We start from the raw sequence: 57,671 nt of genomic DNA, 5'->3' as shown, positions 1-57,671 counted from the left end.
GATTTTCTTATATAATGAAATAAATCGTCTTTATTGTGGTTATAGAGTTTCTCTAACTCGGAAGTATGTGCCACGGTAATCAAGAATCACCAATTTCTACTTGTTTTTTCAAGCAAAAAGATAATTTCTTGCACAAAAGATGAATTCTAAAATTTCATGGCTGGAATCATAATTCTATGTCTCGAACGTATAAACTTATAACCTCTTCGGGAATTTTCGTTTTAATGATTCTATTCTATTTACCTCTAACAGCAAGTTCAATCGTTCTTAAAAACGGAAAAACTCTTCAAGGTAAAATTATCAATCAATCTAGAACCGAAGTTCAGATAGAAGTGAACGGCAAATTACAAACCATTCCTAAAGCCGAAATTTCCGAAATCAATTTGAAAGATCCTAAAAAAGAAGAATTCAAAAAAAAAGAAGTTATTACTACCAAACCACCCGTTCATCATACAGATCCGATTACAACTCAACTTTCCTGGCAAGACACTCGATGGGCAATCACGGGAAGATCCGCAATTCTTCCCGGTTGGGGTCAATGGAAAGTAGGACAAAAAAGATGGGCAATCATCAGTTTTTTACTTTTTGCAGGCGCTGCTTTATACGCTAATAATTGTAAGGAAAAAGCTATAACAGAAGAAAACGATTATAGATTTAATTCAACCGCAATCACAATTGCTGCATTTGCAGATCCGAATTTAAACCCGATCAGTTCCGACGAAACGGTTCGCACAACCGCATTGATCACTAGAATTTTAACCACGGCGACTGCAACCAATCCTTATTTCAACAGTTATGATCATGCTACCTCTCAATACAATCAAGCCCAATGGCTGTTAGGCGCTATTTACGGATTACAGTTGATACATACCTTTTTATTAGCTAAAGATTATCAAAAGTTACAGACCTTACTTTCAGATCCAAATCCGGAAGGATGGAAATTTTCAACCCTTGTGGTTAGAAATCAGATGAATGGATCTACAGAAATCACACCTAATCTCGTTTATACGATTCGATTTTAAAACTTTCCTAAAAACCCAAGTTGTTGCGAAAGTTTTCTATTCGCCAAGATTTTCTTACACCGAACTCACGTTAGGTTAGAAAATTCTTTCTTATTTCTTACGCTATTTATAAAGAATTTTTAATATGGGTTACTGTCTTCGCACTTCGAGTTTTTAGCGTCGACTTTGAAGTAGTTTCCACAATATAACAAACTTCTAAGTTGAAATCTTTTCTTTACCTTTGATTTTTACGATTTCCTTTCGAAAATTTTCATAAGGATCTTCATTTGAATTATTTTTACCTTCTTTAGAAGTATGAGTTTGTTCCGGCTTAGACGCAAACCAAGAATCCAAATACTTTAAGGTTTTTGCAATTTTCTCTCCCTGAAAATCCTCTTCTTTGTTTCTAAATTTAAAATCTAAACTTTTCTTTTTTTCGGTCAAAACCTTATGAATCTCTTTTGCTCTAAAACGAAAAGATTCGTCGTTTGGATACATCAGGATCGAATCCATCTTATCTCCTGAAGAATCTTGTATGAGTACAAATTTCTCACGATCTACAATTTGATGAATCAACTCGGGTGAAAATCCCGGAACCTCATAAAGAATTTCCTTTAATACGGGTGGAATATTTCTTTCAAAATAATATTGATTCAAAGCTTCCGAAAGTTTGGACTTTTGTTCCAAAGATTTGATTTTTTCATCATCTTTTAATTTTTCCTGAATTTTGCTTTGTTCCAACTTAAAAGCGGCATCCCTATTTTTGGATTTGAAATAGGATTGTTCAGAACGAATTTTTTCCTTAGCTCCTTGAAAAAATAAATCCTGCAGTAGTTTTGCAACTCCGACAAAATCCAAAATCGAAAAGTACCAAGGAAAGTATCTAACGTAACCCTTACGAAGAACCTTTCCGTAATTTTTTACAAACTCTTCGTCTTTAAAGACGGAATGAATAGAATCTTCGTTCAATTCAATTAAATTACGAATACCTAATATTTTCCAAGCCTCTACATTAGCTGCAGTTGAAAGTGATTTGATCATGGACCGAACAGTTTCCGTATCCATTCTCATAAAAGTATGTATTGTAATTCCTTTGGTCTCCCAAGGAGAATACGCGATATGTCTATCTTCCGTTAAAAGCCTTTTTAACTCGGTCGGATACGTTCTAAATTCCTCATCAGAAATAAATAATATAAGTTTATCCCAACGGCCTACCTGTTTGGAAAGATGATCCGTCATTTCATGAAAACGATTTCGAAGTTGTTCCTGATAAGAAGACTTGAGTGTATTTTCAATCTCATCACTTAAATTGAGTATGAGTTCCACTCCCATCAATTTGTGTTTCGATTTTATTTCGGAATCTGTCTCTAACGCTTTTTCGATCGCTCTCGCTCTTTTTTTACCAAATAGAGTAGTCGGAATTGCAGACGGATCGTTTGCGTGCATTCTTTCTTCTTGAGAAATTGCAACAAACGCGTCGGATAAGGCCCATTTATATTTAGGAAATACTTTTTTAAAGTGAAATTCATCCACAAGCTCGAATAACGTTTGAAGTTCTTTTATTTTTACGACTAAATATCCAACTTCCGGTATTTCCCGAATTCTTCCTTTTTTAACCAGCCCATCCGTGATTTCGAGCAACATATCTTTTACATATTCCGGATTTAAGGGAATGCTAATATTCGGAGCTTGAAAATAACTTTCAGGATTAAAAAAGAGTTTTAATTTTTGTACATTCTCTCCTTTAAAATCCGACTCTAAATCCTCCCATAACATTTCTTTTCCAAGCGGAGGTCTACTTTCTAAATAAGATAGTATCGAATTAACGGAAAGATCCACCAATAAAAGATAAATTCGAGTAAGATCTCCTAATTCTGCATCCGAATAAGCTACATAACAAGGTTTCAGTTTCAATTCGGATGTGGCAGGATCTACATAGAAGTAAGCAAATTGAAGAACAACACCGTCTTCTAATAATCTTTTGATATGAAACGCCACTTCCGCAGTTGTAAGTTCAGGAGCTTCTGGAACCTTAGATTCCACTTGGAATAAATTTTGAGATCGAACGTGTTTATGACTCGTTTGTGTAACGATCGCTTTATAAACAGAATGAGTCAGTCGATCATTCAGATAATAACTGACTACTTCATTAATCTTTTTAACTTTTAAAAAGCTTTGCGCTTGGTTTGCGCCACCGAACGCTGGATTTAAAACCGGCTTACTCATCCATTTGCACCGTCAACAACATTGAAATCATTATTAAATTCTCGTAAGACTTAAGTCTCCGAAAAAACCTTATCACTAGTTCCGAGATCAAACTTTCTTTTTAAATTTCTCAAAGTCGTACATCAACTTAGGAAATTGTTATTGTTTATCTCCAATTCAGATCTGTCAAACGATTCATACAACGAATCTAAGAAAACACTCGTTGTATTTTTTTATTATAACAAACTTATACACTTTGTTATTTTTAACATTAAACGTAATATCACAAACTTCTAGTACAGCTTCTTATCTTTTCATTTGATTTAAGAAAGGAAAGCAAATTTCCAAGTTTTTTTAATATTTGAATCTCTTGACTTCCGCTATAGACAACTGTTTCCATGATTCCTAATATGAAGCTTTCAAAGAAATACACCTTTCGGTCTAGAAAAGTTTTACTCATTATCTTAGACGGAGTCGGTTATTCTCCCAAAGGTCCGGAATTTGGTAATGCAATTGCAGGCGCAAAACTTCCTTTTTTAAATCGAGTTTGGAATCAGTTCCCAACGCTTCATCTTCAAGCTCACGGAAAAGCGGTAGGAATGCCGTCAGATGACGACATGGGAAATTCAGAAGTTGGGCACAATGTTCTTGGTTCAGGACGTATTTTCGATCAAGGCGCCAAATTAGTTTCTAATTCGATTGCATCCGGTGATATTTTTAACGGTCAAGCCTGGAAAGAAGTGATCGGGAATTCTAAAAAGAACAATTCCACCTTACATCTGTTAGGTCTTTTTTCGGACGGGAACGTTCATTCTCACATTGATCACACAAAAGCTTTAATTTTACGGGCGATTTTAGAGAAAGTTCCTAAGATCAGACTTCATATTCTTTTAGATGGTAGGGACGTTCCCGAAAAATCTGCATTAGATTATTTGAATCCTTTTGAAACTTGGTTAGACTCTCTTAGAAAAGACGGCACGGACATCCGAATCGCTTCAGGCGGTGGAAGAATGACGATCACGATGGATCGTTACGAAGCGGATTGGTCCATGGTGGAAAGAGGTTGGAAGGTTCACGTCAAAGGAGAAGGTAGATATTTTTCCTCCGCAAAAGAAGCGATTGAAACCTTTCGTTCAGAAGATCCAAAAATAATCGATCAATATCTTCCCTCATTTGTAATTTCTGATAATGGAAAACCGGTCGGTAAAATTCAGGATGGGGACTCGGTCGTTTTTACAAACTTCAGAGGCGATAGGGCGATCGAAATTTCTCTGGCGTTTACTGAAAAAAATTTTGATAAATTTGACCGTGGGCCTCTTCCTAATGTTCTATATGCGGGAATCATGCAATACGACGGGGATCTCAAACTTCCGGAACGTTTTTTAGTGGCTCCTCCGGCCATCGATCGAACGTTAGGCGAATATATGGCAAACTCGAACATACCTCAATACGCGTTATCCGAAACGCAAAAGTACGGTCATGTTACTTATTTTTGGAACGGCAATAAAAGTGGCTACTTCGATCAAAACTCAGAGGAATACCGCGAAATTCTTTCGGACGTGATTCCATTTGATCAAAGTCCTGAAATGAAAGCCCTTCTAATCACCGAAGCGTTGGAGAAAGCGCTGAATGAAAATAAACAAGATTTTTATCGAGTGAACTACGCTAACGGTGATATGGTAGGTCATACCGGAAATTATCCGGCTACCGTTCAAGCGATGGAGTTTTTGGACGGTTGTGTGGAACGTCTCTGGAAAATATGCGAAAAACAGAATATTGTTTTATTGATTACTGCAGATCACGGCAACGCCGACGAAATGTTTCAATTAGATAAAAAAGGAAATGTTGAAAGGGATTCCCATGGAAATCCGATTCCTAAAACGAGTCATACTCTCAATCCGGTTCCGATTTCCGTTTTAGATCCTGAAAATAAAATTCGATTCAGGTCCAATCTTTCCAACCCAGGTCTTGCAAACGTAGCGGCCACAATCTTAGACGTGATGGGATACGAAACCCCGGAAGGATATTCTTCTTCTTTGATTGAAAACGAACCTTAAAGATAACGCGATTCATAGAGAGCGTTGTGCTTTAGTTCATTCATCGATCTCTTTCGTATTCATTCACGTTACATATAAAACGTAAAACGGCTCGGTTTTTTGAAATTTAAGAACGTATGTTCACGTTTATTCTTCTTTTTTCGCTCGCCCTCAAAGCAAGCGAAGTTATACTTTCCAAAAAATCTTTTTTTAAATACAAGGTCTTAAAGAATAAAGTAGTTCTTATCGATTATTTTGTTTTTCAAATAAAGTTTACGGGATTATATTAGAGTTTCTTGATAATATAACCTTAAGAGTTTATAATTTTATTGTTTGAGTTTCCGCGCTTTTAGATTTTGAAACAGACTTTAAAAATAAAACGATTCACCTGAATCAATTAGGAAAGAACGATGCAGTATCCATCCAATCAATCAACAAATCCTGGACTTGCTCCTTTTGATATTTCGAACTATAAAGGCAATCGAGGAAAAAACTTTTACGAAGAAGACAGAGTTTTACAGACACTTGTAGAAAAATATTCCAAAGGTTACGATTCTACACACAAGAAGGCCATGATCGAACATCTTTTCGGTTATGGCGCCTTGGTTGGTGGAATTCTAGATGAACTTACGGAAGCTTCTCACAAAGAAGGAAAATACGGCGAAATCGTTAAATACGATCGAACCGGAAATCGAATCGACGCGGTTGTATATTCTAACGAACAAAAACTTTCTAGAAAAATTTCGTACGACTATGGAATCGTAAATCTAAATTATCATTCATCTTGGAAACATCCTTTTACGGATTTACATCGTTACGCTCTTGCTTATCTCGCGAATCAAAATGGAGAAGGTGGAGTCACTTGTCCGCTTGCGATGACCGAAGGTATGATTAAAGTTTTGGAAGCTCTTGGAACTTCAGAACAAAAAGAAAAATATCTTCCTCTTGTTGCAGGTGAAGGAAGCCAATCCCATTTTATGGCAGGACAATATGTAACCGAAAGAGTCGGGGGTTCCAACGTAAGCGCCAACAGAACGATCGCAAGAAAACAAGATAACGGTAAATGGATTCTCACAGGAGAAAAATGGTTCTGTTCTAATCCGGGAGATCTTTGGGTAACGACCGCAAGAGTAGAAGATACAAACACTATCGGAATGTTTTTAGTTCCTAGGATTAAAGACGACGGTACGTTAAACGGACATCATATTTTACGTAAAAAAGATATTATCGGTTCCAGAGGTAAACTCACCGTAGAAATCGTTTATGACGGAGTCGAAGCGGAAGCGCTCGGAAGACCCGCGCACGGAATCGCCAACTTGATCAAATACGTGATCGGGATTTCAAGACTACACGTATCCATTGCGGCTTCCGGAATTTCTAGAAGAGGATGGATGGAAGCCTACGAATACGCCAAATTTAGGACTGCTTATGGCAGTAAAATATTAGAATTTTCTTCTTTACTAAAACAACTCAGCGACCAAAGGCTCAAACACACCGCAATGTTGACTTCTATTTTCAGACATTTTCATACCCCTGAAACTTTAAAACTCGCGGGAGAAGTGCTTGCCCCACTTTTAAAATATAAATGTTCCGCTATTTCCACAGAGATCACCTACAATTCCATTTTAGTGTTAGGCGGAAATGGTATCGTAGGCGATTTTTCCGCTCTTCCTAGATTACATAACGATTCCATAATAAATGAAACCTGGGAAGGAACCCATTTATTGTTAAGCGAACACGTACTCCGCGGATTTAAAAGAGAAAAAGTTGCAAAAGCATTTTTTAAATACGTAGAAGAAATCACAGATTCAAGCTCGAAAGCAGCGGAAACGATCCGTAAAAAATCGGAACTTTTACAAAATCTACTGGATCATTCAAGTTCTCAGGAATTAGATCTAAATCGGATTTATATAGCTGACCTAGCGTTTGAGACATTCGCACTCGCTGCACTTTCGGACGTTTCTGGAAAAAATTCTCCCGATTCTCAAAAAGATCTGTCAGTGTTCCGAGACGGTTATTTAGATTTAGTAAATTCTTCTCAGACTTTTTTTAAAAAGGAAAGTTTTTCGGGAAATACGGAAAATCTAAAATCCGTTATTCATTTCTAATAAGAATTTTAGATTTTACTTATGTAACTTACACGAATTAAAAAAGAATCTAGGGCTCGTTCAGAGGACAGATTATAATGTTTGATGTACGAGTTCAGAAATTAAAAACTTAAGCGCTGATAAAACAAACATTGTTGTAAAGAAAACGATTGCTTGTTTTTTCACAATTTTACTGTAAAATCTAGATTTGCAGTAGTTCCCACAGATTAAGTCACATTACAGATTTTTAAATATTTATTTTTCGTAATCGAAATTTGTAAGAGTTCCTACACTTTCGAAATTTGCCGGTAAAATCTAAATTTGCAGTAGTTCCCACATTTAGCTTTTACGAGTCCTTATCCAATGTTATCTATTTCACAATGAATTGATTTTTTGAAGTAATCCACAACTTTTAGTTCGAGCAATATAAAGACAATTATCATGCTGCGATCTATAGAACAACTTGTAGGGAGTAAGAAATTGAGTTTGGTTGAATCCGGCTTGCCACAGGCAGCCGGACCAGATTCTCAACTCTAATCAATAAATTATATACAGAAAACATGATACAATCATCGTCTTTAGTTTGAGAGAGCCTTCTACTGAGTTCCTCTCAGCATCACTCCTATTGTGTTATACAAAACTCACGTTATCTATCTTAAAAATTTAATATTATCACTTTTGAATATATATTCAAAATATTTTAATTTACTCTTAAGATGGAATTTAGTAAACTTCTCTAATCTAAAGGCAAAAGATATGTAGTCTTGTGTTCTGTAAGGGGCTCATAAATTTCAATGGATGCTCTTCCTTTGAGATCACAGCCTCTTTCCTCACAAGCTCTAAAAAGTTTCGGATAGACCTTGTAGATTCCAAGAAAAATAGAAAGAAAGTTTCTCAATGGAAACTCTGCAGTAAGATATTTTTTAGAAGGAATGGTTCTTGGTTTCAACTCTAAAGAAAGTCCGACTGGAATTTTTTCTAATGGTTCCGAAAAAAGAGCCCCTACTTCACATCGTAGCTTTTCTTTAGGAACCTCGTTCGGATTGTCCAAATATATGGAGAACAATTTAAAATTTCGAATTCCTCTTTCAGGTAGTTCTTTTTGAAGTGCTTCGAACGTAAGTCCAACATTTCTATAATCTCCGATCCTTTCATGCGAAAGAACGTAAAACGGTCCTTTGACTTCCTCTTGAACCAGAACTCGATCAAAGGCGCCCATATAAAATAGGAACGCTACAAGTAAAACTACTAAAACTAAAATACTCAGTGCAAAAATTTTCATAAACTCCTCAAAGAACTAAAATTAGAAAAAAAGGAACTACTAAACTCATATTTATATAAAACAGATAAGAATATCTTTTAAAAACAGATCTTTTCTTTTTGAAAAGAAATAAGTCCTGAACAAGTAAAATCACAGCAAGAAATAATAAAAAAGGAAAAATGGATTCGGCAGAAACGTTTCTTTCATAAGGAAAATTATGAAAAAACTTCAACCAACCCGGTCCACCTATAAACAAACTTGCAAACATCAGAATTAAAAATAAATTCCATGGAATTAAGATCATAAGACCAAAGACAGAACGATGATCATATTCCCATAAAAGTCGAAACGATCTCATTTCGCTCGAAATTCTTTCTCGAAAACCAGATATTAGAATATCAAATAAATAAAATATTCGAAATGATCCGTCCCGATATGAATCTTCCAGATGAATCTGAATCGCATTTTTCATTTTTTTTGAAAAAGAAACAGGATATACAATTTGAATTAGGACCTTAAAACATCGAAAAATCATTTTCAATTTCCCAACAGTTTTAACTTCTTCGCTCTTTTTAAAGTTGTTTCCATTTTTTTAAGCTCATAAACAAGTATCTCTTTACCATTAGAAGTAATTTCGTAATAGAGCCTTCTAGGATCGTCATTTTCCATTACTTTCTTTTTGGAATATCGAACCCAGCCAAAACCCCGAATCAATTCTAAAGTTCTATACAAAGTTCCCGGTCCAAGATGAAAGTTTCCTCCCGAGGAAATTTCCACTGATTTTCCAATTCCATATCCATGTTGCGGTCCTTCCGCCAAAGAAAGAAGAATATGAAACATCGCCGGAGTGATTCCTTTCGTTTCGATTGATTCTTCTTTAATCACCATATATCCATTGTAGATATATCTATTTCGGACTCAATCATTTTTTAAACAAATGACTCAAACGTTCTTAGAAAAGGTATTTGATATACTGATTTCTCTCGTCTTAGCGTTTTTACGTTTATGGCCAATTTAGAGAAAACAATTCACAAATTTCAAACCACATCATTTTTATGGATTTGGCTCTAGATTAGAGTTACAGAATTTTGGACTTTATCGAACCTATTCTAAAAATATCCATCATAAAGAGCTGTTTGAATGCAAGATATTAGAGTTGTTGAAAAATTAATTCTTGATCTGTTTGTATTGGATTGAATGGACAATTGAAGCAATTTTACGAATTTTCACTATGGAATTTTTCAACAACTCTATTGAGTATTCTGTTATATAGTTCTGAATATTACAAAAAGCTAAGTAAAAATGCGATCCTCTCCTTTCATAAACAAGTCATTGTAAGAATTTTATATATTAGAGTTGTTAAAAAATGAATTCTTCATCTGTTTCCGTTGTGTTGAAATGGACAATTGAAACAGTTTGCAAATCTCCACTATAGAATTTTTCAAAAACTCTATTCGTAAGAAAACCTCTATAAAATAGATTTTCAATTTTTATGATGGAATTATACAAAAACTTCGTTAAAAAACGCATTCAAAAAGTATAAATTTATCAAGTTAACTTAATTTTTGTGGAAACTACTACATTGGATTAAAAAATTCAAGATCAAGTTTTTAAGGCAGGCCTAGGGTAATTTTTGAAAGAAAAATTTTGATTAAAAAACCGCCGAGACTTTTACTCGGCAGTAATAGAATTAGTGAAGTTTAGTTGTACTTTTATACTTGATCACTTGATTGATTTCTTCTTCTCCACTCTTTCCGGTGACTTCTAAAGTTTCATCCACGGTCATCGTTGCTTTATCTACATCATCCATGTGTTTAAAGGCATATTTTCCATTACTTGTTTTAGCAGTAATATCTGTCTTAGGATACGCATGCCCGTTTACGGTATAAGAATCAAAATTGTTTATAGAAGTAGAATTCATAGTATATCTGAGTTCAGGCTTTGCATCTTGAGGAGCAAAACCGACATCAAATACTAGATCTGCTCTTCCTTCCATCGTAGCCTCACCGTTCAAAGCCATAATTCTATTGGCTCCAGTGCCGGATGTGTCACGACCCATGATTCTACAATCTATATACTTTACTTTAAGAGAATATTGAAAACTCGCCCCAGTTTGAGAATCACTTTCGTTCCATTCACCAGTGTGCAGCATCTTTCCACCTGATGGACATACAGTAGAAACTTCTTCGGTAGTACTGGTTGTTTGAAAAGGAGATACGATACCTTTAGAATAAGCTCCGGCTCCACTTGAACCACCCATAGAGCGCATAAGATCCATAGGAGCTAATAGTCCCGCAATTCCTGGATCTTGAATGGCTAAGGCCTGAAGTAGAAGTAAATTGTTATCTTGTTTATCTTCTGTCTTATGACAGTTAGAAAAGAGTAAAATTAAAAATACCAACATCACTATTTTTTTCTGAATCATGATTGGATCCTCCAATTGTTTCATCTATGCCAACGGTTTTCGTTTTTTTTGTGCCAAAAAAATTTAGGAGGAAATTGCATTTTGAAAAAAATAGAAAAACGAATTTCAAGAATCTCTATAGCCTGAATAAAATTATCATTACTTAAAAGTATAAATTCACGAATTTATCGTAAACCCGTTTGAATACAAAATATTGGTATTCTAATGTCTCAATAATTTCATTAAATATTTTTGAACGTGTTCAAAAAATTGTTTTGACAAAAAGAAACATTTCTCCATAATTTGAACATGTTCAATTTCTGGAGAACGCCATGAAACAAATCATTTTTGGAATGATATTATTCGGAGTTACGTCTTCAACCTTTGCAGATTCTATGTCCGATTTTTTGAAAGCAGTACGTAATGGAGATCTGTCACAGACTCAGAAAATTCTTGCATCCAAACCGGAATTACTAAATCAAAAGGATAGCAGAGGAAGAAGTGTCGTTTTTTTCGCAATCGAAAGCAATGACACAAAAATGCTTCAATATATCTTAGACAAGGTAAACGACGAATCTTCATCAATAATATCAGATAACGATTACGCAGGGGATTTTCCAATCCACTACGCCGCTCAATTCCCCGATAGTAAAATTATAGAATTATACTATTCTAAATATCCATATTCACAGAGTCTGAATCGTCATGGCGAAAACGCGTTAGACGTGGCCGCTCATTATGAAAATACAGCCGTAGTTTCTTTTTTGAACGCTCAAGGTCTCAAACATTCTAAACCTGGTTCCGGTCCTTATACGATCGGCCTTTATTTCGGATATTTAATCATCAGCATTCTAATGACAATCTGGGTCGCAAGAACTCTCTTTCATAACGGTAGAATTTTTCTTGTAAAAATGTTTAACGGAGAAGAAAAATTAGCGGATTCGATCAATCACCTTTTGATCGTAGGATTTTATCTGATCAACATAGGTTATATTAGTCTTTCTTTGAGCACCGAACAAAAACCTCTGGATTTGGCGGAATGTATTGAAGTCCTGACTAAAAAAGTTGGAATCGTCCTTTTAATCCTGGGAGCGATGCATTTTTTCAATCTATTTTTGTTTGCAAAATTCAGAAAGAAAATCTCAAATACTTTCGGAGAATCTTAAATCCCGACATGATTCGGAAAAAAAACGCAAAACAAAAAGAGACCGGTAAATCACAACAAACCCGGTCTCTTCTTTTTAAAACTGCAATTTTATCTTTTCAAAAAGAAGGTTATGACGAAACTACGATGCGCACCATCGCCAAAAAAGCTGGCTTGGCAGTAGGAGCGTCTTATTATCATTTTAAAACAAAAGAAGAAATCGTTCTAGAATTCTATAGAACTACTCAAGAAGAAGCGAATATTCAAAGTATTGAATTTTGTAAATCTAACTCTGACCTTAAAGACAGAATTAAAAATATAATTCGATTTAAACTTGGACAATTTATTGGTTACGAAAAATTTTTACACGTTCTTTCTAGAAGCGGCGGAGATCCCAAACACCCTCTTTCTCCGTTTAGCGAGGAAACAAAACAAATTCGAGAAGACGCAATTTCCATTTTTAGGAACGCGATTTCGGGCTCAAAAAATCCTTTTCCTTCCGATCTAAAAGAAGATCTTCCTTTATTATTTTGGCTTTTTCAACTCGGGATCATATACGTTTGGCTTTTTGACGATTCTACTCATAAAAGAAAAACTGAATTTTTAATCGACAAAGGGTTAGATCTAATATTCCAACTTTTGAAACTATCTTCACTTCCAATTTTTAGATCCGTTCGTAAATCGGTTTTATCATTAATAGACCTCTTTAAAAAATGATTTCAAAATAAATTTAAATGCGCCTTAAAGAAATAGATACCCTTCCACCAAAAGATAAACTCAAAGAGGAAGTGATTCAAAAAACGGAAGAATACGTTAGGAATCTTTCTTATCTTCAAGAAAAGTTATATGCGCTAAAAAAACATTCGATTCTTATCATTTTACAAGGTGTAGATACGGCCGGTAAAGATAGTACGATCAAACACGTTTTTACCGGAATCAACCCCCAAGGTTGTTATGTTAAATCTTGGTCAATACCAAATTCGGAAGAGGTACAATTTGATTTTCTTTGGAGAATTCATAAATATGTTCCTCCGAAAGGTATGATCTATATTCACAATCGTTCCCATTATGAAGACGTAATTATTCCTAAGATTCAAGGAACTCTTTCGGATAAAAGAATCAATGAAAGAATGGAATCGATCCGTGACTTCGAGAAACACCTTTTTAGAGAAAATGGAACCGTAATTTTGAAATTCTTTCTACACATTTCCAAAGAAGAACAATTAAAAAGAATTCAAGAGAGAATTTCTGATCCGGATAAAAATTGGAAATACGATCCTTCAGATCAAATAACTCAAGACCGTTGGAATGATTATCAATCCGCCTATGAAATGATCTTGAACGATAAAGATCAATCTAAGGAATGGCATCTAATCCCCTCAGATAAGAAATGGTTTCGAAACTATCAAGTTGTAAAAATTCTCTGCAAAGAACTGGAAAAAATTATTTTTTAAAGAGTCATTTCTTAAAAACTTTTTTAATTTACAAATAATTTTTCTTAAGAATAAAAGTATATTATACTATATAAATGTATTAAAACGTTTTTTTCTAAAATTTAGAGAATCCATTCCTCAAACATATCCTATTACTCGGAAGTATGGAAATAATACTGAACTTGTTTAAAAACTTAGAATATCACACAGAAAGCCAACGATTTCAAGTTAGATATAATTTTTTAAAAATTTCTCTACGTCTTTGTAAAATCGCCCATTTATTTTCTGGTACCATTTTCATACGTTCTAGCAATAAAAGGAATGGATGAAATCTTTTCATTAATAAATCCTAATACTACTTGAGTTCAGAGCAAGGAATTCATTTTTCTAAAAAAGTTGAGATTTGAATTTTACAGATTGGTTTCTAAAATGTGGGAACTACTGCAAATCACGATTTTACGAACAAATTTTAATCCACGGTTTTCAAGGGCGCCATTTTCTCTAAAATTGTAGGAACTACTACTTTCAGAAAATTCTTTCTGATTTTTTTTACATCGAATTCACGTTAAAATAAGTAGTCACTGCATTCAAACCACTGCCAATTTATATTGTTACATTTATTTTTGTAGAACAACTTCTTTTGAATTGAAGACTTGATGAATTTTAAAATCAAATCTACTTTAAAAAATTATATATTCAAAAAATAGAAAGTATTAAATTTTAAAAGATGGTGAAGAAGTCTTACATCTTAAGGAAAATTGTTTTTTACTCATCTCTATCGAATTGAATACCTATATGTTTATTTCAAAGTGCCGTTTCACGTAAATTCGATAGAATCAATATGAAACCGATTGAAGCGAAGAGAAACTAACTCAGCAGAACTCCTCAAACTAAAGCCGTCTCACTCCTTGAACTCAATGCATCGCGTTCTATCATAAATTGCAACTAAAGATGAAATAGTATATTTCTTTCATACAATTCATTGACTAAAGCTGAAAGCCCGATCCGCAATACCGGATTCGCTACGTTTCTCTTACTCTGAATTCACATTCTTAAAATGTAAACTATTGGATTGGTTCTATATTACGTAGCCCTGAGTAATACAAATCACTCTTAAGTTATAAACAATAGAGTTGTTGAAAAATTAATTCTTAATCTGTTTATATTGGATTGAATGGACAATTGAAGCAATTTTACGAATCCTCACTATGGAATTTTTCAACAATTTTATTTATTCATAAATTCAAAAACAATTTAAGGGTAGGGTAAAATACCCTACTTCTTCTCTACATCTTTCTAAAATTTTTTTAGACATTCTTAGTCAAAAAATAAAAAGTATACTGGAATTTATTTCAAAATCTGTAGAGCGCCAATAAAAGAAAGACTCAAAGTGGCTCAGCTTGATCTTTTTGATTAAATAAAATTAGATTTTGGATGATTCAGGTGGAGAGAAAAATATTGATTCGTTTAACAATTCTAATTTTTATAATATTCTTTTATGCTTGTTCACCAACTTCTAATAAAGAAATAAAAAACTTTTTAATTCCTTTGGTTCAAGGAAACTCAAGCCTTCCTCAAAATTCATTTACTTCAAATCCAGAGGAACGACCAATCGATCTTGATCAAAATCCGAATATCTTAGAAGAAAATCCAATTGTCATTGGTGAAAACGCAGCTATCTTCGAGGAAAGACCATTCGTTTTCGGCGAAAACCCTCTCCATTTGGAATGGTCTACGTTACTTGAAATACCTTCCGATACGATCAAAATTCCAAACGTTGCAATTGACGGGAATGGCTTCATTTATGTGGCTTCTGATTCAAATGCAAATCTAATTGGAAATGAATTAAAAATCGGGACTAGAGATGTAATTTTAAAAAAATATGATTCTCGTCAAAATGAACTTTGGATGAAACGAATCGGCTCCCGAAACACTAGTTTAATAATTACCGGTTTAGCTGCAGATAGAAACGGAAACGCGTATGTAACTGGTTATACCAATGGCCCACTTGAAAAGGCGCTTATATCCGATCAGGATATGTTCTTAGAGCCGGTCTCAAAACTGGTTGTACTTTTGAATCGTAATTATTTACTTGTGAAATGGACAAATATTATTCAGAGATACCGGATGGACTTTGGATCGTATAACTCCGTATAATGTATGCTATACGAAGTTATTACGATAAAGGATATGATTTCAAAGATATAGAAGTTTTAATCAAAAGAAGAAACATTCAATCTCATATTCGGAAAAAAGGTGAGAAGCCTCTCATTGGTAAATATAAAGGAAAACCTAGACGATGGGTCGTTGAAAGAACTAACAGTTGGCACAATCGATTCAGGGCTATCCTAATTCGTTGGGAAAGAAAATCTGAAAATTATCTTGCATCTCTTTATCTCGCAAGCTCTATCATTGCTTTTAACTTTTTTGATAGGTAGTTTTGAGACCGGCTCTTAGTTAAATTTAACCCAGATGGTACCATCGCCTGGAAAAAACAGGCTGCCCCCAAAAGAGCAAGAGGAGTTTATAACACTTATAAAGTTTTTACAGAAGGAATCACAGTAGATATATTCGTGAATTCTTATGTAGTTGGAACTTCTAACGGGCCATTCGGAGATAATGCAAACGGTAACCTCGACGGTGGATATATTATTAAATTTGATACTAACGGAAACCAGATTTGGGTAAAACAAATTTCGATAGTTGGCGCGAGTATCTACCCAAAGAAAGTTGCGGTGGATGAAAGTTCAGGACAAATTTATGTAGCCGGAATATCAAATAATGCAAACTTTCGAACCAATAAAACGTTTAATTATTCCAATGGTGTAGGAGGTGATGACCTTTTTATTCTTAGATTCAATGAAAACGGAAATCAAGAATTCTTTACTCAAACGAATTTATATAGAGATAGAATAACACTCTATTCCCTGACTGTAGATTCACTCGGAAATGTTTTAGTTGGAGGGTCTAGTTTTATAGATCTTGAATTTGGCACGCACGAAAGGACAAGTTTGCGCGGAATTTTAATAAAATATGATCTCAATGGAGATCAAAGATGGATCAGACAATTTGGTCCTCGGGAAAATGTTCGACTTATTGAAAGATCAACTACAGTCACTGGAGTTGCAACCGATGAGAATGGAAATATTTTTACTACGGGTTCAACTAATGGAAATATCATCAATGAGCATAGCGAACCATTAGGAAACCAAGATATATTTTTGACAAAATACAATTACCTAGGACAAATCGAATGGATACGTCAAATTGGAAGACAAGGAGAAACTTTATACCCTGGTGGAATTGGAATCGACTTTAATGGGGATTTATATACTACCGGGCTTACAGACGACAATGGAAAAGATTATCAAGTTATAGGTGGCAACTTAGATCTATTCCTCATGAGATTTAGATAATTCAACTTCATGACCTAATTTTATACTTTATAATTTTTTAAATTAAATTTTTTAGGAATCGTTTTAAAAAGACTTTCATTAAACGTGATAAAAGGTATTTCTACTTTTAAAATAAATTATCTAAAAGAAACCTTAATTTTTTAATTGTATTGTTATAGTATTCACTTTTCGTAAAACTAAAATTTAAAAATGAATTTAACCATTCAGTTCTTAAAGAAAAATAGAATTTTAATTTTTCATATTACCACATTCTTTATTTTTCTTTTCAGTGTTTACATATATTTTCATACGATTCGCAAATATTCAGTTAATTTTCCATTCGGAGACGATTACAATACAATCCTTGGTTTCCTAGATCTCTGGGAGAAAAGCGATTCAAAAATTTCCATTTTATTTGCTCAATACAATGAACATAGATTAGTTTTCCTAAGAATTGTAATCCTAGTTTACTTAAAAGTGTTTCATACAATCAACTTTTCTCATTTAATTCTAATCGGGAATACATTTATCGTTTTATGTATTTTGTTACTTTATTATACAATTGAAGATAAAAGGAGATTTATACTTATATCTCCAATATTTTTAGCCATATTCAATTTTTCGAATTGGGAAACCCAAACTTGGGCAATGGCATCCCTTTCTAATTATCCTGTTATTTACTTTGGATTTTTATCTTTGTACTTTCTTTCCAAAGAAAAATTTATCGATTTCGTTTTAGGAATTTTTTTCGCAGTAATCGCAGTATTTTGTCAAGGAAACGGAATGTTTGTCTTTCTTAGCGGAGTTCCTCTTCTACTAAAGGATAAATCTAAATTACTCATTTGGTTATTCATTTTTTTAATAATCATTTTATTATCTTTCCATACAACAAACCTAATGGCCATCCTGAATTTTTCTCTAATACTAAGCTTTTTTTCTTAAATCGGATTTATTACGGACTAGCCTTACTATCAAATGTATTCAATTCTAAATTCGTACTAATCTTAGGAATGATTCCGTTTTTAGGTATTTTATATCTTTATAAGAATTATCGCAAAATTTCAAAACTTCATCTTTCAATGATTTCCTTTCTACTTTTAAGTTTAAGTTCGCTCATAATTACAAGAGGAGGATTTGGATTCGAACAGGCTTTTTCATCTCGTTATCATATTAATACTTTATTCATTTACTCATTAATTTATATCTGCCTATTTCCACTCATTAAGATTAAAAAACATTTTTTATTGATTCTGTTCTTTACATTGCTTTTTTACTACAATACAAATCTTATCAATATTGGCCTACTCAGTGTTCAAAAAAATAAAATCATAAATGATAAGTCTTGTATGTCAGAATGTTTGGAATATAAGACCTTTCCAAATACATCTCGTGCAAAAGAACTTCTTATCAATTTTTCAGAAAAAGGATTTTTTCGAAACTAAAGTCCCGGCTTATTTGTTTATGTCGTTGTCAATAACTCAGAGTTTGTCCCGAAATCTAAAGATTACAAACGATTTGATAATGAGAAAATTTACAAATGTTCAGATATGACATAACCTATGAAAGTTTCAATAGTTTATTAGAAATTTCTAAATAACTATTTGATACCTTTCAAAGTTTTAGAACAAACTCTCAGATAAAATGAATAAAATCTAAAGAACCTTAAAATCGAATACTTAGAAATAACCATTTTGTAATGATCATAAAATTATAACCAAAAAATCTTTAGCAAAGAATGGATTTGTAATTTTAACGTGAATTCGGTATAACGTAAAAGCGAAGAGAAACTAACTCAGCAGAACTCTCAAACCAAAGCCGTAACTCCTTGAACTCAATGCATCGTGTTCTATCATAAATTGCAACTAAAGACGAAATAGTATATTATTTTTCTTTCATGCAATTTACTGACTAAAGCTGAAAGCCCGATCCGCAATACCGGATTCGCTACGTTTTTCTTACTCTGAATTCACATTCTTAAAATGTAAACTATTGGATTGGTTCTATATTACGTAGCTCTAAGCAATACAAATCATTCTTAAGTTATAAACATTAGAGTTGTTGAAAAATTAATTCTTGATCTGTTTGTATTGGATTGAATGGACAATTGAAGCAATTTTACGAATTTTCACTATGGAATTTTTCAACAACTCTATTTATCATCGCAATACAATACTCACTCTTTTTTACATAAAAGTCACCGTTTAGTTTCAGAGACAGACGAAGATTAAATTCGGTATAACGTAAAATAGATTAAAGCGAAGAGAAACTAACTCAGCAAAACTCTCAAACTAAAGTCGTATCATTCCTTGAACTCAATATCGCGTTCTATAATCAATTGCAACTAAAGACGAAATAGTATATTATTTTTCTTTCATGTAATTTACTGGCCAGGGCTAAAGAACACGGTCTTCTTACGTCCTGCTTTGCTTACGTTAAAAACTTATTTTTAAAAATTTCTTAAAGGATTTTTTTTATTTTATTATAAATCTCATTTCTAAAACAAAAATTCTCAATTGGAAGTAGACACAACAAAATCAATAGAAAACATATAAAATTCGAGGTAATTAACCTGTGAAAAAAGCTTTATTGATTATATTTTTAATAATCACAATTTTAAATTGTGATCTTGATAAGTTCAATCCCTACGGGATCGATAACAATGAGGAAGAAAATTTTAGAAACATAATCCTATTCTTAGCGTTACAACCATCTTTAACTTACGAAAAAACTCAGTTAGTATTTACAAAAAATATAAACACAAGTTATTCTCCTATTTTGAGAAACGCATCTCTTGCAGGTGGTTCGTTTAGGATTTCTCCAAATTTCTCCAATATCTTATCTTTAAACACTTCCACAGGAATTATTTCGGGAACACCTACATTATCCCAAACCAAATCTGTTTATATTGTAGATTTTATAAATCAAGAGACTCAAATTCAAAGTAATCCATTTAACATTTTTGTAGAAGAGAGTGAAGGAAGCGGAATTTGTAATACGACCGGGATCTTTTCTGGTTGTGACTCTAAACGCCCCTTTTCGTGTTCTGACGCAATTAGACCGGCTAAATGTTATTTTAGGGTTTCCGATTGTCGGAACGACGTCTACTGTTATTAAAACGTAAAGTGAAATAATCCTAAATTGAATTTTCTTCAAAAAATTTAATTTGGAACTCCCTTTCAACATTCTAAAGGATAAAACAAATGAATATTCAAAAAAAATTATATATTTTTATCATCGCAATTCAAACTCTTAGTTGTTCGTCTTCTTGGCTTACTATTAATATTAGCTGTGACTTATATTGTTATGCAATCGTGTCCGAATTAGAAGCGATACTAGAACCTCCTTCAATAACATATAACAGTTATTCTCCTCTTATATTTACAAAAAACGTAAATACAAGTTATACTCCTGAAATCAAAAAAATAACTCCGACCGAAGGAGTTTTTGCAATCGCTCCGGACTTGCCTACTTCTTTATACTTGGATAACTCTACAGGAATCATTTCAGGAACTCCAACACAAGCGCAGATCAAATCGACGTATCGAGTTCGATATGAGAACGCAGAAACCGTTTCAGAAAGTAACCGGTTCTATATTTTGATCCAGGAAAGTTCTGAAAGTGGGATTTGTAATACTACCGGAATTTTTCCAGGCTGTAATTCGGAGCAACCTTATTCTTGTTCCGACGCGGTTCAACCTATTCATTGTTATCGAGAGTTATCACACTGTCAGCAAGATGTTTACTGTTATTGAATGTTTAATTCTAAGATTTAATAAATTTCTTTCTTACGAGTGAAACCCCATCCGCAATCAAAAGTCCGCTCGGTTTGAGAAGTTTTAAAATCAACGGATAATAGTTCGGATAATTTTCTTTATCCGCGTCTAAAAAAACAAATCGATCGTAGAAGGTCCAAAAGTAAAATCGGAAGCACAAGCGGGTGCAGATTTTGAATCGATCAACACTTGCAAAGTTTCTAATGCACATCCAAGCTTTAGAAAAACTTTATTTTCTAAACCGTTTTCTTTCCAATATTTACGCGCTATATTTGTCCATTCTTCGCTAAGATCACAACAAAGAATTTTACCGTCGAATTTCTGACTCGCACAAACTTTCAACCATCGAATGCATTCTATTTAGAACTATCCTAAAATCGAAAAAGAAACTGGCAGGAGTTCCCGCATTTCAGGAATTTTGGAACTTGAATGCAATGGCAGCCGTTCCATCGAAACGTTATTCTTTTCCTCGCATAATTGCGTATTACAAATCCGAAAATTTACTCTCGAAGCTTCAGAAACTCCCCTTTTGAGTTTTAATTTCGGTAATTTTTGGTTTACTATCTATGCCAAATCATTGAATAAAAATGATTTCATTAATATAACGTGAGTTCGACGTAAGAAAATTAGAGCGAATAATAAACTCAGGTGCTTCTCTCTATCATAACCAACCACACAAGTATTTGGATCTCAATATCAATCTGTGGGAATTACGACAAATCCTCTGTAAAACTGAGTTCCCGCCCTTATTTTTGGGTGGGGGCGGAGGTGGAGAAATTCGGAAGACTTTTCTCTATCAGAAAAACATGCTTTTTGCAAGTAAAAAGACTCATTCTTGTCGGAACACTTGAAAAATGTGCGTTTTTGAGCCTTCTTATTCTAAAATCCTATTCAACTTGTGGGTAAGGTTATGGTAGAGAGCGTTTTACTGAGTTTAAGAAGTGAGACGCTGAGTTTCCAGAGCGACCCTTAGGAAGCGATGCATTGAGTTTGAGGAAAGCGTTTGCTGAGTTCTTTTCGCTCCAAAATTCCTTCGGAATTTTTAAAACTCAGGTGCTGCTCTCTATGGATCGCAGCATAATAATCGCTTTCGCATTTGTTATGCCGAACTCACGTTAATATAATATTGACAAAATTTAAATTTAATGCAATGTTTCAAAACTTTTAAAATAAGGGTACCGAAAATGAAACATTTTTTAAATATTTTTTTCGTAGGATTGCTATTAATCGGCTGTGCTTCGGAAAGCGGTGAAAACAGTAACGCTTCCCAATTGCTTTTGGGAATTGTAAATCACAAACCGCTTAACCTTGCCCATCCCGAACGGAACTCGGAACTGGCGATTATCGATATACCGACGCATTACGTGGATTCCATCTCCGGAAACAACTCCAATGCAGGCACTAAGTCCGCCCCCTACCGCACAATCACAAAGGCGATTTTAGCATCCAAGGCCGACGGTATCAAAGTGATTCTAGTTGCGCCCGGAACCTACGACACGTCCCTAGGAGAGACATTTCCTATTTATATTCCGGATGGAGTTAACTTATACGGAGACTATGATGGAAAGGGTTTGGTCGGCGGTTCTTCCTCCCTTTACGCGGGGCCACCGGGAACCACACCTAAAACAGGACCCACTTGGATCAACGGGGGAGGAGACGATATTCCCCACGTGAATGCCACCATCATCCCGAACAATAACTCTCAAATTGCCGGATTTAAAATCACCAACCCGAACCCGGATATTCCAGATGATTATTCAGTTAGAGGGATTTCCATACAGAATTTCGTATCCATAAAGATTAAAAATAATACGATCACTGGGATGCCCTCGGGAATCGGTATCCAGTACGAAAATTATCACGTAACGGCTGTCGGTCGTAATATAATCTCTGGAAATCAACTCACTTTTAATTATCATGGGATCAACAATGGTGGAATTCGAGCTTCCTATGACAAAGTGGAGAACAATATAATTTCTAAAAATTACATAGGTATCGGTAGTCCAATTGGATTTGATTTAGGACAGGGGCCGACCGGAAGCGCGGGAAATAATACTATATCCTGCAATTCATACGAGGATATATGGATTCCAGGAAGTGGTAGCGAAACACAAATTCTATACGCAATGAACAACAATTGGGATCACTTTCCACCTCAGATTTCGTTGACCCACAAGGTTGGCTTAGACATAAGACACGTTAGTAATGCAACTCTTGTTTACTACGAGGATGGGGGATTGGCTCCAAACGCTTGTAACTAAAAAACGATCCTTCCTTCTTTTCGATATCAAACGAGGGAAGGATCTTCGAAATCAATTACGGTTATCTCTTCCTCACCAACGAAACCCCATCCGCAATCGGAACTAAACTGACATCCACCAAAGGATCGTTATACACGAGTTCGTTGAATTTACGAATTCCAATCGTAGAAGGTTCTTGATGAGAAGGATCAGACACACTTCCACCCCAGAGAACATTATCCGCAATCAAAAGTCCGCCCGGTTTGAGAAGTTTTAAGATCAACGGATAATAGTTCGGATAATTTTCTTTATCCGCGTCTAAAAAAAACAAATCGATCGTAGAAGGTCCAAAAGTAAAATCGGAAGCCCAAGCCGGTGCAGATTTTGAATCGATCAACACTTGCAAAGTTTCTAATGCACATCCAAGCTTTAGAAAAACTTTATTTTCTAAACCGTTTTCTTTCCAATATTTACGCGCTATATTTGTCCATTCTTCGCTAAGATCACAACAAAGAATTTTACCGTCTTCTGGCAAAGCAGAAGCGAAACAAAGGGACGAATAACCGGTAAACGTACCGATTTCTATAATCTTTTTCGCTCCGCTGATTTTAGTAAGAATGTTTAAAAATTGTCCTTCTTCAGGACTGATTTGCATATTTGCCTGAGCCAACCTACCGGTTTCTTCTCTCAATCTTAAAAAAGAATCCGGTTCTCTTACGGAATTCCGAAAGATATATTCTTCCAGACTTTCGGTAAGGGAAATGTTCTTTCGACTCAAGGAGTACCTTCGTAGATTTTTTTCAAATCGGCGACGATGTTCTTTTGCATCGCTTCGTTGGTTCCCCCACCGATCGAAAGAAGAATGGAATCCCTATGTAATCTTTCTACTGGATATTCTCGACAATATCCATAACCGCCTAACGCTTGAATGGCGTTTCGAGAAACTCTTTCCGCCATTTGAGTAGCAACTAACTTTGCAGAGGCGGCGCCAAGAGAATTTCTATTTTCTGGATGAATTCCACTTGCTACTTGATATACGAGTGCTCGAGCCGCTTGATAATCTGCATAAGATTCCGCTAAAAGTTTTTGGATTTGTCCGAACTCGGAAAGTTTTTTTCCAAAAGCTTCTCTATGACGAATCGTGTAATCCGCCATAACGTCTACACAACGTTTTGCGATACCTAAAGATTGAGCCGCCAGGGTTACCCTCTCAATTTCTAAATTTCTCATCATGTGAACAAGGGCACCGTCTTCTTGACCGACTAAGTTTTCCGCAGGAACTTCACAATCTTCGAATATAAGTTGAGTTGTTGGAGAAGAACGCATTCCCATCTTCTCTTCTTTTTTACCAACGCTAAATCCTGGAAAAGAACTTTCTACCAGAAAGGAAGTGGTTCTTTTAGAATCCTTATTCATTTTTGCATATACTAAAAAAACACTTCCAACGTTCCCGTTGGTGATATATTGTTTGGAACCGTTTAACACGTATTTGTCGCCTTTCTTTACGGCAATCGTCCTCATTCCTAAAACGTCTGTCCCTGCCCCCGGCTCGGTCATTCCCATTCCGCCGATCCATTCTCCGGAAATTACTTTTGAAAGATACTTTGCTCTTTGAGCAGCATTGGAACTATGATAAAAATTATTTACGAACAATACTTCGTGGGCCAAATAAGAAAGTGTAAAACCGGGATCGTATGCGGATAATTCTTCGTGAATGATAACTGCGGCAACCGCGTCCATTCCCATTCCACCGTCCTCTTCTGGAACGGTAATCCCAAAAAGTCCGAGTTCAGAACCGATTCTACGAAACAGAGATAAGTTAAAAGTTTCGTGGTCGTCGTGTTCTTTTGCCTGAGTGTCCATATTTTCTTTTGCAAACTTTGCAACGTTTTCTCGAAGCGCAAGATGGTTCTCCGTCGGGTTAAATAAATCATTCGGTTTTTCAAGTAAAGCTCTCATGTTTCCTCTTCTCTAATATTCTCTTTCCCAAGACTAAAACAGCTCGACAGAGAATCTTTATTCTCCAAAAACTATCTTATGATCTACGCTCTGATTTTGACAATCCTTTGTGTGCTTTTTTTCTTTTTATCTTACGGCTTCTTTCAAAAATCAGATACTCTGTTGCAAAAAGATTCAAAGACTCAAGAAACCGAGACAAAAAAAACAGGTTCTTTTCAAAACGAATCTCCAAGAAAAAATAAATGGAACTTATTCAAACCGTCCGTTTTCCGTTCTCAATTTCAAAGTGCACTTCATTCTCCCTTTCAAAAGAAATCCATCTTTCTACTTTTGTCTCTTTGCACTTGGATGCTTTTACCTTTATTTTGGGGACTAGTGTTTTTCTTAAAAACAGATGCAAACGTTTTGATCGTAATCGGATTTATGATCTGGACCTACTACTGGTTGAAATATTTACTTTCAACAGATGAGACAGTTTAGGCCCTTTTAAAAAAGTAGTTTGCACTACATAGACACAAGATTTTTGTGTTAACAGCACTAATTTTTTTTGGAGTACCCATCGAATGAAAATCATCGTATTAGTGAAACAGGTACCTGACACCGAAACGAGTATTAAAGTAGGGGACAAATCCATCAACGAAGCCGGAATCAAATGGATTATCTCTCCTTATGATGAATTTGCCATCGAAGAAGGAATCAGACTTCGTGAAAAACACGGTGGAGAAGTAATCGCCGTTTCCCTCGGACCGGACAGAGTCGTAGAAGCTCTTAGAACCGCTTATGCAATGGGCGCTGACCGCGCGGTTCATATCAAGGTGGATAACTACGTTCCTTTCGACACAAACAATACCGCAGAACTGATTTCAAACTTTGCAAAAGCAGAAAACGCAGACGTAATCATAGGAGGAAGACAATCCATCGATACGGATTCTTCTCAAGTTGTCATCCAAGTTGCAGAACTTTTAGGAATTCCTCATATCGCATTTGCAATCAATCTTGAAATCAACGGAACCGCGGTTAAAGCCACAAAAGAAGTAGAAGGTGGAACTCAAACTGTTGAAACTTCAACTCCAGTGGCTCTTACAGCACAGAAAGGATTGAACGAACCTCGTTATCCTTCTCTCAAAGGAATCATGACCGCTAAGAAAAAACCTGTAGAAACTAAGTCTGCAGCAGATCTAGGTAGCCCCTCTAGTAAAATCGAAGTTGTTGGACTGGAGCCTCCTCCTCCAAGAATTCCAGGTAGAAAACTGGAAGCAGCAGATGCGAACGCTTTTGCATCTCAACTCGTGAAGGCTCTTAGAGAAGAAGCTAAGGTTATATAAGGAGAACACAAGTGAGCAACGTATTCATTGTTGGCGAATTAAAAGACGGAGAACTGAAAAAAATCTCCAGAGAAATCACTTCTGCAGGTAGAAAGATCGCAGATTCTATCGGAGGAAAAGTAGTTGCACTTCTGATCGGAAACGGAGTCGAAAAACACGCTCCTGAATTGGCTGCAGTCGGAGCCGATACGATCCTTACCGTAAATTCAGACGAGTACAACGCAGAAACATATTCCAATCAAGTTGCAGAAATGATCAAAGCGCAAAACCCTGCCGTAGTTCTTCTTCCGCATACTTCTCAAGGAAAAGATTATTCTCCTAGAGTAGCCGTAAAGGTAGGAGCCGGAATTATTGCAGACGTTGTAGGATTTTCTGTAGACGGTGGAAAGGTTGTAGCAAAAAAACCAATCTACTCCGGAAAGGCTTATGCTAACTTCAAAGTAACAAGCCCGATTCAAATTTTTACCGTTCGTCCTAACTCTCAAGAAATCATTCAAAAAGCAGGTGCTGGCGCTGTAGAAGCGGCTTCTCCATCTGCAGGAAATGCAAAAGTAAAAATTGTATCTTCCGACTTAAGTGGTGGTTCTAAAGTTCAATTAACGGAAGCTTCTATCATTGTATCCGGCGGACGCGGAATCAAAGGACCAGAAAATTGGCCTATCCTTCAAGAGCTTGCTGACACACTCGGAGCGGCTCTGGGAGCTTCTCGTGCGGCTGTAGATGCAGGATGGATTTCTCACTCTCATCAAGTAGGACAGACCGGAAAGACCGTTTCTCCAAACTGTTACATCGCTTGTGGAATTTCCGGAGCCATCCAACACTTAGCTGGAATGGGATCTTCTAAGTATATCGTTGCAATCAACAAAGACGGAGACGCTCCTATCTTTAAAGTAGCGACTTACGGAATCGTAGGAGACCTTTTCGAAGTAGTTCCCGCAGTAACTGCAGAGTTCAAAAAAGTACTTGGATAATCAACCTGCGAAACGACCCGTAGGGAGTTGAGCATGAGTTTTTATTCAAAAAAGTATTTGGATCTCAATATTAAATCTGTGGGAATTACGACAAATCCTCTGTAAAACTGAGTTCCCACCCTTATTTTTGGGTGGGGGTAACTCAATGAATTGCTTCCCATGGGTCGCAATTCAGGTGGAGAAATTCGGAAGACTTTTCTCTATCAGAAAAACATGCTTTTTGCAAGTAAAAAGACTCATTCTTGTCGGAACACTTGAAAAATGTGCGTTTTTGCGCCTTCTGATTCTAAAATCCTATTCAACTTGTGGGTAAGGATGGTAGGGAGTTGAGCATGAGTTTTTATTCAAAAAAGTACTTGGATAATCAACCTTCACGCGTAGTTTGAAACTATGGCATTTTTGAAAATCAGGAGAATTCTCCCGGGTGCCGCAGGACTGATTTTAGTCTGCGGCATTTCTGTTTCAGGAGATCCTGGAAGAGACAAACTAGGTGCACTCTTAGGAAGGATGAACGAAATTTCCAGCCTCAGAGCCAGCGTAACGATCAATAACGAAATATCAGGAACACTTTCCTTTAAAAAACCGAACTATTTACACGTCAAATTCTCAGATGGTAGAGTTGTATCTTCCAATGGTAGATTTCTTTGGTTTTACTCTCCCGCAAGAGCTATCGTAGGAAAACAAGATCTTCGTGGGACCTCCGGAGGAGTTTTTGGTTTACTCAGTGGTTACGAAGAAGTTGCCCAAGTGGGTGGTTCCATCCGACTCAAATCTACTACAAAAACGTATGAAGAGATTGTAGTAACCATGAATTCAGACAACACTCCTAAATCTTTAAGAATGAAAAAAAGAGGAAGTAACGAATACACATCGATCAGTTTTTCCGGTGTACAGACAAACGTAGGACTTTCCGCTTCCCTATTCAACTTTAGCGCCCCTTCCAGCGCGCAGATCGTAGAAAATCCTCTGAACGAAAAGGAATAAATTCTCTTGTCTGGAAGTTCAAGGACCGACGCCCATAAAACATTCGCGGATCTCTATAGAAAACAGAGAAGCCCCGAACATCAGGAAAAAATCGACGAGGTAATCCAGAAATCGAACGACATTTTCATTCGTATCGATTTGATGAAAAAGGTTGACGAAGAGTTCGAGAAAAAAAGACAAGAAGAAAACAAAAAGTTCGAAGACGAAGATAAGGTTAAAAAGGCTGCAGAAAAATCCGCAACTACTTCCAAAGGTCCTGCGAAACCCGCTCGAAAAAACGAATCTTCTGCTGCAGGGATCGGGTTTTTAGCAAACTTATTTGGAGGAAATCCTGCCATCAATAAGTTCGCCAAAGAATCCGGAACAATGGACGTAGGTTTTTTAGGTAGAAAACTACAGATTTCTTCAGGAGTTCACAATCTATTCAAATTTTTGAAAGAAGATCAGATCATTGCTACAATCCAAGCACTTCGATTTTGCGAACAACAAGGCTGGAGATATTGGAAACCTCTCGTATACAACGTAGTATTAAATTTTAATAAACTTCTCAACAGTATCATTACTTTGGACAGTTTGTTTATCGACCAGATTTCTCCGGAAATATTTTTGAACCGTGCAACTAAATTAGAACTTTATTATGCAAGGCATTTGAGCCGAGCGGATTGTAAAGACATAGTGATGACGGAAGTTCCTGAACTGATTCGTAAAGACGAAAAACTGGTTCCTAAGATGCCTCAGATTATGGCAGGACTTACTTACGGCGTAAACCTAGAAGACGGAAGACCTAAAATGTCCGATGCAATCCGAGCGTTTCATATTGTTGCTACCAAACGTATGATCACCTGGGATGAAGTCGTTCAACAACTCAACATTCCTCCCATCAACGAAAATAAATTTCAAGGATCTCCAGATATTATCAAAGAAGTGGAGACTACTCTACTTCGCCTTGCGGACGATATTCAAACTAGACTCAATAGAAAAGAAGAACTGCAAGGCCTAAGAGAAAGATATTTTAAAATTGATGATAAAGGAAAAATGAATTTCGATTTTTTGAATCTAATCGTAGATGATTATTTTGAAAATCACGTTCCTGAAAATATGCAGTCCGCGTCTCTTAAATCCTCTTTTAAAGGAACGCCCCATAAATTGATGTATTTATTACTTAGAGATTTTCAAGCCTCGTTTGCTCCAATTTTAGAAGGAACGGTCAAGGTAGGTACAAAAAATCAAAGTAGAGACGTAATCATCATGCTTCCTGGTCTTTTTAAAAGTGATATAGAGCAGATCAATAACTTGCTTCGCCTTTTGGATGCATTCAACAAAAAATATCCTAGTTTTCAATATAGTTTTGCGACTTACAACGAACATACGACTTCAACCGTGGGAGTAGAAGATCAGATCACTCAGAACCTTTTAAAACTGATCGGAGACGCTGCGGGTTTTATGGGCAAATTCGCAGAAAAGATCAATATTCTCGTAGAGAACCATTTACTCGCCAAACAATACGAAGCTTCAGGCAAACTAAACGAAAGAGTTTTAGTTTCTAAAGAAAAAGTAATCGAAGAAATCAAAATCCTTCATAGGTTTATTCCTTATTGCGATTCTATGATCGTTTCCGGAAATCGATTGAACGGAAAAACATTGGAGTTCGCCTTTTTGGAAATGGCAAAACTTCTCTACAACTACGCCGTAATTTACAAAGATAAACTTACGATCACTAAATTAACCTTACATAAAAAAATCGATACAGAACTTGCATCTTTGACGAAAGAATACGAAAGACTTGCCGGTAAACCTTACGATACAAAACGAACGGAGGAAACATGAGGATTCTCACTGGGGTCCAACCTTCCGGTAAACTTCACTTAGGAAATTTTTTCTCAGTCATTCGAAAACTCAAAGAATACCAGGATTCGACGGACTTATTTTGTTTTATAGCGGATTTGCATTCTTTAACAACATTCTCCTCAAAAGAAAAACAAAGGGAGAATACGTTTAACGCGGTTTGCGATTTTCTTGCACTTGGAATCGATCCGGATCGATGTACATTTTGGCTTCAATCTTCGGTTCCGGAAGTAACGGAACTCACTTGGTATCTAAGTCATTCCATTTCAGTCAATCAATTGAGTTTGGCACACTCTTACAAAGATAAGGTAGCGAAAGGTTTTCATCCTGGAGGTGGGCTTTTCTTTTATCCCATTTTGATGGCGGCAGACATTTTAGGTTTTGATAGTGACAGAGTTCCGGTTGGTAAAGATCAAAAACAACATTTAGAATTTGCTAGAGATATTGCTTCTACCTTCAATCGAGAAGTGGGTCAGGTATTTAAAATTCCCGAACCGGAAATAGATGAAACAACTGCTTTGGTTCCGGGTATAGATGGTCAAAAAATGTCTAAGTCATACGGAAATACGATTAATTTTTTCGACTCTGAAAAAGAACTTAAGAAATCCATAATGTCCATCACGACCGACTCCGCCGGAATCGACGAATCCAAAGACCCTTCCAAAAGTAATATTTATGCGATTCATTCTTTGTTTTTAGATACCAAAGGAAAAGAAAACCTGAAACAAAAATTTTTAACTCCAGGGACCGGTTACGGTGATTTAAAGAAACAACTTCTTCAAGATACTTTGGATTACTTTGCACCTTATCGAAAAGAACGGGAAAAAATAGTGGCGGACAAAACTTTTGTAGAAGAATCTCTTAAAAAAGGACAAACAAAAGCTCGAAAAACGATTTCAAACGTTTTAGACAGAGTTCGCAAAGAATTAGGAATTTATCAATTTTAAACTATAAATATATTATTATTTTTTAAAATAATCCAGCTATTCAACAATAAAGTTTTCGAAAAATTTATTTCTTCCGTTTTTTCATTAAAAGACTGGATGAAATCATTTGTAGATATGGATTTTTTTAACAACTCCAATCTAGATCTACTACGTATCTCTAAATTAACGTGAATTCGATATAAGAGAAACATCTTTCTAAAAGTAAGAACTCCTACATTCATCTATAAAAATGTTTGATCCTAATTTTTAAAGACTCAAAACAGTGGAACCCACATTTCAAAGTTTTACCGTAAAATATAGATTTGTGGTAGTTCCCACAGATTAAGTCGCATTACGGACATTTAAATATCTATTTATTGTAATTAGAGTTCCCTCATTCTCAAAATTTATCTGCAACTATCACTCCCACATTTCTGCAAAAAAAATCGGCAAAAATACTTCCAAAACGATCGGACCAATAACCGTAAAAAGGTATGGAAAAACATATTAGAAATTGGATTCCTTGTTCTCCATTTTCGAAATTTTCACTCGGAACACTTACAGGAATCGTTATAGACCTAATTTTTCCCGGAACCGTCCTACTCTGGATCGGCTCCACGATCGTTTTATTTTCAATCAGTCGATTTTTAAAAAAACGATTTCAAATTTCAGAATATTTTATTTTTGGAATATTTTTTCTTTTATATGCTTTAACTGCTTTTCCGGAAAAATTCCTCATAAACCCGCAAAAAAAGTCTTTCAACGTTTCCCAAAAAAATCCGTTTGGAAAACCGGAAAAGATTTTCCAAGAAAAATTCAGAGAACAAATTTTACTGGATTTAAAAGAAGCGGAACTAGAAAAAAATTCCAATCGAATCGCTTTAGGACTTATTTTTGGAGAATCCAAACAACTTTCTCAAGAATTTAAAACGAAAGCAAAAGAAGGAGGAATTCTGCATTTGTTTGCCGCCTCTGGATTACATCTCGGAATTTTAATGGGAGTTCAATTCCGACTTTTAAGTTTGATTCCCAGTTTAGGATACAACATACCTAGAATCATTCCGCTTCTTACAGGTTTTTTTTATCTGTCCGCTTTGGGTTATCCGACTTCACTCGCAAGAGCCTGGATATTTGCAGGAATGCTGTTATTCCAAGGATTATTCTTTCGTAAATTACGACCAGTCGATCTATTGCTCGGTTCAGCCTGGATTTTATGGCTCGTAGATCCTACTCGATTTTATTCGGTTTCGTTTTGTCTTTCTTTTGGAGCTGTGGCAGGAATATTCTTCTTTTCTTATCCAATTAAGATCGCCTGTAATTTTCTTTCCGATGAAAATAAAATATCCTATTTTTTAAAAGAAAATTTATCGATTTCATTTTCTGCCGGACTCGGCACGATGCCCGTCCTACTCCTTTCGTTTGAATCTTACAGTTTCGGATCCATTCTTCTCAACTTAATCATGGTTCCTTTAGCGGGAATACTTCTTCCGATTCTTTATCTTTCTCTACTTATACAAAAAACAAAACTAATCTTATTAACAGAACCGATTTGGTCCATTACAGAATTCTTAATTCAAATTCTAATATACTTATCAGAAAACTTATCCAAACCGCTCGGTTTTTATAAGGAAATGAAAGACGCAGCCTGGATAGGAATCATAGGTTGGATCTTACTGTGTATAAAAATATTCTACTATTCTTATTTTATAGAAAAAAATTATATCAGAGACGCCAAACGATCCATAAAAAAAGAAACACTGAGTTCATACGAAAAATTTACAGAAAACAAAACGACAAGTTTACAAAGCGAATCAATTTCCATCGATATAAGAGAATCTCAACAAACGTATTCCAAAGATCGACTCCCGTATAATCAGATTTTTAATTCAAAAAATATAATATTCATAAAACAAAATATACAATTGTGTCCATCACCAATAAGACAAAAAAAGAATGTGCTTTTATTTCCAAACTATAAAAAAGAAACACCTCTACTTCGTGATTCAAATCCGGAAATGTTCAAAACAAAGATTTCATTCCAAAAACAGATCCTGTCCGCTTTTCAAAAAAACTCAGGGGCTCTAAACGATAAATCGAAAAACACAAATCATAAAATTCAAAAACCGGAATATTCTACTTTAAACAAACATAAAACGTTCGGAAAAAGATGGTATCCGATTTTTTGTATTCTATTTTTTCTTACAATTTTAGGAATCCACGTATTACTCTATAAGTCTCCGAATTGGTTTCCCTCAAAAAATAAAATTATAAACAATAAATTTTTCTTTATATTCCGAAACGGAGATTCTTTGATTTTTTCTGGAAAATGTAAGTATGGGTTCAAAACAATTGCAAACGCATTTAGAACCTCTAAAAAAATCTACTGCGATTCCACAGAAAAACGCCCCCTAAAAAAAGTTTTTGTAGAAGACGAATCTTGTCTCAGCTGGGCGTTTCAATGTTTGCAAGATTATCCTCAAACGGAAATTTTTTATTCCGGTTTAGATTTCGAAGCTTGGAATCAAAAAAGTAGATTTCATTTTCTCAAATCAAAACCCATTCGAGAAATTTCGATTTCACATCGATCCAAAATATTATTCTTTCATACTAAAAAAGATTCCCTCTTTCAACTCGCTCAAAAAACAAAAATAGGTAGCGGTTGGATTCTTTTAGAAACTCCTTTTGGAAACCAAGAAGATTCGAAAGTCTGGAATCGAAACCGAAAACTGCTTGGGCTTACGGAGAGTTGGGTGTTTCTGGAAAAAGATGAGCTCCAGAGAATACCCATTTCGGAAAGTTTCTGAGATTCGAAAGTTCCTGGAGTCAAAATCCTCCGCACCGTTAAAAAAATGGGGGCAGAATTTTTTAATCGATCCGAACGCGATTCGATCCATTTTAGATTGTTTGAATTCCGACCTTCTTTCTAAAATCGATCGAATTTTAGAAATTGGTCCCGGACTGGGCGCAATCTCTCACGGATTACTCGACTTCCAAAAACCGGTCACGTTATTCGAAATCGATCCGATCTATTCAAATTGGCTCAGAGAATACCTTCCGGAATTTGAACTCAGAGAAGGAGACGCTCTCAACTTTTTACCTGAATATTCAAAAGATTCAACATATCTTTTTGGAAATCTTCCTTATTACATTTCTTCCGAACTTACCTTAAATTCGGTTAAAAATTTAAAAGGATTAAAAGGCGCTACATTTTTAGTACAAAAAGAATTTGCAAAAAGAATTTCAACTGAACCTTCTTCGATTCAATTTTATCTTTCGGCATACGGAAATTGGAGTCTAAAAAAAGATATAAAAGCTGGAGCTTTTTATCCAAAACCAAATGTAGATTCCTCCATTTTAGAATATAAATCATCGCCCGTATTTAAAAACGAATCCGGATTTATTGCACTCGAATGTATTTGTAGAACCGCTTTCTGGGGAAAAAGAAAAAAATTGACTTCGTCCTTTAGAGACGCTCCTGTCGAATCTTTACCTTTAGAAGTTTATTCTTCCGAAAATTTTTCCGAAAGAACGTTTCGTGCCGAATGTTTAAAAGCGCTAAAGGACGTAAACATTGATTTAGACAAAAGACCAGAAGAACTAAAATCGAAAGATTTTCATGAAGTCGCAAAAATTCTTTCCATCTATATATCAGAAATATTGAATATATCTTAAGAGAAGTTTTTATATTCTAGAAGAGTTTTGTCCATAAATTCCACAAATTCTTTTTCCTTTTTAAAACCAAAATGCTGAAGGACCGCGGATTGTATCATAGAATAATCGGAAATACCGCTGGAAATATCAATGATCATATCTGAAAGATAAATCGCAAATACAGTGTTCTGAAATTCTCTTTTGACCAAAAGAGGTCTATGATGCATTTCTGCCGCAACTCGAATTGTATCCGAAAAGTTCCATTTCTCACAAATCATTCCACCCAAAGTAGTATGAGAAATCCCTAATGCAGCTTCCTCCAGAGTCAAAGGAGAAGGATAAAGTCTATTTCCCAAAATTTCGGATATTTTCGCCGAAACATTCGGATCAATAGAAAGCAAGATTACACGGCCCACGTCGTGTAACAAAGCCGCACAAACCAAAACGGTGATTGTTTGTTTTTTCCAGCCCATTCTTTCCCCAAGACGTCTACAGATAAACGCAGATAAACTGGATCTTTCCCAGATCGCTTCAAACTCATCGTATTTTTCTTCTAGGATTTTTTTTGTTCCTAAACTCAAAAGTATATTGTTCAACTCCGAAAGGCCGATCACTTTGATCGCATCCTCCAAGTCTTCCACTCTCGTTCTTTGAGAGAATGAAGCAGAATTTGCTAATTTTAGAATATTCGTAGAAAGTGATACGTCTCTACTCACAAGTTCCGTGATATTCTGAATCGAAGAATCGGGTTTATTAATCAGACTCATAATCTGATTGATGTTATCCGGAAACGTAGGAAGAGTGTCTAGTTCCGCAAAAATGTCCCCAGTTTTTTGGAGATTAATATTTCTTTTTTTAAATTCAAAAGGAATCTTGATATAAGCAGAAGTAATTCCTTCCTCAGATTTGATCCGATATGAATCCCCTTCAATTCCCTCGTTTTTCAACATTAAAAGAGACATCGCCAGCCCCAAACCGGCACCTTCCGATTCGTCTCCGTGATTTTCGAAAACCTCCGAAAGATCATTATAAGAACGAGCCTTTGAGATTCTTTCTTGAATTCTCTGATCTTCTTCGGGAAGAATTCCTACATTATTCGAAACCTTTAAAAGAAAACTATTCTGATTAAAACCAAACGTAATGAGAACATATAATCCGTTTTGTTCTAGAAGATCTGCGTAAAGATCTTTCTTTGAAATCAATTCTTCCTTGAACCTTTCCATCCCGATCAAGTATTGATCCGGATCTTTAATATCCAGACCGGCTTCTTTAAAAACCATTCTCTTTTGATTGGCTTTTACCGCGTTCATAAGAGTTTCTCTTAAGATGGAAAAAATACATTCCCGAAGAGGGCCAATATCTAAATATTGTAAATAACGATCCAAAATAAAACCGATGATTTTATCTATGTTTTGATTGAAATGAGTGATTCTTAAATAGAGAGGATTGAGAGATTCAATCGGTTCGTTTAAATTTTTAACGGAAAGATAATATCCTTCCTTTTCATAATGAAACCACTGAATCTTCATCTACGGATTTCCAAATTCCGTTTGGATCGTTAAACCCAAGACAGAATTATGATTCTTTCAAAGTTTGTCAATCTGTATTACGTTTAGAGTTCTTTTCTATCTAGAATAACTTTCACAAATCCGAAACAAAGAAAAATCCAAACACTAATCTGAATGAGTGAGTATTCCCCATAATAATGGACCTGCGAAAGACTTTTTGCGAGAAGAGAACTCGAAAAGAAAAACACAGTCCCTTCTTGAGGAAGAATCCAATAAATCACTTCTAAAATTTGTTTTTTCAAATCCGAAGCCTGAACCATACTTGCAGCCGCTGACTCGTAAATGAATAGATCTAAAAAAGTAGAAAAAACGAGAAGCGCAAGTCCTCCGAAAAAACCTACGTTTTTACCAAAACCTAAAACGACTACAAAACCGAAAAGAATCAGAAAATAAAAAACGAAAAACATGGTAAAACACGCTTTCAAAAGATCCCAAGAAAAGTTTCCTCCGCCAATTTGTTGTTTGGCGAGATAAGTCCCGATTAGAAAAATTCCATTGGCAAAAACGAGTAAAAGAACTCCCAGGGATTTTCCACCGATGTAAGTCAAAGGAGAAACGGGTCTTGCAAGAATCGGAATATAAGTTTTATTTTCCAATTCGTCCCCCAAAAGAGAAACCGGAAGAAACAAAGCGAGCACAGTATTCCAAAACGCAAAAAAAAGAAAAGTTACGTAAACTTGAAAATCCGGATTTCCGGATTGATCTTGACTACCAATCTGAATCTGACACGTGAAATTCAAAAATAAAAACAGGGTGGATATTATAAAAATAAAATATACGATTCTCTTTCGAAGAGTTTCTCTTAGCGTTAAAAATGCGATTGAAAAAACTTTCGGAATCTGATCTTGAATCCAAGAAAAGTTATTCATCGTTTCCTCCAGTTACTCTTAAGAAAACCTCTTCAAGAGATTCAGTAGTTCTTTCATATTTAAAAATGTTTGCTCCTAAGGCAACAAGTTCAGCGGGAATTTTTCTCAGATCAATCCCATCCATGGGAAGAAACTCGATTTGATTCTCCTTAATTTTTTGCTCCGATGAAATTTTACGAATGTAAGAGTCTAACTCAGGCGTAATAAATTCCAATTTGATAAGAATTCTATTTTTTCCTTCCTTCAAGGATTCCAAAGGGCCAATCGCGGCAAGGGTTCCTAAATTAAGAATCCCAATTTCGTGACAAACTTTTTCCACTTCCAAAAGTCTATGAGAATTTAATAATACTGTTGTACCCTTTGTTCGATTCTCTTCTACAAGAGTTTCCCGAAAATCGATATAACCTTTCGGATCCAAACCGGAACCGGGTTCATCTAAAATCAAAAGTTCGGGATCATTGATCAAAGCAGATGCAAGTCCTAATCTTTGTAACATCCCTTTGGAATAACCGGAAATTTTTTTAGAAGCCGCGTCCGCAATGCCAGTTTTTTCCAGAAGGCTCTTAGACTTATCCCGAATCGAAGCGCTTTTCATTCCAGCTAACTTTCCGCTGAAGGTTAAAAATTCTTCTCCCGTTAAAAATCCTGGAATAGAAATTTTTTCGGGAAGATAACCTATTTTTTTTCTCAATCGAGTAGAAAACGGAAGTCCAAATAAACGAAAGTTACCTTCGGTTTGTTTGGAAAATCCCATTAAGATTCGAACCAAACTCGTTTTTCCCGCACCGTTTGGACCAAGAAGACCAAAAACGGAACCTTTAGGAACTTGAAAGGAGACGCCCTTAAGAGCCTTTTGTTCCTTGTATTTTTTTTGAATCGAATCGATTTCAATTGCAAATTCAGACATGCACATTTCCTTGGAATTAAAGCCTTCTCTAAAATCGTCTCAAAAAATCCGTATTCTTTATAAGAAATTTGGATCCGTAATGCGAAATTTTTACGTACAATTTTAGAGACAATCGGAAGAACATAATTTTATTGGACCCTGTTTAGGTTTCAATTTAAGAAGGCTCAATGATTTTTCAGGAATCATTCTCTGTCAATTCTCTATAAGACATGAAGATTATAATTGCAAGACATGGAGAAGCGGAAACAACTTCTCTGGACGGAACGGATCGCTCAAGGCAACTCACAACCAAAGGAGAAGCGGACGTGCGAAAGATGGGGAATTTTTTTAAAACCGGTTTCAAAATCACAAAGATCTATCATAGTCCTTACGAAAGAACAAAAAACACCGCAAAAATTTATACGGACATTCTTCAACCCGAACAAGAAACAGAGTCATTGAATTATTTAGAAGCAGGTCAAGATATGTCTCGGGTTTGTCCGATGATTCGAGAATATTCTAACTCTGATACAATTCTTTTAGTAGGACATAGCCCGGACGTTTCCATATTTGCAGAAAAACTTTTAGGAATCAGTGGAGTTGGAAAAAGTTTTCTTTTTTCTCCAGGTTCCGCACTTGCAATCAATGTTCCTAGAGAAAAGTTCCACGACGGTCAAATCATTTGGTTTGTTTGTCCGGATTTTCTTTGTTAATTTTTTTCTAATTCAAAAACTATAGTCTGAAACTATTTTTCTAAATGGAAATTGATTTCGAAATTCATAGGAATCGATTCCATAAGAATCTATTCTTTTTTAAGTTTACAGAAGAGGCTTTTGGGAAATTCTTACTGTTATAGAAAGAATCGGGGTGTAGCGCAGTGGTAGCGCACTTCTCTGGGGGGGAAGGGGTCGCTGGTTCGAATCCAGTCACTCCGAGATTCAAAATCCTATTATTCATCAAAATTTTTTGACAAACGCCAGTCTTAAAATCATCTGCAAACATATCCACCAAAACACTTTCGTTCCTTAAATCGATTTAGAAAAATAAAATATACTATTTTTTTAATTTATTTCTATGTTTACAGAGTTTTCACTTTGGTAAAACTTCAAAAAATCCAAAACAAATAATTAGAGTTGTTGAAAAATTCCATAGTTCAGTTTAACAAAACCACTTCAATCGACCGTTTTCATAAAACAGAAACAAATGAAGTATTCATTTTTCAAAAACTTTATTACTGATAACCAATCTGTAGAACACTCAATACTTTTCATTCAAACAGAGTTCGGAATAGAAATTTACAGCGCGTCTCAAATCCTAATTCATTTTATCAGAAAGATTAAGCTGCAGTAACTTTCGCAGAACGCTCTCTACCATAACTTTATCCACAAGTTGGATAGGATTTTAGAATCAAAATTGAACTTAACAGAATGCTCTCTAAACTCAAATCTCGCTCCCGACGGGTCGCAAGATAGAACGTTCTCTCAAACTAAAGCAGTCTCGCTTCTATAATTAAATTGAAACTAAAGAAGAAATATTGCATTACGTTTCTTTTATGCAATTTATTGACTGGAACTGAAAGCGCGGTCCGGATGCGCCCAAACTTTTATTACGCTGAAATTACGTTTTTGAAGTATAAAAACCTGGGTCCTTTATTATATATTCTTTCTTTGTATCTTAATTTTGAATAAACGATTTCATAATTAACGAACTTCCAATTAAAAAATTTGGATCCAGAAGATAAAAATTAGGTCGAATTAATACTTAAGGTTCATTTCAATCTTCGTTCCTATTGAATCTAAAGAGGTTTTTATTTGCTTTCCGCAGTTTCTATACGCAATCCGATTTTCTCTTGGATGATGATGGCAGCGATCATTCTTTTTGGATCGATTGGTTTTTCCAGAATGGGCGTTTCCCAAATGCCAGACGTCGACTTTCCAGTTGTAAACGTTTCCCTCACCCTCACCGGAGCCAATGCACAGGTAATGGAAACAGACGTCGTAGATCCAATCGAAGAAGTTCTTATGACGGTTGAAGGTGTCACCGAAGTCAGATCGATTTCCTCAGACGGTTCCGCCGCGGTCACTGTGGAATTAGAACTGAGTCGAAACGTAGACGTCGCCGTTCAAGAAATTCAAACAAAACTCGCCCAAGTCTCCAATAAACTTCCGGAAGAAATGGACCCTCCTGTTATTACTAAATCCAATCCGGATGATACCCCAATCATCTGGGTTTCTCTCACCGCAGTCGATAAATCCGAAAAAGAAAAAATGTTATTCGTAAAGGATTTTCTTAAAGATAAATTTCAGAAAATTCCAGGTGTGGGTGAAATCATTTTAGGCGGTTACGTCGATAGAACCATCAATGTTTATTTAGATCCTACCCAACTTTCCAGAAACGAAATCGCGGTAGACGACATCGTAAACACTTTAAAAGAACAGAATTTAGAAGTTCCTTCCGGAAGATTAGAAAATAGAACAAACGAAATCAGTCTTCGTGCAGTTGGCGAAGTTCCCACCGCGGAACAATTCGGAAATATATTCTTAAATTCAAGAAGCGGTTCTCCCCTTTTTAGATCAATTCGTTTAAAAGACATTTCGATCGTAGAAGATGGGTTAGGCGAAGTTCGCAGAATCTCTAGATTTAACGGTATTTCTGCGGTTGCAATCGGTATCAAAAAGCTCAAAGGAGCAAACGCGGTTCAAGTAGGTGATCTTGTCAAAAACAAAGTCAAAGAATTAAAACCGAAACTCCCCAAAGGTTACGACCTTACCGTTTCTAACGACAACACAGGTTATATCCGAGACAGCGTAAATGAACTAGAATTTACTCTGATCTTTTCCGCTATCCTTACCGGTTTTGTTTGTAGATTGTTTTTAGGAAACTGGAAAAGTACCGGAAACGTTCTTCTCGCAATTCCTACTTCTGTAATTGGAACTTTTTTGTTTTTATACTTTGCCGGTTTTACGATTAACACATTTACTATGTTAGGTTTATCACTGGCAACCGGAATCGTTGTAGATGATGCGATTATGGTTCTAGAAAATATTACCAGACATAGAGAAATGAAAAAATCCTGGTTTCAAGCCGCCCTGGAAGGAGCAACTGAAATCCGATTTGCCGCTCTTGCGGCAACGTTAGCCGTCGTTGCCATCTTTCTTCCCGTCGCTTTTATGAAAGGAATCATAGGAAGATATTTTTTAGAATTCGGCGTTACAATTTCAGTTTCAGTTCTTCTTTCCCTTTTTGAAGCTCTCAGTTTTACTCCCATGCGCGCTTCCTTGTATGCGGAGGATAAAAAAAAGAACGATAAAAAATCTATCTTTTCTGCAAATGCTTACGAAGTTTGGAATCGATGGATTTCAAAAATTTCTATTTTTAAAAAGATGGATCCTATCATGGAACGTTTTTTAGATTACAGTATCTTTCTTTATGAACGTTCTATCGACTTCGTATTAAAATTTCCCCGCTGGATCGTGTTTGGTTCCACCGTCTTGTTTATTGGATCTCTTGGATTTTTTTTCCTCTTAAAGAAAGAATTTATTCCTCCTCAAGACATGGGACGTTTTATTGTTCGAGCTAGACTTCCTTTAGGCTCTTCTTTACAAAGAACGGACGAAACCATGAAAAAAGTAGAACAATATCTCATTCAAAGAAAAGAAATAGAAAAGTATATCTCTAACGTAGGTGGTTTTGGAGGAACGGAAGCAAATACCGGAATGTTTTTTATTACGATGAAAGAAATGGGACACAGACCTAAAAATCCTAAAACAGGAAGAGAAGTCACCCAAGCCGCCTTATTTAGTATATTAAGAAAAGATTTAAAAGAATTGGTTCCGGAAGCTACGTTTTCCGTGCAAGATCTTTCTCAAAGAGGATTTTCCGCAGGAAGGGGTTATCCCATCGAACTCGTGTTAACTGGTCCTGACTGGAACACGTTATCCTCACTTTCTGTAAAAATTTTAGATAAACTCAAAGAAAGTAAAATTCTACTGGACGTAGATACAGACTACGTAGCGGGACAAAAAGAACTTAGACTTGTAACGAACCGAGAAGCCGCCGCCCTTAGAGGTGTAAGCATGGCTAACGTTGGAAATACGGTCGGAACGTTGATGGGAGGAAAAAACGTAAGTCGTTTTACAGAAAACGGCCGAAGTTACGACGTTAGAGTCAAAATTCAAAGGGAAAAGGGAGAAAGCATCTCGGTAATTCCGAACATTGGAGTTAGAAACACATTTGGAGAATTTGTAAAATTAAAAGAAGTCATAAATATCCAAGAAAAAGAAGCACTTAAAACGATCACTCGGATCAATCGAGAAAGGGCGATCCGAGTATTTGGAAACCCCGCCCCTACTTTGGGTCAAAACGTTTCTACGGAAAAAGCATTAGAGATTGCTAAAGAAATTCTTCCGGAGGGATATTCGGTCGCCATGACCGGTTCGGCAAAAACTGCAAAAGAATCCGGTAACAGTCTAACTCTTGCTTTATTATTCGGAATTCTACTTTCTTATATGATCCTTGCGAGTCAATTTAACAGTTTAAAACAACCTCTTTACATTTTACTTGCAATGCCTTTTAGCTTTACAGGTGCGTTAGTCGCACTTTATGTGTTTGGACAATCTTTTAACATGTATAGTTTTATTGGACTCATTCTTCTTTTAGGATTAGTAAAAAAGAATTCTATCCTTCTTGTGGAGTTTGTGAATCACGTTCGTTCTACTGGAAAAAATATTCAAGAATCAATCCGAGAAGGTTGTCCTATCCGTTTAAGACCTGTGTTGATGACTTCTTTTAGTTCTATCGCCGCGGCAATTCCGCCTGCGTTGGCGCTTGGACCGGGAGCAGAAACTAGAATTCCGATGGCGGTAACCATACTAGGTGGTATGACACTTTCAACCTTGATTACACTTTTAGTAGTTCCCGCCGCGTACTATTTAGGAGAAAAGGAGGTAAAAACTCGACCCAAGACCAGTAAAATATAAGTTTAAAGTAGATCCAATTGAACAATTAGATGTTACTTAGAATTATATAATCAAGTACCCGATTGTTTACATTTCAATAATGTGAAATTCTAAGTAAGAAAGATTATACCGAAAACGAATTAGTCACAAGATTTATGGGTGCTCAATTTTATAGGAATCCGTAAAGAGATTTATAAACTTTGGATAGTGTTAAAAATTGTATGAGTTTCCACATCTTTAGGCATTTGGAAAACTCACAATTAATCGAATCAAATAGAACGAACCGTAAAACTAAAAATATGCACGTATTTTCAAAAGATACATTAAAAAATAATTATAAACTTATATTCCATGACAAGAATTCCTTATCATTCCTAAAGTATAAAACATCTTATAAAAATAAGTTGGATACAGAAAAAAATTTCAAATTCCAAAACGTTTTTTTTACATTCGTTTCCTTTTTTATATTCGTATTTGCAATCGGATGTACGGACGATTCCGGAATTCGAACAGGAGACGGAATTGTTGAACCGAGGTTAGAAGAGGTAACCGGGGTAACTACCGCAAAGATCAAAAGTATATTACCCGAACAGGAATTAACTATAGACGAACTATACGCTTTCGCGGTGGAAAGAACGGAAAGAATCGCCCTTAGAGAAGAAGCGATCCAACAGGCAGATGCTCAAAAAGCTGCTGCGTTCGCTTCCTTTTTTCCTTCTTTATCTTTAGTGTATAATAAATTCTATAGAATTCCGGGACCCAACTCCCACTTTAATCCTTTTTATACGGAACCAAATCCTCTTACCGGAAGCTCTTCTACAAGCAGCCTTCCTCCTACGGTTGGTCCTGGAACGAGATTACTTTTAAGCATTCCCATCTTAAACGGAATAAATCAATATACTACTTATAAAGCCGCTGGTGCCCTAACTAACGTGAGACTGAATGAAGCCCGTTACGAATCTGGGCGACTCTATCTAGAAATTGCACAAGCATATTATAATGTTCTACAATTAAAGGAAATCATTCTTTTGGAGGAAAAAAAGACCGATTTGGTTCGCAAAACAATCCAAGAAAGAAGAAGACTTTTTTCCTTGGGAAAAATTACAAGAGCGGACTTAAGCGGAGCCGAAGCGGATTTTTCCAGATCCGAAGCATATTTAGAAGATTTTAAGTATCAGTTAAAGCAGGCGGAAATGGCACTGGAAAGTCTTATAGGAGCCGGAGAAGGTGGTTTACGATTGGCAATTCCTAAAGAAGTAATCTCCATTCCTCAAAACCTATTACCCGAAGAAAGAATCGCAAAACGATACGACGTAATCGCTGCAAAAGAAAACTTAAAGGCGGCGGAATTCAATTTGAAAAAAGCCTGGGGTGGGCATTTACCTTCGGTTACATTAAATAATTATTATACAATTCCAGAACACAATACAACTCCAAATAAAGACATTACGATGCAACTATCTATCAACGTGCCTCTATTATCCGCCGGAACCATCACGGCAGGAGTTAAACAGGCAGAATCTGCATTGAGACAAGCAGAATTACAATTGTCTCAAACAAAAAGGATCGCAACCGATGAAATTCGAAAAGCATATGAAAGTTCCTTAAACTCCGCTCGTTTATTATCCCTATATTCAAAAGCACGCAATTCCGCAGAATCCAATCTAAGTTCTCAAAGAAGAGGTTTCAGTTTTAAAACAGTTTCCCGTCTTGAACTTTTAGTATCTGAAACTTCTTTTTTAGATTCTGAAATTGCCTATCGAAAGGCATATTATCAACATTCTTTGAATACGATTTGGTATTCAGTTGCAATTGGCGAATTGCCAAAATTAAAAAAATTGAAAGAAGAGGATAAGACCGCAAATTAGTTTTCTTTGATGCTTGACATCTCTTCTCGATACTCTTAATTATTGGGCATAATTGAGAGGTACGAACTCCATGATTATCAGCAATTACTTTCAAGACAATGAAGATCTAAAACTCGTTTTTAACCGGTTAATCGATTGGGAAGAAATCATCCATGCATACGAACATAAATTCGAAGACGCAGAAGAATATAAAAAAACAGGCAATGAAAGATTAGCCTATGCACCTTCCAACGTGGAAGAAGCTAAAGAATATTATAAATCCGTTTTAGAGTCCTTAGGTGAAATTATGGGTGAATTTGTAGCCCCTCGCAGTAAGGAAATGGATCGGATTGGACTTAAATATGAAAACGGAAAAGTGACTTTTCCAAAAGCACAAGAAGAATGTTATAACACACTCCGAGACGCCGGTTTGATGCCAATTTCAATCAGTAGAAAATACGGCGGCATGGGATTACCAGCAACAGTTCAATCTTTTATGATGGAAGTTGCCGCAAGGGCAGACGCCGCTTTTTGTCTTTCCTACGGAAATATAAACATTGTAGAAATCATGGAAAGATACGCTTCTTCCGAAATGTGCGAAAAATGGATTCCGGAAATTTCCGCAGGAAAATACAGCGCGGCAATGGCACTTACAGAACCAAACTATGGATCCGATCTTCCTAATGTTCAAACAAGAGCTTCTCAAGACGCAAACGGAATTTGGAGAATCAACGGAGCCAAACGTTTTATTACACACGCTTGTGGTTATATCAATGCACCGTCCATAATTCTTACGTTAGCGAGAACAGGATCGCCCGAAAGTGGTGCGAGGGGTTTATCTTTTTTTCTAGTAAAAGGAAACGACGTACATATCGCGGGTGTGGAGCATAAATTAGGGCTTCATTGTTCTCCTACTTGTGAAGTAGTTTTTGATAATTCTCCGGGAGAATTGATCGGCAAAACCGGATATGGACTTGTAAAATATTCGATGGGAATGATGAACGCGGCCAGGCTTACAATCGCAACTCAATCTTTGGGAATTGCAACCGCCGCTTATTACGAAGCTAAAAAATATGCTTCTGAAAGAATTCAGTTTGGAAAACCGATCGAACAAATTCCCGCAGTGAAAAAAATTTTAGATCGTATGGAAAGAGAAATTTTAGCGACCAGAGTTCTAATCGCTGAAACCGGAAAGGCGATCGATCTTTATCACTGGCCAAAAGAACATCTTATTAAAATAGAAGGTAAATCAGAAAAAGAAATAAGTCAGGATGAATCCATTCGTCGTTGGGAAAAACTTGCAGACCTTTTTACTCCGTTGAGTAAATACTACGCTTCCGAAGGATGTGTTGCAATTGCATCGGACGCATTACAAATCCATGGTGGAAGTGGTTACACTGAAGACTACGACGTGGCTCGAATTTATAGAGATAGTAGAATTACTACAATCTACGAAGGAACGACTCAATTACAAATTGTCGCCGCAATTGGAGGTGTCGTATCTGGAATGTCTCCAACCGGACAACTCAGACAATATTCGGAAGCAGAACTTTCCAAATTTTCTGCCTCGGAAGATCTTAAAAAAGTTTGGAAAGATTTAGATTCAAGCGTAGTATTTTACAAATCCATTCATGACGGAAACGTAAAAGATTCTTTAGCGTTCGAGGTTGTAGAAATAGCGGCTCGTTTTTTATGCGGACTTCTTTTGGAAAAGTCCTTGAAAGTGTTAAATGGAAAAGAACTCGAAAGACGAATATCAATTTCTCAAACCTATAACTTGGATAGTATAGCTATCACTAGCGCCAATTTGATCAAACTGGAAAGAGCTTCCAAACAGGCAATTCCCGTCTAACACAAAATAAACTCCTAGACAAATCCTCGCTCAATCGTTTGGATTTGTCTTTGTATTAATTTGAATATAATAAAATTATTAACTAGTATGAGTTCCTATACTTTTAGAATTTATTTGTAAATTCGTGGCTTGTCGTAGTTCCCACATTTTAGGATTTATTTCAGCATTTATGACACTTTATTGTATAGGGTAGAGTTTGTCCCAAAACCGTTCAATGTGAGAACTACTACGAAAATTGAATAAGATTGGAACTGCTTAAAAGTTCGCAAATTGCCAGATACAGATACAACCTAATTTGTAGGAACTACTGCATTTTATTAAAAATTTCTAAGAGATTATCGCGTAAAATTCTTTGAGGTTTTAGGACAAGCTCTTATTCATAACTATATAATAGAGTTGTTGAAAAACTCCATAGTTCAGTTTAACAAAACTATTTCAATTGCTCGTTTCCATGGAATAGAAACAGATGGAGAATTCATTTTTCAACAACTCTAATAAAGTACCGAATATTTTACATAGAATCAACGTTTTGTGATAGAATTAACGGTACTCAATTTTATAGAGATCAGTAGTAACGCGAGTTCAATACAATCTAAATTTCTAAGTAATGAATAACGTTTATTCTATTCCAATACAACGTTTAGTTTCAAAAATTGTCCCTGAAAAAAAAAAACTTATACCAAGCGCTACATAATAAAATATCCCAAATTCTAAGTTACATGGGAGACTTGTTTAAAAATTTATGGTGTGTATTTTATAAAATCAACACTAGAATAAAATCATAGTTTTCTTGGAAATATCTTGATAAATAACGCTTCAAACTCTTAATAAAATAAAAAAGAGTAAAAAATACCAATGACCTTAAAAGACTCAAAACCGGAATTAATTAAGTTATATTCTTCCCTTGGAAAAATTATTACCTCTTCGTTAGAGCAGCAAGAAGTACTAAGTGCAGTAATGGAAGAAGTCCGTTTATTTTTTAGTCCTAAAAATTGGAGTTTGATGCGTTACGATGAAAGTTCGGAAGAATTATTTTTTCTAATAGCGGAAGGAATACAATTCAATCATATTAGAAATATTCGATTAAAGTCGGGAGAAGGAATTGCCGGTTCAGTTGTTCAGACAAAATCCCCAATCTTTGTAGAGAACGTAAAAAACGATCCTAGGTTTTCCAAAAAAGTCGACGAAAGAACAGGATTCGAGACAAAAACGATCATAGCAGTCCCAATGATATTCAGAGGAGAAGTCCACGGGGTTATCGAATTAGTAAATCGTTTTAACGGATCCTCTTTTTCTCCTGAAGATTTAGTCATTCTTCAAACGATAGCAGATTTTACTGCAATCTCCTTAGCACATTCAGATCAATATGAAAAAACAAAAATACTTGCATTTCGAGACTCATTGACTGGAGCGTTTAACCGCAATAAGCTGAATCATCTTAAAGAAAAATGGTCCGGTAGGACAATAGAAAACCATATTGCGTTAGTCTCCCTTTTAGACTTAAACGATTTTAAAATGATCAACGACACTTACGGCCATAAAACGGGAGATCAAGTGCTCTGTTATTTTGCGGATATTCTTCGTTACGTAATTCGTGGAACGGATAAAATATTCAGAATTGGAGGAGATGAATTTTTAGTTTTAGTACAACATGAAAATCAGGAAAAAATACTCCAAACCCAAAACCGATTTAGGGAAACAATGTCCGTCCTTCTAAAAAAATGTGAGGAAAACGATCCTCCTTTTAATTTTACTTGGGGAATGTCGATCGGTTCTATTCAAAAACTTGATGAGTTGATACACGAAGCAGATCTATCGATGTATGCTTCTAAAGAATGACCATTCTCTATGACTTGCAAACAACATACAGCGTCTAATTTTAGAGGTTTTATAAGTACATTATAAATTACTTATAAATACAAAAAAATCCATACGAATGCAGCTCTTAGATTATTTTTTGTATAAAAACCTATAACATGGATAGGCATAAGATTCATTTTTAAACGTATTTGTAATAAACTTAGAAAAAAATCAAGGGATGTCTCCAAAAAATTCGATTTCTCGGTTTAAAAGAATTCCGGACGTTTGATGAACCTTATCTACAACTAGATCAACCAGATAGTGTACATCGGAAGCGGTAGCAGTTCCTAAATTGACTATAAAATTACAATGTTCGGAAGAAATCTGAGCGCCACCTTTGATCCGACCTCTCAAACCAGCTTGATCGATCAATTCCCAAGCTTTGATTTCTTTTCCATCTTCACGAAAGATTTTTGGATTTTTAAAAACAGAACCGGCACTTTTTTTATTTTCAGGCTGAGAAGAATTTCTTCTATCTCTTTTATCTTTTAAAGAAGATTCGATCTCTTCTAAGTTTCCTTCTTTGAGAAAAATTTTAATACCTAAAATGATAGAATCTTTTTGATTTAAGAACTCGGTAAACCGATAACCGTATTTGATTTCAGACGGTTTACGAACAAACACTTCTCCGTTTCTCAAAAATTCGACAGATTCAATCAAATCGAAAAGTTCTCCGCCGTAACAACCTGCATTTTGGATCACTGCTCCACCGGTCCAACCTGGAATCGTACTTAAAAACTCAACTCCGGTATAACCTAATTGTGAAATTTGACGAAATGTAGGAGTGGTATTGGTCGCGGCCCCAATTTGAAACTTTCCATCACCTAAAGATGCAAATTCCTTAAATTTACCGGACAAACGTAAAGTAACAAAATTATCAGGATGATCCGAAATTAAAAGATTAGAACCTCCTCCTAAAATTTTCCAAGGAATATCAAATTTAGAAAAAATGCGCAAAGCTTCCGAAACTTGAGAAGAAATTTCGGGTTCAACAATCACAGGGCAAACACCGCCGATTTTGAAGGAAGACAACACTCCCAATCTAACTTCCGAGCGAAAAGGTATGTTAGAAGATTCTAAGGTATGTTTAAAATCCCGAAGTTGGGATTCAGAAAGAACAGGAGACATATGAATAAAGAATGAACTTCCCCAATTCTCTACCACAAAAAAAAGAACTCAAGGAAAATCTGAAATCGGATCGATCTTAAAGAAAGAGGTGATTTATGTTTTTTCTATTATTAGAATCCATTTATCTCGATTTTGCATCCGGAAGAACCGACTGGGAAACTTATTGCGAATCCGTAATTCTACTCGCCCAGGACCAAGAAAAACTGGCAGGATTTGTATAGAAAAATCAAAAAGAAAACCGAATAAAGTGGCGCATGTTCGGATATGGTCTCTTTAAATTTTAAATCACCGACCACCAAACCTCTCTAAGGAAGTTGAAGCACAACGATCGACAAACAGGTTGTGCCTCAACTTTAGTTAATAAATTTCAAAAAAGATAAATCAGAAGTTTATTAACTAAAACATAAAATCATAACGAAGTTAGTGAGCCACCAACTCAATCTTTTACAAAAATATTTTAGTAAAGTATAATAAAACAAATTTCTAAAATAGAATTCGTATAAACTAAAAAATATTTTTTTCAAACGTTAAAGTAAAATCTGATACCATAAACCTTGTTTTGAGATAGACTTTTAAATTGTCGCAATTTATTCTGAAATTCTTATGTATAAAACTTTAAAAACGTGAGTTCTACATAAGAGAAAATAGAAAAATTTTTCTAAAAGTGAATTTCAAAGTTTGATCGTAAAATCTAGATTTGTGAGAGTTCCCACAGATTAAGTCACATTATGAATTTTTAAATATTCGTTTTTCACGATTGGAATTCGTATGAGTTCCTACATTTTCAAAATTTAATTGTAAAAAATAGATGTTGTGATAGTTCCACATTTTATTTTTATTGAAAGATTAGGTTTTATAAAATAGAGTTATTGAAAAATTAATTCTCCATCTGTTTCTATTTTATGCAAATCGGCAATTGAAGCAGTTAATCGCCACTATGGAATTTTTCAACAACTCTAATAAATTTCAACCATCGAACTCACCTTAAAAGTGAGGAATTAATTGAATCGTTTATCTCTAAAAGAACTGGAAGAAATCAAGAGACGTTGGGAAGCTTCGACTCCCGGACCGTGGAAATCATTCATTGAAGGTAGAGATCATACTTCAGGTTCCGATTTCATTCGAACATCAAAAAACGATATAGAACTTTCTGGAGCATCACTTGCAGATCAGGATTTTATTGCAAACGCAAAACAAGATATACCTCGTTTAATTGCGGAAATAGAATTTCTATGGAAAATTATGCCTAATATTGAATAAATACTTTAATCAAACCTATATTAGAGTATTATTATAAATGAACTTAATTGAAAATCCTTTAAAAAAAATTCACCTAATCAAGGGCCTGTCCCAAAACTTAAAGATTACTGATGAAGAATCACTGGAAAGTTAACAAATACCCATATAAAACGGTTTCCATAGGAGTTCTAACATTTATTAGAAATTTCTAAAAAGCTATCGCTTATATCTTTTGAGGTCTCGGGATAAGTTTTAACGTGAGTTCGCGTAAGAAATCGAGGCGAATCCGGCTTGCCACAGGCAGCCGGACCGGGCTCTCAGCTCTGGTTAATAAATTGTATGCAAAAAACGCTATATAATAATCTTCTTTAGTTTCAATTTATTAACCTCGCATCGATCCCTTTCGCGTTACAACAAATTCACTTTCACGAAAGGTTTAGAAGTTTCTATTTTTAAAAACTCTACGATCTTATCGGAAACTACTTCCTTAGAAAAAGGACCAATTTGAGCGACTTTCCCAAAAGTGGAATAAATAAACACGGTCGTATCTACTTCGCCAAAACCTTTTTCATTTTTACCCACGTAGTTACCTACAATATAATCTAAATTTTTACTTTTCAGTTTATTTTGAGCGTACTCTTCTAAAAAATCCGTTTCAGCGGCAAACCCTACTAAACAACAACCAGAAATTTTTTCCTCTGTAATTTTAGAACTTACAGTTTTTAAGATGTCCGGATTTTTAACGAGTTCCAGTAGAAAGGTTTCATTTTCTTCTTCTTTTTTAATTTTAGATTCATTACTTTTAGATGGACGGAAGTCAACAGGAGCCGCCGCCATAATTAGGATCGTATCCGTCTGAATTTCTGCAAGAACCGCGTTGCAAAGATCGGATGTAGTTTCCACAGAAATACTTTTAGAACCCTTAGGATTTTTATAATTTTCTAATACTTGACCGTGTATATAAACAACTTCGGAAATCCATTTAGAAACGGCTTCGGCGATATGAAAACCCATCTTACCAGAAGAAGCGTTCGAAATATACCTCACAGGATCGATCCATTCAATGGTCGGTCCAGACGTAATGATCGCTTTAGAAAATCGCATCTTAATTTCTCTGAATCTAAGATCTCTGATATAAATCCAAAATTAACTTTTGTATTAGAGAGATTTCGGCTAACTTTCCATATCCTTCGTCTCCGCAGACAACCACTCCCTCGGAAGGGTCCGCAAGAATCACACCGTCTTCGATCAATCGTTTTAAGTTTCTTTGAACTGAAGGATGAGCATACATAAAAGGATTCATAGCAGGTGCAACGACCACAGGACAATTCGCTGCTAGATAAGTCGAGGTGACAAGATCATCCGCAATCCCGTTTGCCATTTTACCGATGATGTTTGCGGTAGCGGGAACAACGGCCATTACTGACGCGGAGTTTTTAGCATCTATATGAGCCATACCTTGCTCGTATTCATTTACGCGTACTTTTTTGTTAGTCAATGCTTCGAACGTAATGGATCCGATAAACTGAGTCGCGTTCGCCGTCATAATTACACTTACTGGATAACCTTCCTTAGTAAGATTTCTTACAAGTTCACAGGCCTTGTATGCGGCGATACTTCCCGAAACGGCAACGAGTATTTCTTTTTTAAGATTAGGCATAAACGTTTCCGATTCTCATTTTTTAGACTGAGCTCGATTGTTTAAACTAACTCTTGTAAAACGAACCAAAAGAATCTTATTACCTTCCATCTTCTCAACGGTAAGAGTTCCGGTTTGAAGAGAAATCGTAGAACCTTCTTCTGGCATATCTTCTAAACGACCTAAAATAAAACCTGCAATTGTACGAATATCTTTGATCTCTTCTTCTTGAACTCCTACAAGAATTTCTTTTAGATCGTCTAACTCCGCTTCGCCGTCAATGGTAAAACTATCCGAATGTTGAGTAGGAAATGGATCCGTCTCGTGATCATCCGTTTCATCTCGGATCTGTCCGAAAATTTCCTCGATAATATCTTCTAAAGTAAGAAGACCGGCAACTCCACCGTATTCGTCTATAACGATCGCCATGTGTTGTTTGTTTTCTCTGAGTTTTTGCATCACCTTTTCGATCGAAAGACCTTCGGGAACAAAAATCGGAGGTTGCATAATGGCGGTTACCTTCTCTTTTCTACCTTTTTTAGAATTAGACAACCAAGTAAGATAAGTCTGAACATGAATGATTCCGATAATTTTATCCGTACTACCTTCATAAATTGGGTATCTGGAAAAATGGTGTTCCGCAATAATAGAAATTAAAGAATCCATAGAAGTATCATGCGGAATTCCTATGATACTCAAACGATGAGTCATCACATCCTTTGCCTGATGTTCCGAAAACTGAAACGTATTTTGAATGATCTGAAATTCTTCCTGATCGATCTTACCTTGTTTATTTTGCTCTTCAATGATGATCATCAATTCTTCAGGAGAATGCATCATTCTGCTTTTATTTGCTTCAATTCCAATCAACTTCAAAAGAAAAGAAGTCATTTCGTTTAAGAAAAAAGTAATCGGATAAAATAGATAATAAAAGAAGAATAAAGGAATACTAATAAAAAGAGCAACCGGTTCCGTATTCTGAATCGCTACTGTTTTAGGAAGTAGTTCTCCTAAAAGTATATGCAGAAAAGTGATAATCGTAAACGAAATGGTAATCGCCAAACCGTGAATAGTCGCTTCATTTGCAGAATATCCAAACATTTCCAAAAGAAAAATTAGCCATCTGGAAACGTATCCTTCTCCCACCCAACCTAACAAAAGACTGGCGATGGTAATTCCTACCTGACATACGGATAACATGTCGTTAAGTTTTTGAGCCGCGCGTTTAGTAACAAATGCAAGAGGTTTATTTTCTTTGATCAATTCCTCTAAACGAGAAGGACGAATCGAAACCAACGCAAACTCGGCGGAAACGAAAAATCCGTTGGCAAATATAAGTAAAATGATTATAAAAAAACCGATTAATTCCATTGTAGGAGAATAGGGATCCAATTGGATCTAAGAATGTATGGGTTTAGGACGGCCTTTGAGTTTAGAAAACGGAAATTTAATATCGTTGGAATGTAGAACTGACTACCTTCGGGGTCCATGACTTACTGGAAGATAGAGTCTTTGAATTGGCAAAAAATGTCGATCGTTTAAAAGAAAAAAACATTAGATTTTATAGAACTAACGTTTTGAAAAAACGACCTTTTATTCGATATGTTTTCGAATTCTAATTCCCCTAAACGACGTTTCCGGTTCGTTTGTTTCTTGAGAAATTTTTTCCATAAGTTTTATGTCCGATTCTGAATTTAAGTTCAAGGACGGAATGTAATACATTCTATAAACCCCTGCATGGATCCAAAAAGAAACCCAATCTAAAAAGTCTTCGGATCTTCCTTTCCAACCGTTACCACTCAAAGAGTCTCTCGTAAAGATCAGTCTCTGAGGAGTATTTCTAAAGTCGTAACGCCTATGTAATCTTGAAAAACGAATCTGTTCTTCTCCACAACTCCAAGAATATTCGTTTAAGTTTGAAACCGAATGATCCGCAACTTTTAAATTCCAAATCATCGTAGAACGATTTCCAATTAACAGTTTATTTCCTTCAAAATATGTGAAGGCAACTTTTTCAAAATTGGTATTGGAAAGATTATCTGCATGATTACAGTCACAAACGTAAATACGTTCCGATTTAAAGTTATCGTTCTTTTTGCTGAACTTAGTAAAAAATCTAAAATCGATTTCTGGAAATTCTTTCTTAAGATAATCAAAAGATTCCATTCCAGAAACGTTTAGATAAATTTGAACATTATCTTTTTTATACAAAGACTCAATCAAAGATTTTAATACGACTTGAACGGTAAAAGAAGAAGCGGACTCAGAAGGAATCTCTTTCAGTTCTATCTCCTGAGAATTACCCTGTTTCCAAAAGACATAAGTTCTTTTATCCCTTACAAAAACGCTCAACACTGGAGTATGAGATTTTTTGATTTCTTGATTCCGGAATGGATCAGATTCTTCTAAGAGTCGCATAACCTCTGTTTGGCGAATTTCCGATCGAACCGAAGTCAAATGTTCCTTAGGTCCCGGATAAAATCCTCTAAAAGAAGAAATTCTTCGACTTGTATCAATGATAGAAATGAGAGCGTTCGGATTTCCCATCGTTTCTTTCTGTTCTAAACGGGATAAAAATCCCAAAAGTTCCATCGTATGTCCGTGAGCCGCATAATATTGGATCGCTGCATCCGTAAATTCTCGAACTCCGTAAACTATTGGAAGATAATTTTTCAATTGAAGAAGCATATCGTCTGGTCTTCTAAGAATCATGATCGAGACGGCTTGATCCAAAGCGCCTTTAACCGTTTTTAAGGATTTAGATTCTTTATGAGAATAAAACAAACCTGCAAGTCGAATCCATTCTTCCGTATAAATTGGATCTGTAGTTCTTAAAATTCCGTATGCTTTTGTAAATTCTATGATCGCTTTTCTAAGATCGTTCTTTTTATAATGGATAAATCCGTTTAACAAAGTAGAGGCGTATTCTACCCTTTTCCATCCCTTACTTTGCGCTAAAAAAGTGATTTCGGTCGCCATCTTTCCCGCTACTTCAGGTTCATCGTTCATCAAAATCTGTACGATTCTAAGACGTGTAAATAAATCGTCTTCGGTCAAATTTTTAGGAGTAGAAACGGACTTGAGTGCGTCTACCGCCTTAAAGGAACTTTTAGATCTCCAGATCGCCATCGAGATCATATCCCTAGCGCTGTTGATTGAAATCGGTTCTCCTAAAAACGGATTTAAAATCGTGGAAGACCATTCTAAAAAATCCAAGTTCAAATAGTAATCCAGAGATTTCTTATATTCTTGATTGAGATATGCAATGGTGCCTAACTTTAGATAAAGATTATTTTTATAAGAAGTTCTTATATCCGGATGATACTTAAGAATGTAATCCAATACTTTTTCAGCAGAAACTAGATCTCCTCCGATTAAATAATAATAAGCGAGTTTTTCATAAGAATATCCTATAATTCTACCGCTTAAATTTTCGGAGATGATTAAAATTTTCTGAAAATGAACCGCTTCTCTGGAAAGTCCTAGCTCCGCGAGCTGATCAGCGATGTTATAGATCATATTACTTAAAAAAGGAATGTATTTCAGTTCCGGATCTTCTAAAAACGGTGCCAGAGTCCTGTTTAAATTTAGATATTCTCTTTCGTGGGATTTTGCTTTTGGAGAAAAATCAGAAAGATATTTTTTTAGACGTAGGGTTTTACAAAGAGAATAATATACAACTTTTCTGGAACATTTTAGATTTTCCGGATTTTTTTTTTCAAATACAGAAAGATCAAATCCTTCCGCTAATTCCTTGAGATAAGAAGAACTTTCGTTCTTCGAAAATTGAATCAGCAGATTGCGGGAAGATTCCTTAGAATTAAAATTCAATTCTTTGAATATTCTTAAAAAAATTCCGCCTAACACAAGTTCACTTTCCGCATTCTCCGTCAGTTTCAACAAAGATTCGTATCGACGTACATCTTTATTGAGAATAAAATATTCTCCCGCAAAAAAAAGATAATCTGCTTTTTCCAAAAGTGTTAGATTTTCAGGAAAGGATTTAATTTCGTCTTTAGATTGAAATACAGTTCTTCCATTTAAATTGAAGGAAAAACCTTCCGAACTTTTGGCCCATCCAAATTCCTGTTTGGTTTGAGCCGAAATCGAACCAAAAGATACAAGACCCAAAACCAGATAAAGATGAAATTTAAAGGAAAGAAGCTTCAAGGTAGATCAGACTGAAACGCCTTCTCTTTTAAGATCGCGCTTCATAAGGTCTTTCACAACTTCTCTCGGATTCTTACCTTCGTAAAGCATTTTATAAACCTCGTTCGTAATCGCCATTTCGATTCCCAACTTCTGTGATAACTCATACGCGCTTTGAGTAGTCTTTACTCCTTCAGCAACTTCGTTCATACTGGAAAGAATTTGTTCTAAGGTTTCTCCCTTACCCAATCTAAATCCTACGGTACGATTTCTAGATTGTTCTCCACAACAAGTCAAAATCAAATCTCCCATTCCGGAAGGTCCTAAAAAAGTCATTGGGTCCGCGCCCAACTTCAAACCTATTTTTGTAATTTCATTTAGACCTCTTGTAATCAAAGCAGCTCTTGTATTTTGTCCAAAACCTAACCCATCACTTACACCCGCAGCCAAAGCGATCACGTTCTTCAAAGAACCTCCTACTTCTACTCCGATTACGTCCGGAGTCCAATACGTTCGAAAATACAAAAAACTGAATATTTCCTGAACCTTACGCGCGGTCGTTTCGTTTTTAGAAGCGATACTTACAATCGTCGGTACTTTTTGGATGATCTCTTTTGCAAAAGAAGGTCCAGATAAATACGAAAGATAAGAATGATATTTTTCGGGAAGTTCCGATTCAAAAATTTCAGAAACAAGACGTAACGTTCCGTTTTCAATTCCCTTACTCGCGGAAACGATAGGAACTTTTTCCGGCAAATATTCTTTGATCTCTCTTAAAATTTCAGTCAACGCATGAGAAGGTGGAGAAGATACGATCATATCTTTTCCTTGAATTACATTTCTTAAATCCTTACTTGCTGTAAGTTTTTCCGGTAGAATAAAATTAGGAAGATGTTTGTTGTTGATATGATTGCAATTGATACTTTCAACTTGAGAATCGCTTCTACACCAGAGAGTAACTTCATAACCTTTATCTGCAAGAAGACTTCCCAACGCGGTTCCAAAACTTCCCGATCCGATCACTCCAATTTTCATG

General features: G+C 35.7%; 43 protein-coding genes, 1 tRNA gene and 4 pseudogenes (1 of these 48 running past the window's edge). 29 read left to right on the top strand and 19 right to left on the bottom strand.

Annotated features, from left to right (window positions below; translation table 11 throughout):
- Positions 1–74, bottom strand: partial view of an RNA polymerase sigma factor gene (locus LEP1GSC049_RS210040; protein WP_025175848.1) — the beginning only. The gene continues 475 nt to the left of window position 1, outside the view; only the first 74 of its 549 coding nucleotides appear in the window; it begins with the start codon at positions 72–74; its stop codon lies beyond the left edge, outside the window.
- Positions 75–176: 102 nt separating this feature from the next.
- Between LEP1GSC049_RS210040 and LEP1GSC049_RS210045 the strand changes: the two genes are divergently transcribed.
- Entirely contained in the window at positions 177–1,022 is an 846-nt protein-coding gene (locus tag LEP1GSC049_RS210045; protein WP_004768111.1) for an LA_0442/LA_0875 N-terminal domain-containing protein, read from the top strand.
- A gap of 195 nt (positions 1,023–1,217) precedes the next feature.
- On the opposite strand, the gene LEP1GSC049_RS210050 is transcribed toward LEP1GSC049_RS210045, so the two are convergent.
- Complete coding sequence (locus LEP1GSC049_RS210050) at positions 1,218–3,227, bottom strand: hypothetical protein (RefSeq protein ID WP_004751645.1); 2,010 nt, start codon at positions 3,225–3,227, stop codon at positions 1,218–1,220.
- 389 nt (positions 3,228–3,616) lie between these two features.
- Here LEP1GSC049_RS210050 and gpmI point away from each other — a divergent pair, with 389 nt between their 5' ends.
- Together gpmI and LEP1GSC049_RS210060 are read left to right on the top strand one after the other, a co-directional pair.
- Positions 3,617–5,263, top strand: a complete 1,647-nt coding sequence (gene gpmI, locus LEP1GSC049_RS210055; RefSeq protein WP_004768117.1) for a 2,3-bisphosphoglycerate-independent phosphoglycerate mutase — start codon at positions 3,617–3,619, stop codon at positions 5,261–5,263.
- Between the two features lie 389 nt (positions 5,264–5,652).
- Positions 5,653–7,350, top strand: a complete 1,698-nt coding sequence (locus LEP1GSC049_RS210060) for an acyl-CoA dehydrogenase family protein (RefSeq protein WP_004751604.1) — start codon at positions 5,653–5,655, stop codon at positions 7,348–7,350.
- A gap of 715 nt (positions 7,351–8,065) precedes the next feature.
- Here LEP1GSC049_RS210060 and LEP1GSC049_RS210065 read toward each other — a convergent pair.
- The 4 genes from LEP1GSC049_RS210065 to srpB all read right to left on the bottom strand — a co-directional run bounded on the left by LEP1GSC049_RS210065 (position 8,066) and on the right by srpB (position 11,015).
- Entirely contained in the window at positions 8,066–8,611 is a 546-nt protein-coding gene (locus tag LEP1GSC049_RS210065; protein WP_004751487.1) for a GyrI-like domain-containing protein, read from the bottom strand.
- A 7-nt stretch (positions 8,612–8,618) separates the two neighbouring features.
- Complete coding sequence (locus LEP1GSC049_RS210070) at positions 8,619–9,125, bottom strand: hypothetical protein (protein ID WP_004751638.1); 507 nt, start codon at positions 9,123–9,125, stop codon at positions 8,619–8,621.
- 2 nt (positions 9,126–9,127) lie between these two features.
- The gene (locus tag LEP1GSC049_RS210075) at positions 9,128–9,475 is read right to left on the bottom strand and encodes a PadR family transcriptional regulator (RefSeq protein WP_004751578.1); all 348 of its coding nucleotides are present in this window, start codon (positions 9,473–9,475) and stop codon (positions 9,128–9,130) included.
- Between the two features lie 805 nt (positions 9,476–10,280).
- Positions 10,281–11,015 carry a sigma factor SigX-regulated lipoprotein SrpB gene (gene srpB / locus LEP1GSC049_RS210080; RefSeq protein WP_016561008.1) on the bottom strand — a complete coding sequence of 245 codons (735 nt, stop codon included), beginning with the start codon at positions 11,013–11,015 and terminating at the stop codon, positions 10,281–10,283.
- A gap of 311 nt (positions 11,016–11,326) precedes the next feature.
- On the opposite strand from srpB, the gene LEP1GSC049_RS210085 reads away from it, so the two are divergent.
- The 9 genes and pseudogenes from LEP1GSC049_RS210085 (at position 11,327) to LEP1GSC049_RS210115 (ending at position 20,718) form a co-directional block, all read left to right on the top strand.
- The gene (locus LEP1GSC049_RS210085) at positions 11,327–12,160 is read left to right on the top strand and encodes an ankyrin repeat domain-containing protein (protein ID WP_016561062.1); all 834 of its coding nucleotides are present in this window, start codon (positions 11,327–11,329) and stop codon (positions 12,158–12,160) included.
- A gap of 8 nt (positions 12,161–12,168) precedes the next feature.
- Positions 12,169–12,855 carry a TetR/AcrR family transcriptional regulator gene (locus LEP1GSC049_RS210090; protein ID WP_004751414.1) on the top strand — a complete coding sequence of 229 codons (687 nt, stop codon included), beginning with the start codon at positions 12,169–12,171 and terminating at the stop codon, positions 12,853–12,855.
- A 17-nt stretch (positions 12,856–12,872) separates the two neighbouring features.
- Positions 12,873–13,592, top strand: a complete 720-nt coding sequence (locus tag LEP1GSC049_RS210095) for a PPK2 family polyphosphate kinase (RefSeq protein WP_016561057.1) — start codon at positions 12,873–12,875, stop codon at positions 13,590–13,592.
- A gap of 1,437 nt (positions 13,593–15,029) precedes the next feature.
- A pseudogene (locus LEP1GSC049_RS02000000224835) lies at positions 15,030–15,614 on the top strand (SBBP repeat-containing protein); the annotation flags it as partial.
- A 137-nt stretch (positions 15,615–15,751) separates the two neighbouring features.
- Positions 15,752–16,009, top strand: a pseudogene (locus tag LEP1GSC049_RS210100) (transposase); the annotation flags it as partial.
- Between the two features lie 15 nt (positions 16,010–16,024).
- Positions 16,025–16,987: pseudogene (locus LEP1GSC049_RS210105) on the top strand (SBBP repeat-containing protein); the annotation flags it as partial.
- 189 nt (positions 16,988–17,176) lie between these two features.
- Positions 17,177–18,408: pseudogene (locus LEP1GSC049_RS02000000224830) on the top strand (hypothetical protein).
- A 1,129-nt stretch (positions 18,409–19,537) separates the two neighbouring features.
- Positions 19,538–20,080 carry a putative Ig domain-containing protein gene (locus LEP1GSC049_RS210110; RefSeq protein WP_004757884.1) on the top strand — a complete coding sequence of 181 codons (543 nt, stop codon included), beginning with the start codon at positions 19,538–19,540 and terminating at the stop codon, positions 20,078–20,080.
- 86 nt (positions 20,081–20,166) lie between these two features.
- Complete coding sequence (locus LEP1GSC049_RS210115; protein ID WP_004751464.1) at positions 20,167–20,718, top strand: Ig domain-containing protein; 552 nt, start codon at positions 20,167–20,169, stop codon at positions 20,716–20,718.
- Positions 20,719–20,728: 10 nt separating this feature from the next.
- Here LEP1GSC049_RS210115 and LEP1GSC049_RS210120 read toward each other — a convergent pair whose 3' ends face one another.
- Both LEP1GSC049_RS210120 and LEP1GSC049_RS2000000229160 read right to left on the bottom strand, forming a co-directional pair.
- Complete coding sequence (locus LEP1GSC049_RS210120; protein ID WP_082285893.1) at positions 20,729–20,950, bottom strand: O-methyltransferase; 222 nt, start codon at positions 20,948–20,950, stop codon at positions 20,729–20,731.
- Positions 20,848–21,081, bottom strand: a complete 234-nt coding sequence (locus LEP1GSC049_RS2000000229160) for an O-methyltransferase (RefSeq protein ID WP_004751401.1) — start codon at positions 21,079–21,081, stop codon at positions 20,848–20,850. Before LEP1GSC049_RS2000000229160 ends, LEP1GSC049_RS210120 begins: the two co-directional genes overlap by 103 nt.
- An 842-nt stretch (positions 21,082–21,923) precedes the next feature.
- Here LEP1GSC049_RS2000000229160 and LEP1GSC049_RS210125 point away from each other — a divergent pair.
- Positions 21,924–23,000 (top strand): LIC10774 family surface protein, encoded by a 1,077-nt coding sequence (locus LEP1GSC049_RS210125; RefSeq protein WP_004767609.1) that lies wholly within the window; start codon positions 21,924–21,926, stop codon positions 22,998–23,000.
- Between the two features lie 61 nt (positions 23,001–23,061).
- Here LEP1GSC049_RS210125 and LEP1GSC049_RS210130 read toward each other — a convergent pair whose 3' ends face one another.
- Entirely contained in the window at positions 23,062–23,757 is a 696-nt protein-coding gene (locus tag LEP1GSC049_RS210130) for an O-methyltransferase (RefSeq protein ID WP_016561070.1), read from the bottom strand.
- On the bottom strand, positions 23,754–24,938 hold the full coding sequence (locus LEP1GSC049_RS210135; RefSeq protein WP_004751611.1) for an acyl-CoA dehydrogenase family protein: 1,185 nt from the start codon (positions 24,936–24,938) through the stop codon (positions 23,754–23,756). The genes LEP1GSC049_RS210130 and LEP1GSC049_RS210135 overlap by 4 nt, the downstream gene beginning before the upstream one ends.
- A 78-nt stretch (positions 24,939–25,016) precedes the next feature.
- Between LEP1GSC049_RS210135 and LEP1GSC049_RS210140 the strand changes: the two genes are divergently transcribed.
- From LEP1GSC049_RS210140 to rsmA, 8 genes are all read left to right on the top strand, one after another.
- Positions 25,017–25,418 carry an LIC10362 family protein gene (locus LEP1GSC049_RS210140; RefSeq protein ID WP_004751411.1) on the top strand — a complete coding sequence of 134 codons (402 nt, stop codon included), beginning with the start codon at positions 25,017–25,019 and terminating at the stop codon, positions 25,416–25,418.
- A gap of 83 nt (positions 25,419–25,501) precedes the next feature.
- Positions 25,502–26,263: an electron transfer flavoprotein subunit beta/FixA family protein gene (locus LEP1GSC049_RS210145; RefSeq protein ID WP_004757872.1), complete on the top strand. Its 762-nt coding sequence runs from the start codon at positions 25,502–25,504 to the stop codon at positions 26,261–26,263.
- An 11-nt stretch (positions 26,264–26,274) separates the two neighbouring features.
- Complete coding sequence (locus LEP1GSC049_RS210150) at positions 26,275–27,234, top strand: electron transfer flavoprotein subunit alpha/FixB family protein (RefSeq protein ID WP_004751646.1); 960 nt, start codon at positions 26,275–26,277, stop codon at positions 27,232–27,234.
- Between the two features lie 390 nt (positions 27,235–27,624).
- Entirely contained in the window at positions 27,625–28,218 is a 594-nt protein-coding gene (locus LEP1GSC049_RS210155) for a LolA family protein (protein WP_004751507.1), read from the top strand.
- 6 nt (positions 28,219–28,224) lie between these two features.
- On the top strand, positions 28,225–30,045 hold the full coding sequence (locus LEP1GSC049_RS210160) for a hypothetical protein (RefSeq protein ID WP_004751379.1): 1,821 nt from the start codon (positions 28,225–28,227) through the stop codon (positions 30,043–30,045).
- The gene (gene trpS / locus LEP1GSC049_RS210165; RefSeq protein WP_004751514.1) at positions 30,042–31,010 is read left to right on the top strand and encodes a tryptophan--tRNA ligase; all 969 of its coding nucleotides are present in this window, start codon (positions 30,042–30,044) and stop codon (positions 31,008–31,010) included. Before LEP1GSC049_RS210160 ends, trpS begins: the two co-directional genes overlap by 4 nt.
- Positions 31,011–31,483: 473 nt before the next feature.
- Positions 31,484–33,793 (top strand): ComEC/Rec2 family competence protein, encoded by a 2,310-nt coding sequence (locus tag LEP1GSC049_RS210170; RefSeq protein WP_016561053.1) that lies wholly within the window; start codon positions 31,484–31,486, stop codon positions 33,791–33,793.
- A complete protein-coding gene (gene rsmA / locus LEP1GSC049_RS210175; protein WP_004751433.1) occupies positions 33,756–34,661 on the top strand; it encodes a 16S rRNA (adenine(1518)-N(6)/adenine(1519)-N(6))-dimethyltransferase RsmA in 906 nt (301 codons plus the stop codon). Before LEP1GSC049_RS210170 ends, rsmA begins: the two co-directional genes overlap by 38 nt.
- Here the strand turns inward: rsmA and LEP1GSC049_RS210180 are convergent.
- The 3 genes from LEP1GSC049_RS210180 to LEP1GSC049_RS210190 all read right to left on the bottom strand — a co-directional run bounded on the left by LEP1GSC049_RS210180 (position 34,658) and on the right by LEP1GSC049_RS210190 (position 37,984).
- A complete protein-coding gene (locus tag LEP1GSC049_RS210180; RefSeq protein ID WP_016561066.1) occupies positions 34,658–36,169 on the bottom strand; it encodes an HDOD domain-containing protein in 1,512 nt (503 codons plus the stop codon). The genes rsmA and LEP1GSC049_RS210180 overlap by 4 nt on opposite strands.
- 83 nt (positions 36,170–36,252) lie before the next feature.
- Positions 36,253–36,960, bottom strand: coding sequence for an ABC-2 family transporter protein (locus tag LEP1GSC049_RS210185; RefSeq protein ID WP_306292760.1), 708 nt, complete (start codon positions 36,958–36,960; stop codon positions 36,253–36,255).
- 109 nt (positions 36,961–37,069) lie between these two features.
- Positions 37,070–37,984 (bottom strand): ABC transporter ATP-binding protein, encoded by a 915-nt coding sequence (locus LEP1GSC049_RS210190; protein WP_004761397.1) that lies wholly within the window; start codon positions 37,982–37,984, stop codon positions 37,070–37,072.
- 209 nt (positions 37,985–38,193) lie between these two features.
- On the opposite strand from LEP1GSC049_RS210190, the gene sixA reads away from it, so the two are divergent.
- From sixA to LEP1GSC049_RS210220, 6 genes are all read left to right on the top strand, one after another.
- Entirely contained in the window at positions 38,194–38,676 is a 483-nt protein-coding gene (gene sixA, locus LEP1GSC049_RS210195; RefSeq protein ID WP_004751373.1) for a phosphohistidine phosphatase SixA, read from the top strand.
- Positions 38,677–38,826: 150 nt separating this feature from the next.
- Positions 38,827–38,898: transfer RNA gene (locus LEP1GSC049_RS210200), tRNA-Pro, on the top strand.
- Positions 38,899–39,774: 876 nt separating this feature from the next.
- Positions 39,775–42,942: an efflux RND transporter permease subunit gene (locus LEP1GSC049_RS210205; protein ID WP_016561036.1), complete on the top strand. Its 3,168-nt coding sequence runs from the start codon at positions 39,775–39,777 to the stop codon at positions 42,940–42,942.
- A 200-nt stretch (positions 42,943–43,142) separates the two neighbouring features.
- Complete coding sequence (locus LEP1GSC049_RS210210; RefSeq protein ID WP_370602227.1) at positions 43,143–44,789, top strand: TolC family protein; 1,647 nt, start codon at positions 43,143–43,145, stop codon at positions 44,787–44,789.
- Positions 44,790–44,859: 70 nt separating this feature from the next.
- A complete protein-coding gene (locus LEP1GSC049_RS210215; RefSeq protein WP_004751603.1) occupies positions 44,860–46,620 on the top strand; it encodes an acyl-CoA dehydrogenase family protein in 1,761 nt (586 codons plus the stop codon).
- An 855-nt stretch (positions 46,621–47,475) separates the two neighbouring features.
- Complete coding sequence (locus tag LEP1GSC049_RS210220) at positions 47,476–48,459, top strand: sensor domain-containing diguanylate cyclase (protein ID WP_004751562.1); 984 nt, start codon at positions 47,476–47,478, stop codon at positions 48,457–48,459.
- A 192-nt stretch (positions 48,460–48,651) separates the two neighbouring features.
- Here the strand turns inward: LEP1GSC049_RS210220 and murB are convergent, their stop codons facing one another.
- Positions 48,652–49,608, bottom strand: a complete 957-nt coding sequence (gene murB, locus LEP1GSC049_RS210225; RefSeq protein WP_004751430.1) for a UDP-N-acetylmuramate dehydrogenase — start codon at positions 49,606–49,608, stop codon at positions 48,652–48,654.
- A gap of 95 nt (positions 49,609–49,703) precedes the next feature.
- On the opposite strand from murB, the gene LEP1GSC049_RS2000000228960 reads away from it, so the two are divergent.
- Positions 49,704–49,829, top strand: coding sequence for a hypothetical protein (locus tag LEP1GSC049_RS2000000228960; protein ID WP_000465702.1), 126 nt, complete (start codon positions 49,704–49,706; stop codon positions 49,827–49,829).
- A gap of 781 nt (positions 49,830–50,610) precedes the next feature.
- Entirely contained in the window at positions 50,611–50,868 is a 258-nt protein-coding gene (locus LEP1GSC049_RS210230; RefSeq protein ID WP_004751615.1) for a hypothetical protein, read from the top strand.
- 387 nt (positions 50,869–51,255) lie between these two features.
- Here the strand turns inward: LEP1GSC049_RS210230 and LEP1GSC049_RS210235 are convergent, their stop codons facing one another.
- The 5 genes from LEP1GSC049_RS210235 to LEP1GSC049_RS210255 all read right to left on the bottom strand — a co-directional run bounded on the left by LEP1GSC049_RS210235 (position 51,256) and on the right by LEP1GSC049_RS210255 (position 57,670).
- A complete protein-coding gene (locus LEP1GSC049_RS210235; protein WP_016561046.1) occupies positions 51,256–51,951 on the bottom strand; it encodes a phosphopantothenoylcysteine decarboxylase in 696 nt (231 codons plus the stop codon).
- 16 nt (positions 51,952–51,967) lie between these two features.
- Positions 51,968–52,507 carry a phosphopantothenoylcysteine decarboxylase gene (locus tag LEP1GSC049_RS210240; protein ID WP_004751571.1) on the bottom strand — a complete coding sequence of 180 codons (540 nt, stop codon included), beginning with the start codon at positions 52,505–52,507 and terminating at the stop codon, positions 51,968–51,970.
- A gap of 15 nt (positions 52,508–52,522) precedes the next feature.
- Positions 52,523–53,857 (bottom strand): hemolysin family protein, encoded by a 1,335-nt coding sequence (locus LEP1GSC049_RS210245; RefSeq protein ID WP_004751397.1) that lies wholly within the window; start codon positions 53,855–53,857, stop codon positions 52,523–52,525.
- Positions 53,858–54,079: 222 nt separating this feature from the next.
- Positions 54,080–56,656 carry a tetratricopeptide repeat protein gene (locus LEP1GSC049_RS210250; RefSeq protein WP_004783436.1) on the bottom strand — a complete coding sequence of 859 codons (2,577 nt, stop codon included), beginning with the start codon at positions 56,654–56,656 and terminating at the stop codon, positions 54,080–54,082.
- Between the two features lie 6 nt (positions 56,657–56,662).
- Positions 56,663–57,670: an NAD(P)H-dependent glycerol-3-phosphate dehydrogenase gene (locus LEP1GSC049_RS210255; protein ID WP_016561047.1), complete on the bottom strand. Its 1,008-nt coding sequence runs from the start codon at positions 57,668–57,670 to the stop codon at positions 56,663–56,665.
- Between the last annotated feature and the right edge of the window lies 1 nt (position 57,671).

Source organism: Leptospira kirschneri serovar Cynopteri str. 3522 CT, from assembly GCF_000243695.2.
GTDB lineage: Bacteria > Spirochaetota > Leptospiria > Leptospirales > Leptospiraceae > Leptospira > Leptospira kirschneri.
The sequence above is the reverse complement of the archived record's forward strand: the minus strand, read 5'-3'. Positions and strand labels throughout refer to the sequence as shown.

Coding starts and splice junctions, on each gene's coding strand:
- LEP1GSC049_RS210045 (WP_004768111.1), top strand. CDS start 177: ATGTCTCGAACGTATAAACTTATAACCTCTTCGGGAATTTTCGTTTTA.
- LEP1GSC049_RS210050 (WP_004751645.1), bottom strand. CDS start 3,227: ATGAGTAAGCCGGTTTTAAATCCAGCGTTCGGTGGCGCAAACCAAGCG.
- gpmI (WP_004768117.1), top strand. CDS start 3,617: ATGAAGCTTTCAAAGAAATACACCTTTCGGTCTAGAAAAGTTTTACTC.
- LEP1GSC049_RS210060 (WP_004751604.1), top strand. CDS start 5,653: ATGCAGTATCCATCCAATCAATCAACAAATCCTGGACTTGCTCCTTTT.
- LEP1GSC049_RS210065 (WP_004751487.1), bottom strand. CDS start 8,611: ATGAAAATTTTTGCACTGAGTATTTTAGTTTTAGTAGTTTTACTTGTA.
- LEP1GSC049_RS210070 (WP_004751638.1), bottom strand. CDS start 9,125: ATGATTTTTCGATGTTTTAAGGTCCTAATTCAAATTGTATATCCTGTT.
- srpB (WP_016561008.1), bottom strand. CDS start 11,015: ATGATTCAGAAAAAAATAGTGATGTTGGTATTTTTAATTTTACTCTTT.
- LEP1GSC049_RS210085 (WP_016561062.1), top strand. CDS start 11,327: ATGAAACAAATCATTTTTGGAATGATATTATTCGGAGTTACGTCTTCA.
- LEP1GSC049_RS210090 (WP_004751414.1), top strand. CDS start 12,169: ATGATTCGGAAAAAAAACGCAAAACAAAAAGAGACCGGTAAATCACAA.
- LEP1GSC049_RS210095 (WP_016561057.1), top strand. CDS start 12,873: ATGCGCCTTAAAGAAATAGATACCCTTCCACCAAAAGATAAACTCAAA.
- LEP1GSC049_RS210115 (WP_004751464.1), top strand. CDS start 20,167: ATGAATATTCAAAAAAAATTATATATTTTTATCATCGCAATTCAAACT.
- LEP1GSC049_RS210120 (WP_082285893.1), bottom strand. CDS start 20,950: ATGTGCATTAGAAACTTTGCAAGTGTTGATCGATTCAAAATCTGCACC.
- LEP1GSC049_RS210125 (WP_004767609.1), top strand. CDS start 21,924: ATGAAACATTTTTTAAATATTTTTTTCGTAGGATTGCTATTAATCGGC.
- LEP1GSC049_RS210135 (WP_004751611.1), bottom strand. CDS start 24,938: ATGAGAGCTTTACTTGAAAAACCGAATGATTTATTTAACCCGACGGAG.
- LEP1GSC049_RS210140 (WP_004751411.1), top strand. CDS start 25,017: ATGATCTACGCTCTGATTTTGACAATCCTTTGTGTGCTTTTTTTCTTT.
- LEP1GSC049_RS210145 (WP_004757872.1), top strand. CDS start 25,502: ATGAAAATCATCGTATTAGTGAAACAGGTACCTGACACCGAAACGAGT.
- LEP1GSC049_RS210155 (WP_004751507.1), top strand. CDS start 27,625: ATGGCATTTTTGAAAATCAGGAGAATTCTCCCGGGTGCCGCAGGACTG.
- trpS (WP_004751514.1), top strand. CDS start 30,042: ATGAGGATTCTCACTGGGGTCCAACCTTCCGGTAAACTTCACTTAGGA.
- LEP1GSC049_RS210170 (WP_016561053.1), top strand. CDS start 31,484: ATGGAAAAACATATTAGAAATTGGATTCCTTGTTCTCCATTTTCGAAA.
- rsmA (WP_004751433.1), top strand. CDS start 33,756: ATGAGCTCCAGAGAATACCCATTTCGGAAAGTTTCTGAGATTCGAAAG.
- LEP1GSC049_RS210180 (WP_016561066.1), bottom strand. CDS start 36,169: ATGAAGATTCAGTGGTTTCATTATGAAAAGGAAGGATATTATCTTTCC.
- LEP1GSC049_RS210190 (WP_004761397.1), bottom strand. CDS start 37,984: ATGTCTGAATTTGCAATTGAAATCGATTCGATTCAAAAAAAATACAAG.
- sixA (WP_004751373.1), top strand. CDS start 38,194: ATGAAGATTATAATTGCAAGACATGGAGAAGCGGAAACAACTTCTCTG.
- LEP1GSC049_RS210210 (WP_370602227.1), top strand. CDS start 43,143: ATGAGTTTCCACATCTTTAGGCATTTGGAAAACTCACAATTAATCGAA.
- LEP1GSC049_RS210215 (WP_004751603.1), top strand. CDS start 44,860: ATGATTATCAGCAATTACTTTCAAGACAATGAAGATCTAAAACTCGTT.
- LEP1GSC049_RS210220 (WP_004751562.1), top strand. CDS start 47,476: ATGACCTTAAAAGACTCAAAACCGGAATTAATTAAGTTATATTCTTCC.
- murB (WP_004751430.1), bottom strand. CDS start 49,608: ATGTCTCCTGTTCTTTCTGAATCCCAACTTCGGGATTTTAAACATACC.
- LEP1GSC049_RS2000000228960 (WP_000465702.1), top strand. CDS start 49,704: ATGTTTTTTCTATTATTAGAATCCATTTATCTCGATTTTGCATCCGGA.
- LEP1GSC049_RS210235 (WP_016561046.1), bottom strand. CDS start 51,951: ATGCGATTTTCTAAAGCGATCATTACGTCTGGACCGACCATTGAATGG.
- LEP1GSC049_RS210240 (WP_004751571.1), bottom strand. CDS start 52,507: ATGCCTAATCTTAAAAAAGAAATACTCGTTGCCGTTTCGGGAAGTATC.
- LEP1GSC049_RS210245 (WP_004751397.1), bottom strand. CDS start 53,857: ATGGAATTAATCGGTTTTTTTATAATCATTTTACTTATATTTGCCAAC.
- LEP1GSC049_RS210255 (WP_016561047.1), bottom strand. CDS start 57,670: ATGAAAATTGGAGTGATCGGATCGGGAAGTTTTGGAACCGCGTTGGGA.